This is a genomic window from Corynebacterium sp. ACRQK (genome assembly GCF_022345965.1).
In the GTDB taxonomy this organism is placed as follows: Bacteria; Actinomycetota; Actinomycetes; order Mycobacteriales; family Mycobacteriaceae; genus Corynebacterium.
This window is the reverse complement of record NZ_JAKRMU010000005.1, coordinates 1-57252: the sequence shown is the minus strand read 5'-3', so window position 1 is coordinate 57252 and position 57252 is coordinate 1. Positions and strand designations below refer to the sequence as shown.

The 57252-nt window shown below is 62.8% G+C and carries 52 protein-coding genes, 4 tRNA genes and 1 pseudogene (1 of these 57 only partly in view); 39 read left to right on the top strand and 18 right to left on the bottom strand.

Going from position 1 to position 57252, the window contains the following annotated elements; all coding sequences use genetic code 11:
• Positions 1-14: the final stretch of a heavy-metal-associated domain-containing protein gene (locus MHX63_RS06890; RefSeq protein WP_239387843.1), read on the top strand. 205 nt of this gene lie to the left of the window's left edge; only the last 14 of its 219 coding nucleotides appear in the window; its start codon lies beyond the left edge, outside the window; the stop codon is at positions 12-14.
• A 106-nt stretch (positions 15-120) separates the two neighbouring features.
• On the opposite strand, the gene MHX63_RS06885 is transcribed toward MHX63_RS06890, so the two are convergent.
• The 4 genes from MHX63_RS06885 to cmrA form a co-directional block, all read right to left on the bottom strand.
• On the bottom strand, positions 121-618 hold the full coding sequence (locus tag MHX63_RS06885) for a flavin reductase family protein (protein ID WP_239387842.1): 498 nt from the start codon (positions 616-618) through the stop codon (positions 121-123).
• A gap of 27 nt (positions 619-645) precedes the next feature.
• A tRNA-His gene (locus tag MHX63_RS06880) sits at positions 646-721 on the bottom strand.
• Between the two features lie 117 nt (positions 722-838).
• Positions 839-1471: an oligoribonuclease gene (orn, locus tag MHX63_RS06875; protein WP_370644034.1), complete on the bottom strand. Its 633-nt coding sequence runs from the start codon at positions 1469-1471 to the stop codon at positions 839-841.
• A 58-nt stretch (positions 1472-1529) separates the two neighbouring features.
• Positions 1530-2333 (bottom strand): mycolate reductase, encoded by an 804-nt coding sequence (gene cmrA, locus MHX63_RS06870; RefSeq protein ID WP_239387957.1) that lies wholly within the window; start codon positions 2331-2333, stop codon positions 1530-1532.
• A 224-nt stretch (positions 2334-2557) separates the two neighbouring features.
• On the opposite strand from cmrA, the gene MHX63_RS10420 reads away from it, so the two are divergent.
• Positions 2558-2686 carry a hypothetical protein gene (locus tag MHX63_RS10420; RefSeq protein WP_255710552.1) on the top strand — a complete coding sequence of 43 codons (129 nt, stop codon included), beginning with the start codon at positions 2558-2560 and terminating at the stop codon, positions 2684-2686.
• Positions 2687-2722: 36 nt separating this feature from the next.
• Positions 2723-3412 (top strand): annotated as a pseudogene (locus tag MHX63_RS06865) (DUF6882 domain-containing protein); the annotation flags it as partial.
• Positions 3413-3807: 395 nt separating this feature from the next.
• Here MHX63_RS06865 and MHX63_RS06860 read toward each other — a convergent pair.
• The gene (locus MHX63_RS06860; RefSeq protein WP_239387840.1) at positions 3808-4563 is read right to left on the bottom strand and encodes a Shedu anti-phage system protein SduA domain-containing protein; all 756 of its coding nucleotides are present in this window, start codon (positions 4561-4563) and stop codon (positions 3808-3810) included.
• A 225-nt stretch (positions 4564-4788) separates the two neighbouring features.
• Here MHX63_RS06860 and MHX63_RS06855 point away from each other — a divergent pair, with 225 nt between their 5' ends.
• Together MHX63_RS06855 and MHX63_RS06850 are read left to right on the top strand one after the other, a co-directional pair.
• Entirely contained in the window at positions 4789-5148 is a 360-nt protein-coding gene (locus tag MHX63_RS06855; RefSeq protein ID WP_239387839.1) for a helix-turn-helix transcriptional regulator, read from the top strand.
• Positions 5145-5747 (top strand): cadmium resistance transporter, encoded by a 603-nt coding sequence (locus MHX63_RS06850; RefSeq protein ID WP_239387838.1) that lies wholly within the window; start codon positions 5145-5147, stop codon positions 5745-5747. Before MHX63_RS06855 ends, MHX63_RS06850 begins: the two co-directional genes overlap by 4 nt.
• Positions 5748-6085: 338 nt before the next feature.
• Here the strand turns inward: MHX63_RS06850 and MHX63_RS06845 are convergent.
• Positions 6086-6162, bottom strand: a tRNA-Arg gene (locus MHX63_RS06845).
• A 241-nt stretch (positions 6163-6403) separates the two neighbouring features.
• Between MHX63_RS06845 and MHX63_RS06840 the strand changes: the two genes are divergently transcribed.
• The 5 genes from MHX63_RS06840 (at position 6404) to MHX63_RS06820 (ending at position 12674) form a co-directional block, all read left to right on the top strand.
• Complete coding sequence (locus tag MHX63_RS06840) at positions 6404-8734, top strand: cytochrome c oxidase assembly protein (protein ID WP_239387837.1); 2331 nt, start codon at positions 6404-6406, stop codon at positions 8732-8734.
• Between the two features lie 182 nt (positions 8735-8916).
• Positions 8917-9408, top strand: a complete 492-nt coding sequence (locus MHX63_RS06835; protein ID WP_239387836.1) for a single-stranded DNA-binding protein — start codon at positions 8917-8919, stop codon at positions 9406-9408.
• A 142-nt stretch (positions 9409-9550) separates the two neighbouring features.
• Positions 9551-11221 (top strand): energy-dependent translational throttle protein EttA, encoded by a 1671-nt coding sequence (ettA, locus tag MHX63_RS06830; RefSeq protein ID WP_034985406.1) that lies wholly within the window; start codon positions 9551-9553, stop codon positions 11219-11221.
• A gap of 176 nt (positions 11222-11397) precedes the next feature.
• Positions 11398-11880, top strand: coding sequence for a thioesterase family protein (locus tag MHX63_RS06825; protein WP_239387835.1), 483 nt, complete (start codon positions 11398-11400; stop codon positions 11878-11880).
• Between the two features lie 92 nt (positions 11881-11972).
• Positions 11973-12674 (top strand): hypothetical protein, encoded by a 702-nt coding sequence (locus MHX63_RS06820; protein WP_239387834.1) that lies wholly within the window; start codon positions 11973-11975, stop codon positions 12672-12674.
• A 41-nt stretch (positions 12675-12715) separates the two neighbouring features.
• Here MHX63_RS06820 and MHX63_RS06815 read toward each other — a convergent pair whose 3' ends face one another.
• From MHX63_RS06815 to pepN, 3 genes are all read right to left on the bottom strand, one after another.
• Positions 12716-13510, bottom strand: a complete 795-nt coding sequence (locus MHX63_RS06815; RefSeq protein WP_239387833.1) for a TSUP family transporter — start codon at positions 13508-13510, stop codon at positions 12716-12718.
• A gap of 2 nt (positions 13511-13512) precedes the next feature.
• Positions 13513-13902, bottom strand: coding sequence for a globin (locus MHX63_RS06810; protein ID WP_239387832.1), 390 nt, complete (start codon positions 13900-13902; stop codon positions 13513-13515).
• 101 nt (positions 13903-14003) lie between these two features.
• Complete coding sequence (gene pepN / locus MHX63_RS06805; RefSeq protein WP_239387831.1) at positions 14004-16703, bottom strand: aminopeptidase N; 2700 nt, start codon at positions 16701-16703, stop codon at positions 14004-14006.
• 42 nt (positions 16704-16745) lie between these two features.
• On the opposite strand from pepN, the gene MHX63_RS06800 reads away from it, so the two are divergent.
• Together MHX63_RS06800 and MHX63_RS06795 are read left to right on the top strand one after the other, a co-directional pair.
• A complete protein-coding gene (locus tag MHX63_RS06800; RefSeq protein ID WP_304504258.1) occupies positions 16746-17420 on the top strand; it encodes a disulfide bond formation protein DsbA in 675 nt (224 codons plus the stop codon).
• 37 nt (positions 17421-17457) lie between these two features.
• Positions 17458-17931: a ribose-5-phosphate isomerase gene (locus tag MHX63_RS06795; RefSeq protein ID WP_239387829.1), complete on the top strand. Its 474-nt coding sequence runs from the start codon at positions 17458-17460 to the stop codon at positions 17929-17931.
• Between the two features lie 21 nt (positions 17932-17952).
• On the opposite strand, the gene MHX63_RS06790 is transcribed toward MHX63_RS06795, so the two are convergent.
• Positions 17953-18189, bottom strand: coding sequence for a hypothetical protein (locus MHX63_RS06790; protein WP_239387828.1), 237 nt, complete (start codon positions 18187-18189; stop codon positions 17953-17955).
• Between the two features lie 182 nt (positions 18190-18371).
• On the opposite strand from MHX63_RS06790, the gene MHX63_RS06785 reads away from it, so the two are divergent.
• The 6 genes from MHX63_RS06785 (at position 18372) to clpX (ending at position 23297) form a co-directional block, all read left to right on the top strand.
• Positions 18372-18446: transfer RNA gene (locus MHX63_RS06785), tRNA-Gly, on the top strand.
• Positions 18447-18569: 123 nt separating this feature from the next.
• Positions 18570-18643, top strand: a tRNA-Pro gene (locus tag MHX63_RS06780).
• A gap of 258 nt (positions 18644-18901) precedes the next feature.
• Positions 18902-20476 carry a trigger factor gene (tig, locus tag MHX63_RS06775; protein ID WP_239387827.1) on the top strand — a complete coding sequence of 525 codons (1575 nt, stop codon included), beginning with the start codon at positions 18902-18904 and terminating at the stop codon, positions 20474-20476.
• A gap of 207 nt (positions 20477-20683) precedes the next feature.
• Positions 20684-21250 carry an ATP-dependent Clp protease proteolytic subunit gene (locus MHX63_RS06770; protein ID WP_011273208.1) on the top strand — a complete coding sequence of 189 codons (567 nt, stop codon included), beginning with the start codon at positions 20684-20686 and terminating at the stop codon, positions 21248-21250.
• Between the two features lie 3 nt (positions 21251-21253).
• Entirely contained in the window at positions 21254-21883 is a 630-nt protein-coding gene (locus MHX63_RS06765; RefSeq protein WP_011273209.1) for an ATP-dependent Clp protease proteolytic subunit, read from the top strand.
• A gap of 139 nt (positions 21884-22022) precedes the next feature.
• Entirely contained in the window at positions 22023-23297 is a 1275-nt protein-coding gene (gene clpX / locus MHX63_RS06760; RefSeq protein WP_239387826.1) for an ATP-dependent Clp protease ATP-binding subunit ClpX, read from the top strand.
• On the opposite strand, the gene MHX63_RS06755 is transcribed toward clpX, so the two are convergent.
• Positions 23294-24103: a hypothetical protein gene (locus tag MHX63_RS06755; RefSeq protein WP_239387825.1), complete on the bottom strand. Its 810-nt coding sequence runs from the start codon at positions 24101-24103 to the stop codon at positions 23294-23296. The genes clpX and MHX63_RS06755 overlap by 4 nt on opposite strands.
• A 175-nt stretch (positions 24104-24278) precedes the next feature.
• Here MHX63_RS06755 and MHX63_RS06750 point away from each other — a divergent pair, with 175 nt between their 5' ends.
• From MHX63_RS06750 to ndk, 7 genes are all read left to right on the top strand, one after another.
• Complete coding sequence (locus MHX63_RS06750; RefSeq protein WP_239387824.1) at positions 24279-25271, top strand: malate dehydrogenase; 993 nt, start codon at positions 24279-24281, stop codon at positions 25269-25271.
• A gap of 80 nt (positions 25272-25351) precedes the next feature.
• The gene (locus tag MHX63_RS06745) at positions 25352-26458 is read left to right on the top strand and encodes an alpha/beta hydrolase (protein ID WP_239387823.1); all 1107 of its coding nucleotides are present in this window, start codon (positions 25352-25354) and stop codon (positions 26456-26458) included.
• A gap of 35 nt (positions 26459-26493) precedes the next feature.
• Positions 26494-29292 carry a valine--tRNA ligase gene (locus MHX63_RS06740; RefSeq protein ID WP_239387822.1) on the top strand — a complete coding sequence of 933 codons (2799 nt, stop codon included), beginning with the start codon at positions 26494-26496 and terminating at the stop codon, positions 29290-29292.
• On the top strand, positions 29289-30827 hold the full coding sequence (locus tag MHX63_RS06735) for a folylpolyglutamate synthase/dihydrofolate synthase family protein (RefSeq protein WP_239387821.1): 1539 nt from the start codon (positions 29289-29291) through the stop codon (positions 30825-30827). Before MHX63_RS06740 ends, MHX63_RS06735 begins: the two co-directional genes overlap by 4 nt.
• Positions 30828-30876: 49 nt before the next feature.
• Positions 30877-31374, top strand: a complete 498-nt coding sequence (locus MHX63_RS06730; protein WP_239387820.1) for a DUF4233 domain-containing protein — start codon at positions 30877-30879, stop codon at positions 31372-31374.
• Between the two features lie 113 nt (positions 31375-31487).
• The gene (locus MHX63_RS06725; RefSeq protein ID WP_239387819.1) at positions 31488-32825 is read left to right on the top strand and encodes a peptidoglycan recognition family protein; all 1338 of its coding nucleotides are present in this window, start codon (positions 31488-31490) and stop codon (positions 32823-32825) included.
• A gap of 54 nt (positions 32826-32879) precedes the next feature.
• Entirely contained in the window at positions 32880-33290 is a 411-nt protein-coding gene (gene ndk / locus MHX63_RS06720; protein ID WP_034973318.1) for a nucleoside-diphosphate kinase, read from the top strand.
• A 65-nt stretch (positions 33291-33355) separates the two neighbouring features.
• Here ndk and MHX63_RS06715 read toward each other — a convergent pair whose 3' ends face one another.
• Positions 33356-34120 (bottom strand): hypothetical protein, encoded by a 765-nt coding sequence (locus MHX63_RS06715; RefSeq protein ID WP_239387818.1) that lies wholly within the window; start codon positions 34118-34120, stop codon positions 33356-33358.
• 148 nt (positions 34121-34268) lie between these two features.
• Between MHX63_RS06715 and MHX63_RS06710 the strand changes: the two genes are divergently transcribed.
• The 5 genes from MHX63_RS06710 to proB all read left to right on the top strand — a co-directional run bounded on the left by MHX63_RS06710 (position 34269) and on the right by proB (position 41098).
• Complete coding sequence (locus MHX63_RS06710; RefSeq protein ID WP_239387817.1) at positions 34269-37136, top strand: Rne/Rng family ribonuclease; 2868 nt, start codon at positions 34269-34271, stop codon at positions 37134-37136.
• A 279-nt stretch (positions 37137-37415) separates the two neighbouring features.
• Entirely contained in the window at positions 37416-37718 is a 303-nt protein-coding gene (rplU, locus tag MHX63_RS06705) for a 50S ribosomal protein L21 (RefSeq protein ID WP_239387816.1), read from the top strand.
• Positions 37719-37763: 45 nt separating this feature from the next.
• Complete coding sequence (gene rpmA / locus MHX63_RS06700; RefSeq protein WP_035005351.1) at positions 37764-38030, top strand: 50S ribosomal protein L27; 267 nt, start codon at positions 37764-37766, stop codon at positions 38028-38030.
• Between the two features lie 158 nt (positions 38031-38188).
• Positions 38189-39700 carry a GTPase ObgE gene (gene obgE, locus MHX63_RS06695; RefSeq protein WP_239387815.1) on the top strand — a complete coding sequence of 504 codons (1512 nt, stop codon included), beginning with the start codon at positions 38189-38191 and terminating at the stop codon, positions 39698-39700.
• Between the two features lie 138 nt (positions 39701-39838).
• Complete coding sequence (gene proB, locus MHX63_RS06690) at positions 39839-41098, top strand: glutamate 5-kinase (protein ID WP_370644047.1); 1260 nt, start codon at positions 39839-39841, stop codon at positions 41096-41098.
• Between the two features lie 78 nt (positions 41099-41176).
• Here proB and MHX63_RS06685 read toward each other — a convergent pair whose 3' ends face one another.
• A complete protein-coding gene (locus MHX63_RS06685) occupies positions 41177-41539 on the bottom strand; it encodes a DoxX family protein (RefSeq protein ID WP_239387813.1) in 363 nt (120 codons plus the stop codon).
• Positions 41540-41706: 167 nt separating this feature from the next.
• Between MHX63_RS06685 and MHX63_RS06680 the strand changes: the two genes are divergently transcribed.
• Positions 41707-43011 (top strand): glutamate-5-semialdehyde dehydrogenase, encoded by a 1305-nt coding sequence (locus MHX63_RS06680; RefSeq protein WP_239387812.1) that lies wholly within the window; start codon positions 41707-41709, stop codon positions 43009-43011.
• Positions 43012-43069: 58 nt separating this feature from the next.
• Here MHX63_RS06680 and MHX63_RS06675 read toward each other — a convergent pair whose 3' ends face one another.
• Entirely contained in the window at positions 43070-43912 is an 843-nt protein-coding gene (locus MHX63_RS06675; RefSeq protein ID WP_239387811.1) for a YwiC-like family protein, read from the bottom strand.
• Positions 43913-44058: 146 nt separating this feature from the next.
• On the opposite strand from MHX63_RS06675, the gene nadD reads away from it, so the two are divergent.
• From nadD to holA, 7 genes are all read left to right on the top strand, one after another.
• Entirely contained in the window at positions 44059-44697 is a 639-nt protein-coding gene (gene nadD, locus MHX63_RS06670; RefSeq protein WP_370644032.1) for a nicotinate-nucleotide adenylyltransferase, read from the top strand.
• Between the two features lie 56 nt (positions 44698-44753).
• Complete coding sequence (rsfS, locus tag MHX63_RS06665; RefSeq protein WP_005296457.1) at positions 44754-45227, top strand: ribosome silencing factor; 474 nt, start codon at positions 44754-44756, stop codon at positions 45225-45227.
• Positions 45228-45246: 19 nt separating this feature from the next.
• Complete coding sequence (locus MHX63_RS06660) at positions 45247-46056, top strand: histidine phosphatase family protein (RefSeq protein ID WP_239387810.1); 810 nt, start codon at positions 45247-45249, stop codon at positions 46054-46056.
• A 3-nt stretch (positions 46057-46059) separates the two neighbouring features.
• Complete coding sequence (locus MHX63_RS06655) at positions 46060-47145, top strand: DegV family protein (protein WP_239387809.1); 1086 nt, start codon at positions 46060-46062, stop codon at positions 47143-47145.
• Between the two features lie 136 nt (positions 47146-47281).
• Positions 47282-48175 carry a ComEA family DNA-binding protein gene (locus tag MHX63_RS06650; protein ID WP_239387808.1) on the top strand — a complete coding sequence of 298 codons (894 nt, stop codon included), beginning with the start codon at positions 47282-47284 and terminating at the stop codon, positions 48173-48175.
• Positions 48159-50114 carry a ComEC/Rec2 family competence protein gene (locus MHX63_RS06645; RefSeq protein ID WP_239387807.1) on the top strand — a complete coding sequence of 652 codons (1956 nt, stop codon included), beginning with the start codon at positions 48159-48161 and terminating at the stop codon, positions 50112-50114. Before MHX63_RS06650 ends, MHX63_RS06645 begins: the two co-directional genes overlap by 17 nt.
• A gap of 34 nt (positions 50115-50148) precedes the next feature.
• On the top strand, positions 50149-51132 hold the full coding sequence (gene holA, locus MHX63_RS06640) for a DNA polymerase III subunit delta (protein WP_239387806.1): 984 nt from the start codon (positions 50149-50151) through the stop codon (positions 51130-51132).
• Between the two features lie 74 nt (positions 51133-51206).
• On the opposite strand, the gene MHX63_RS06635 is transcribed toward holA, so the two are convergent.
• From MHX63_RS06635 to MHX63_RS06625, 3 genes are all read right to left on the bottom strand, one after another.
• The gene (locus MHX63_RS06635; RefSeq protein WP_239387805.1) at positions 51207-52244 is read right to left on the bottom strand and encodes an ADP-ribosylglycohydrolase family protein; all 1038 of its coding nucleotides are present in this window, start codon (positions 52242-52244) and stop codon (positions 51207-51209) included.
• Positions 52245-52454: 210 nt separating this feature from the next.
• On the bottom strand, positions 52455-52718 hold the full coding sequence (gene rpsT, locus MHX63_RS06630) for a 30S ribosomal protein S20 (RefSeq protein WP_239387804.1): 264 nt from the start codon (positions 52716-52718) through the stop codon (positions 52455-52457).
• Positions 52719-52944: 226 nt separating this feature from the next.
• Positions 52945-53544 (bottom strand): type II toxin-antitoxin system PemK/MazF family toxin, encoded by a 600-nt coding sequence (locus MHX63_RS06625; RefSeq protein WP_239387803.1) that lies wholly within the window; start codon positions 53542-53544, stop codon positions 52945-52947.
• Between the two features lie 126 nt (positions 53545-53670).
• On the opposite strand from MHX63_RS06625, the gene lepA reads away from it, so the two are divergent.
• The gene (gene lepA, locus MHX63_RS06620) at positions 53671-55521 is read left to right on the top strand and encodes a translation elongation factor 4 (RefSeq protein ID WP_239387802.1); all 1851 of its coding nucleotides are present in this window, start codon (positions 53671-53673) and stop codon (positions 55519-55521) included.
• Positions 55522-55555: 34 nt separating this feature from the next.
• Here lepA and MHX63_RS06615 read toward each other — a convergent pair.
• Positions 55556-57252: FUSC family protein (locus MHX63_RS06615; RefSeq protein ID WP_239387801.1), on the bottom strand; the 1697-nt coding region annotated here is incomplete at its 5' end.

Below are 57252 nucleotides of genomic sequence, written 5' to 3'. Positions count from 1 at the left end.
CCACCCGCGCATAGCGAGGGCGCAGCGAGCGAAGCGCACGGAGCGTGGTGAGACGTGTGCGTTCCCCGAAGGGGGGGAGCGGGGCGCAAACTGTGCGCGTTGCACACGAGCGCGCCGCCGCTAGAAGGGGCGCAGCCCCGCGATGCTGTAGAACTGGTGGCCCAGGAAAAGCAGCGCCGAATCGTCGGAGATCTCCGACACGTCCAGAACCTCCGCAGCCACCAGCGTAGATTCCCCCGCCTGGGCCGTATCCGCAATGCGCGCCCGCATCACAGCCCGGGAGTTCGGCAGCAGCGGCTCGCCCGTCTCGGCGGTCACCCACCCTTGAGATTCCGCGAAGCGATCCGCGCCCGAGGTGGCGAAGGAGTGCGCGATGGGGGACTGGGCGTCATTAAGAAAGTGCACCAACATGCTGCTCGACCGCAACAATTTGCCTGCCGAACCCGTGCGCTTCATCAGCGAGAAACTGATCGACAGCGGGTCAAGCGAAAGGGAGGATACGGACGATGCGGTCAGGCCGACGGGCGCGCCGTCGACGGTCGCGGTGATCAGCGTTACCCCCGCCGGATGTCCGCGGAAGACATCTCGAAACGCTGCTTCAAGATCGGTGTTACTCATTAGCATCACTAGACCTTTAGAAAAATTTGGGGTGACTGACGGGACTCGAACCCGCGACACCTAGGATCACAACCTAGTGCTCTACCAGCTGAACTACAGTCACCATTGCTGTTGAAAACAGCGGATTTTATGTTAGCCCACGCCCTGCGTCTTAACCAAAAGGCCAGCTCGCGAGGGGTGAAACAGGCCTAGGCGGGCCTAGGTGGCCCTGGGGTCAGCGCTAGATCGGGAAGCGTTCCATCGCTGCCTTCGCCGCGGCCGTCGCGTCCGCGTTCGACGGGTCTGCCTCCACGAGCATCGCGCGGCGGTAGTAATCCAGTTCGCGGATGGATTCTTTGATGTCCGCCAGCGCGCGGTGAGACATCCCCTTAGCAGGCTGGCCGTTGTACACGTGGGGATACCAGCGGCGGGCGAGCTCCTTCAGGCTGGAGACGTCGATCATGCGGTAGTGCAGGTACTGGTCCAGGTGTGGCATGTAGCGGTTGATGAACTTCCGGTCCGCGCTGATGGTGTTGCCGGCCAGTGGCGCCACGCCTGCGGTGGGCACGTGCTTTTTCACGTAGTCGAGGACCTGCTCCTCGGCTTCTTCCAGCGTGATGTCGGAGGCGCGGATCTGTTCCGTCAGGCCGGATTCGCCGTGCATCTTCGTCACGACGGCATCCATGCGGGCGAGGTCGCGTTCGGTTGCGTGAATCACCAGGTCCAGCCCCTCGTCGAGTGGGGTGAGGTCCGCATCCGTCACAATCACCGCAATCTCGACGAGCACGTGTTGGTCCGGGTCGAGGCCCGTCATTTCGCAGTCGACCCACACGAGTCGATCGTTCTTGGCAACTTGATTCGGGGTGGTGTTCACGGATGTTCCTTTCTGTTGTTGATAATTCTATGTCTTTTTTGGTGACGCCCCCTCGGAATCAGTCGCTTTCGGTTGCCATTTGGGCGTAGAACTTACCCACGATCGGCGCGGTGACCTTCCGCGGCAGGTACGTGGAGACGAAGTTCATGGCCTTGGACAGTGGGCCGGGGACTACACGGAGCTTGTTCTTGGACAGGGCGGTCAGGGTGTCGATGGCGCAGTCTTCGTAGGTAGTCCAGAGGAAATCCGGGACGGCATCGTCAACCTCGGTGAGCTGCTCGTCTTCCTTGCGGGCCTCGCGCACCGGGCCGGGTGCCAGGAGGGTGCACTTGATGCCGTGGTCTTTAAGCTCGTAGTGCAGGGACTCGGTGAAGGTGTTGACCATCGCCTTAGTGCCGACGTAGGTGGCGTTTCCGGGGATGGCCATGTTGCCGGCGGCGGAGCCGACGTTAACGATGCCGCCCTCGCCACGTTCCAGCATGCCGGGCAGCACGACTTGGGTGAGTTCGTAGAGTGCGGTGGCGTTGAGATCGAACTGCAGGCGCTCGTAGTCCCAGTCGAGGTCCTTGAACTGGCCGAAGGTGGCTATGCCCGCGGAGTTGATGATGATGCTGACCGGGGTGGTGCGCAGCTCTTTCAGCAGCTCTGTGCGGGCGGGGGCATCCGCCAGGTCGACGGAACGGATCTGCACGTCGCGGTCAGGGAAAGCGTCCGCGATTTCCTGCATGGGAGCCACCGTGCGGGCGACCAGGAGCAGGTCGTAGCCGCGCCGGGCGAGCTCCTCGGCGATGGCCTTACCAATGCCGGAGGAAGCGCCGGTGATGACGGCATAGGAGCCTGGAGTGGGAGTTGGAAGATCCAGTTCCTCGGACTTCTGGGACTTGCCCAGGGGGAGGGAGCGTAGGGCGTCAATAGGGTTAAAGTGGCTATTCGCAGTCATGGCTACAACCATAGCGGGCGGTGCGGACAGGGGGGTCGGGGTTTAGGTGGCGTGGAGTGTAGATCGCGCGAAGCGTGGGTTCCGTTAAGCGCGGGAGGTGTGAACTTTGCCCGGTGAGCTGAGCTAAGCGGTGTTAGTTTAATCACATGATCCCCGATATTCGCAGAGTTGGACAGCACGCCGCGCTGTATGCCCATGCGCGCTGTGAGCACATCATGGAACAGATCGAAGACCGCGTTGGCGATGACTGGGGAATTGCTGTAGGCGAGATTTAAGGCGAGCAGTACTACCAGTTTCAGGGGCGGGTTAAGCTCGCCAATGCTCGAGTGGAACTCGTCGCGACCGTTGACGTGGAGTCCGCGACTCTCAAGTGGGAATGGGCGGATGAAGTGGCTGTTTCCGGAGCTGCAGAACTTGATCGGCGCCTTGCTGCGGAGGTGATGCGCAAGTGGGGTGAGGAACAAGACCTGACCGGGTTTACGACCCCAGTGGTGCCTTACGAGGTTCCCGAATGGGACGGCGATGAAGCTGAATCGGATAGCGGGGAAGACACGGAAGATGAGGAAGGCGAAGAAGGCGACGAGCTGTATGCGCAGTCAATTGCAGCGGCAGCCGTTTCGGAGGATGTAGGGGATAGCGCGTTCGAAATTTTTGGTTCGCATGCTTGTTACGCAACCATCCCGGACGAAGACGAATCCGAGATCCGGATTTACTTGATGGATTCGTTCAACCCACCTATGGAGGAGACGGATCTGTCGGTGATGTTTGTCAAGTTCGACGCCATATTGTTGGAATGCGACGACCCGGTGTGGAGTATCGAAGGGATTGCTTATCAGCGCGAGGACTGGACGGTCGAGGAAATCGAACCGGAGAAAAAACAACGCGCGTGGAAGATTGCGGACGGCGACGGACGCTTCTTCGTGGTGGAGTTGAGCTTCAACGAAGACGGCACGATCGCAGAGCTTGGCAAGAAGGGGCTGTTTACAGAGGAAAGCGCCTAACGAAATCCGTCGGACACTCTAGCTAAAAAACGAAGTCCGCGCCTCGGGAAAGAAAAACCGAGACGCCAGTTTGTCCACGTAGCCGCGACTGAAGTGTCAACCATGTCGCGACTCATGAGGGGCTTTCACGAAACCTCCTGACCAGTTATACCAGGTCCACGGCTACACCCCGGTTACACCGGGTTCCGCCTCCGGTTACACGACAGTAGTCAAACAAATGCCGCGAGCAGGAACTTCGTCTTAGAACTCAAAGTCAGGAACTTCCGTCTTCGTGCCTTCTTGCTTCTCGGCAAGCTCCACATTCCACCGCGCCCGCTCGACAAGTTCGTCAAAGGTAAGCACCTCCGGTGACCTAAGGTTGGAGCGGAAAACTTTCAAAGCTACGGAACTTCGCGTCAATCCGGTTCCCTTCGGCGCTGAACAAGTCGCTCATGGAACCGATCACCAGAAACGAGCGTGGCTCGACCAAATACGCACCGTCGCCAGTGTTTCCGCCCTCGCTGTCCCTCTCCAATCCAGCCGGCAAGGCTCTCTTTGGCGGCGCAAACTGTTTCTTGCACCTGGGCTATCGCAACGGAAAACTTGCGGCTGATCCCGTAAACATCACTGCGGTATTGGTGCCGTGTCAGCAAAGGCGTGTCCGGGTGTTTAATCTCTGCCAGCGCCACTGAACGCTGCAGGCCGTTGGACACTAAGAAGGCGTCGGCGCGTTTCCCGGAAGTGTGCAGGTTTGCTCCGCGAACTGTTTGCTCAAGTTTTCCCTCGTCCCAAGTGGTGTAGAGCCTACCTCCGAGACCAACGCCGAGGACCCATGGGTTGGCTTCGAGAAGGTTCTGCCACGCCTTCTCAGCGCCACCCGCCGCGTTTTTCGCTTCGGCAAACGCCTCGTGGTCGTCGAGCCACGATTGCATAGTGTTAACGACGTCGCGACGGTTCTTCAGTTCCTTGATCTCAGCGGCCGAGGTCTCGGTTTCTACGAGTGCCTGGAGCGCCTTAGGGTCTCGCTTGTACAGTCGCTGAAGTTCGCTTTGGTCGGCGACGATGCGGTTGAGGACGTCATCGTCAACCCTGGAGGTTTTCTCGCCGGTAACGGGAATCGAGGCGAGGCTGCGGGTGAGGTCGATAAGTTTGTTTGAGCCTTCCCGGTTCAAGACGAGGACATCATCGAGTTTCGGTCGTTCGAGTCTCTTCTTCGCGCCTGAAAACGGGCCTCGCCAACTACGCCAGGCTCGCGCACAACTTGGATCTCGAGCTGGCGACGCTGTTTCGCAACTTTGCCGGAATCTCTGCCACTTCCACTGTCTTCTGTGCAGCACACGCTGCTACGCCGCTACATCGGACTTGACATGTTCAGTGCTCGCTGTATAGTTCAGTGCATGCTGACTATTGCTTCACGTCTCGACGTGATGAACCGCCTGGGTCGTGCACTGGCCGACCCCACTCGATCGCGGATCATCTTGACCCTGCTCGACCATCCCGCTTACCCGGCGGAACTGGCTCGAGCTTTGGACCTGACACGCCCGAATGTGTCCAACCACCTGGCATGCCTGCGCGATTGCGGGATCGTCGTCTCCGAGCCCGAGGGGCGTCGGACACGATACGAGATTGCCGATCCGCACCTGGCGCAGGCGCTGACGGCACTGGTCGATGCCACCCTGGCAGTAGACGAAGACGCCCCGTGCATCGATCCCGCCTGCTCGCTTCCCGGATGCGACGTAGCTGGGGAGGACGCATGATCCTCACCACGGTCTTGCAGGCGATAGGCCTGTTCGCAGCTACCAACATCGACGACATCATCGTGCTCTCCCTCTTCTTCGCGCGAGGGGCAGGCCAGAGCGGCACCACCGCCCGTATTTTGGCCGGCCAGTACCTCGGATTTGCCGGCATCCTCATCGCCGCGATCCTTGTGGCCATCGGCGCCGGAGCATTTCTGCCCCCGGCAGCTATTCCATACTTTGGTCTCATCCCTCTGGGCATCGGCCTCTGGGCCGCATGGCAGGCCTGGCGCGGAGACGATGACGACGATGACGACGAGGCCAAGGTTGCCGGCAAGAAGGTCGGCGTTTGGACAGTCGCAGGCGTCACGTTTGCCAATGGCGGCGACAACATCGGTGTCTACACCCCTGTATTCCTCAGCGTGGAACCTCTCGCAGTAGTTGCCTACTGTGTTATCTTCCTCGCGCTCGTTGCGGTCCTGGTGGCTCTGGCAAAGTTCGTCGCCACCCGCCCCCCGATCGCGGAAGTGCTCGAACGCTGGGAGGACATCCTCTTTCCCATCGTTCTCATCGGCCTCGGCATCGTGATCCTCGTCAGTGGCGGAGCTTTCGGGCTCTGACGGAGCAGTAGTGTTCCAAACGGCCCCGACCGGGCGCACCCCTCTCGGTTCAGACCCCAACAACTACCCGCAGCCAGTCCTGCGTGATCACAGCAACAAGACCGCTATGAAGCGCTGCAAAAACCGCGCCACCAGATGAGTACGGAAACTCTTCCGCGGCTCGGTCCGCGCTCATAAACAATCCGCGCTATAACCCGAGCAGGAACGGCGTTCAGACAAAGAAAAATGACCCCTCCGAACGAACGGAGCGGGTCACTTTTGTGTTCGCGGCCGTTTTCCTTCGGCCGGCAGGAGGTTTCGTGAAAAGATTGGAGCAGTTTCGTGACCCCCCATGACAATGGCGCCCCCGGCAGGACTCGAACCCGCGACACATGGGGTAGAAACCCACTGCTCTAATCCACTGAGCTACGGAGGCATACGAGTAGATGATAATGCACGCGCATGCGCGCAGAAATTGCGGGGCAATCATCCGGTAAGTGAGGCGCAGTCGCGAGGGTAGGCGCCGGGGCGGCGTGGCACAGTCGTGCAGGTAGGTACGGGACAGCGTGGCACGGCTGCGAGGTAGGCGCCGGGGTAGTGCGCCACCACTGTGACGCAACCAACAACACAAAACCGGGAAGTTCACCCTGTCCGGAGCGGAGGGTAAGGTTCCAAACATGTCCTCCCAGGCAGATCAGGAAGCTAAGCAAACAGCGGAAGCCAAGACCGCGCAGGCGGAAACCAAAGCGAAGCCCGCGCAGGCGAAGCAGGCGGAAGCGCAAGCCCCGGCCCAGCCCGTGAAGCTGGGTAACCCCGGCCTCGTGTACCTCATCGGCGCACTCGTCGCCGGGTGTTTCGCCGCGGCCATCGGCTACTCCTTCCTCGGCGAATCGCTCGCCCTTCTGGGCATTCCGGACCCCGGCCCGCTGACCACCGTTGGCCTGCCCTTCGTCCGCGGCGCGGCGATCTTCATCGGCTGCCTGGGGCTCGGCGGGTTCCTGATGTCCGCCTTCGGCACGCCCCCGGATAAGCAGGGCTATCTCACACTCGACGGCTTCCGAGCCGCCCGCACGGGCACCTGGGGAATGATCGGCTTCGCACTCCTGTCGATCTTGCTGATCCCCATGTACATGTCGGACATCTCCGGCAGCCCCCTCACAGAAGTTCTTAAGCCCGAGTACTGGGGGATTGCGCTGGATCAGGTGTCGGCGTCGAAGGCTTGGCTCTGGGTTGCCATCTTCGCTGGCGCGGCAGGTGGGCTGTCGCTGCTCACGCGCAAGTGGATCTGGCAGCCGATCTTCTTGGCACTGTCGGTTCTTTCGCTGATTCCGCTGGCGCTGGAGGGGCACTCCGCGGCGGGCGGTAACCACGACTACGGCGTGAACTCGCTGCTCTGGCACATCATCTGCGTATCGCTGTGGGTGGGTGGCCTGCTGGCTCTGCTGGCGCACGCGAAGCGCCGCGGCCCGCACCTCGCTCTTATCGTCCAGCGCTACAGCGCCCTGGCGCTTTTTTGCATCATTGCCGTTGCGATCTCGGGGTTCATTAACGCACTGCTGCGCGTCCACCTGGACGAGCTGTTCACCACCCAGTACGGCCTGGTCATCGTCGCAAAAATGGTCATGACGTTGCTCCTGGCCTGGTTCGGATGGGAGCAGCGCTCCCGCATCATCCCGAAGCTGCGCGACGGCGAGGGTGAAAGCGGCAAGACCACCAGCGCTCAGCGCACGCCGTTCATCCGCTTCGCTGCCCTGGAGATCTTCATCATGGCCGCCACCATCGGCATCGCCGTGTCCTTGGGCCGCATCCCGCCGCCGATCGAGCAGGTCATTGACCTCACCCAGCAGGACGTACTGCTGGGCTACACCCTCACCGAGCCGCCGAGTATCGGGCGCTACTTCACCATGTTCCGCCTGGATCTCATCTTCGGTGTGGGTGCGATACTCCTCCAGGCCGGGTACATGTGGGCCTGGCTGAGCATCCGCAAACGCGGCATCGAGTGGCCCATCCAGCGCCTCATCTGGTGGTCCGTCGGCAACGTCACCCTGCTGTTCGCCACCAGCTCCGGCCTGGGCATGTACTCCATGGCGCTGTTCGGCCCGCACATGCTGCAGCACGTCATTCTCTCCATGGCCGTGCCCGTGTTCTGGGTCCTCGGCGGCCCTATGACGCTCCTGCTGCGCGCCCTGCCCGCCGCCGGCCGCAATGGCGTTCCGGGACCGCGCGAATGGTTGGTCGTGTTCATCAACAACCCGTTCTCACGCTTCCTGACGCACCCCATCGTCGCCGGAACGCAGTTCGTTGTCGGGTTCTATTACCTTTATCTTTCGCCGCTTTTTGACGCGATCGCGGGTGAGCACGCCGGCCACCTGTTTATGATGCTGCACTTCATCATCTCGGGATACATCTTCTATTGGGTGATCATCGGCGTGGATGCCGCACCGCGGAACCTCTCGCCGTTCATTAAGATGCTGACGCTATTTGCGATGGTGACCTTCCACGCATGGTTCGGTATCGCGATGATGCAGATTTCCGAGCCACTGAACGCGGAGTTCTACAACCAGCTGGACTTCCCATTCCCAGTGGACCTGGACCACCAGCAGTACCTCGGCGGCAGCATCACCTGGGCGCTGGGTGAGATCCCGCTACTGGTTGTCTCCATCGCCCACGGGTTCCAGTGGCTGCGTTCCGACCGGCGCGAGGCCAAGCGTTTCGACCGTCGTGAAGAGCGCACGGGTGACGAAGAACTGGAGGCATACAATGCGATGCTGGCTGGGCTCTCCAGCGGACAGATCGATACCGGCAACCGCGCGTACTACGGCGATGATTACCACGACCAGGACGTTCAGAGCACCCTGCACTCGGCCAAGCACAAATCGCAGCACAAGGCCCAACACAGGGGCCAGAGTCAAGCCCAGCGCCGGGCTCAGGAGCAGGGTAAAAACCAGGCTCAGAACCAGGCCGAAACCAACGCCGAGAACAAGCAAGCCCGCGGGAAGTCGGACTAACGCACACCCGGCCGCGAACTGTCAACCCCTTCTTTCCAACCTGTGGATAAGCACCTTTGATGGGCGGAGTTGTCCACAGGGTGGCGTCACGAAGAAAAAGAAAAACCCCGAAACGCGCTAACAATAAAGCCACGCGCCGGGGAACAAGCTTCGGTGCGAAAACTAGGAAGGGGACAAGTCAGATGAGCAACAATCTGGCGCAGGCATATCTGGTGGGGAACGCGGTTGACCACCCGCAGATTCGAATCAAGGGGCTGGACGGCGGGCCCACACTCACCACGTTCCGCGTGGCGATGAACCACCGCTACCAAGGCGCGGACGGGCAGTGGAAGGACGGCGACCCGTGCTACATGGAAGTCCAGTGCTGGGGTGCACTAGGCGATAACGTCAGCGCGACGGTGTGCAAGGGAATGTCCGTGATCGTCGTCGGACGTATCGTGCAAAGCACGTGGGAAGCCAACGGCGAAGACGGCAAGTCCGTGACGCGCAGCGTGCTGCGCGTGCGCGCCACCCACGTGGGCCCGGACCTGAGTGCGCGAAACGTGTTGGTGAACGTCCGCAAGGCTGTGGAGCAGAACGCTGAGAAGAACCCGGCGCAGAACCCAACTGGCTCGCCGGAGCTGGTGGGTGTCGGCGCAGGTGGCCAGGAAGAGGAAGTGGAACCGGCGTTCTAAGTGGCGAATGATCGCTAAAAGGTGAGGCCGACTTGGGGAGCTCGGGGGAGTAGCCCAGGTCGGCCTTTGCACGGTGGCACCACGTACACTGGGTGGGCGAATACATTGGGACACTAACCACGAAAGGTCAAAAGAGTTCACCGTGGGCGAGTTCATTTACACCATGAAAAACGTGCGCAAGGCGCACGGCGATAAAGTCATCCTGGATAACGTCACGATGGCGTTCTACCCCGGCGCCAAGATCGGCGTGGTGGGCCCGAACGGTGCAGGTAAGTCCTCCATCCTGAAGATCATGGCTGGCATCGATCAGCCCTCCAACGGCGAGGCTTTCCTGGACCCCGGCGCAACCGTCGGCATTCTGCTGCAGGAGCCGCCGCTGAACGAGGAAAAGACCGTTCGCCAGAACGTCGAAGAGGGCATGGGCGAGATCTTCGAAATCCGCCAGCGCTACGAAGAGATCGCCGAAGAGATGGCCACCAACTACACCGACGAGTTGATGGAAGAGATGACGACTCTGCAGGAGAAGATCGACGCTGCAGATGCGTGGGAGCTGGACTCCAAGATCGAGCAGGCCATGGAAGCGCTGCGCTGCCCGCCGTCCGATGAGCCGGTGACCCACCTCTCCGGAGGTGAGCGCCGCCGCGTAGCCCTGGCGAAGCTGCTGCTTTCCGAGCCGGACCTGCTGCTGCTAGACGAGCCCACAAACCACCTGGACGCCGAGTCCGTGCTGTGGCTGGAGCAGCACCTGAAGGACTACAAGGGTGCCGTTCTGGCCGTCACCCACGACCGCTACTTCCTGGACCACGTCGCCGGCTGGATCTGTGAGGTCGACCGCGGCAAACTGTACCCCTACGAGGGCAACTACTCCACCTACCTGGAGACCAAGGCCAAGCGCCTGGAGGTTGCAGGCAAGAAGGACGCGAAGCTACAGAAGCGACTCAAGGAAGAGCTACAGTGGGTCCGCTCCGGCGCGAAGGCTCGCCAGGCGAAGAACAAGGCCCGCCTGCAGCGCTACGAGGAGATGGCTGCCGAGGCTGAGAAGTACAAGAAGCTGGACTTTGAAGAGATCCAGATTCCGACTCCGCCGCGCCTGGGCAACCAGGTGGTCGAGGTCAAGGACCTGAACAAGGGATTCGACGGCCGCACCCTGATCAAGGACCTGTCGTTCACCCTGCCGCGCAACGGCATTGTGGGCGTCATCGGCCCGAACGGTGTGGGTAAGACCACTCTGTTTAAGACCATCGTTGGCCTGGAGGAGCCGGACTCCGGCGAGGTGAAGGTTGGCTCCACAGTTCAGTTGAGCTACGTGGACCAGAACCGCGAGAACATCGACCCGGAGCAGACGGTCTGGGAGGTTGTCTCCGACGGCCTGGACTTCATTCACGTCGGCCAGAACGAAATGCCTTCCCGCGCGTACCTGTCCGCGTTCGGCTTCAAGGGCCCGGACCAGCAGAAGCCTTCCAAGGTGCTGTCCGGTGGTGAGCGCAACCGTCTGAACCTGGCGCTGACGCTGAAGCAGGGTGGCAACCTGATCCTGCTGGATGAGCCGACTAACGACCTGGACGTGGAGACCCTGTCTTCCCTGGAGAACGCTCTGCAGCAGTTCCCGGGCTGCGCCGTGGTCATTTCGCACGACCGCTGGTTCCTGGACCGCACCTGTACCCACATCCTGGCTTGGGAGGGCAACGTTGCCGAAGGCCAGTGGTACTGGTTCGAGGGCAACTTCGAGGACTACGAGAAGAACAAGGTCGAGCGCCTCGGCCCGGAGGCTGCACGTCCGCACCGCGTAACGCACCGCAAGCTGACCCGCTAGACCGCGCGTTCCGCCACAGCACGTTGCTACAGCACGCGGCGCAGGCTAACCAATAGGCCTGCGCCGCGTTTCTCGCTTGAAACCGTGTAACAACGTGAACCTGTGTGAAGGATGTGGCAAGATTGGTTCACGAAACAAAAGTTACCTGTGAGGTTCTAAGCGAGGTTTGAAACGCAATGCCCTTCATCGAATACGAGGCCACCGGGACTCGCTGGCATACCTGCCGCCGCGAGCTCCGTTGGTCCGACTTCGACCAATACCAGCACGTCAACAACGCCAAATATCTGGAATTCGGCCAGGACGCGCGGATGGTCTTCCTCAAAGACGTTCTGATGGAAATGGACATTGCCGTGCCCCCGATGTTCGCACGCCACACCACCATCGACTATCCGTTCCCGCTGTCTCCGGGGGAGTCGGAAGTCGCTGTGGCCTCCTACTTCATCGACGTCGGGCGCAAATCCTGCACCATGCGCCAGGTTGTCCAGGATTCCGTCGGACGGATCACCTGCACCATCGATGCTGTCATGGTGGGCATCGACGTGATGACCGGGAAGTCCCGTGAGTGGAGCGATCAGGACATCAGCAACATCAACCAATTCCTCATCCCGGAGGACCACGAGGTGGTCACCGACCGCGCCACCACCGCCGCCCGCTTCTAACAGCGCGCATTCAACCCAGAGCAGATTCACTGACCGGTAAGCGCCCAGCCCGTGTGAGCTAAAGCTTTGGGGAGGGCTAAGGTGGGGGAACTATGGGCGTCACAATCGATCTACAGGGAACAATTGATTCGCGATCCGCGACCGCGGCCGTGAGTGCCATGCGGCGCGCGGGGGCGGTGATGAAACGCGCGCTGGTGATGGATCCGGGCGCGCTGGTGCGCTTAAGCGCTGTGGGGGAGCGGTCGACGGATCTTTTTATTTCGACGCCCCTAGGCTGCGTGGCTTCCGTCCGAGTGCCCGGACAGGCAGGCAGCACCGGCACAGTGGCCTATGCCAGCGACGCGCTGGAGACGATCGTCGCGTTTGAACCCGGACAGCAGACCCTTGACCTGGGCGCGGACATGGACCTGATGTGGGTTGGCTCGCCGCCTCCGCAGCAGGGATTCGAGCTGATCGATACGGTGCCGGGGGACGTGGTGCGCGGCCTACACGCGGACATGGCCACGGAAAATGAGGCGAACTCCGGCCCGATGGGGATTGCGCGTAGCCTGCTGGAGCAGCAGGTGCTGACGGTGCAGCGAGGTAATGACGCCACCGCCTCCGTCGCGCTAGAGGGCCGAACCATTGCGGCACTCGGCGGCCTGCGGTTGGTTCCAGAGCCGGGGGAGAAGCTGCGGGATTATGACTATGTGCGTGTGAGCGCCAGCGGGTCGTGGATTCGTGTGGATGCGCTGGTCGGCAGCGTATATGCGCCGCGCCCCGGTGGGCTGGCTCGGGTGCCCGGGCCACGCTAGATGGGTAGGAGAGCCTCCGTGTGAGGAGCGCTGCGAGTGGATTAAGCGCCGGTGTACATGTCGTAGCCCAACTTGGTGCTCATGACCGCGATAACGACGAGCAGCGCGATGCGGATAAAGCCGGTTCCCTTGGAAAGTACCAGGCGTGCCCCAACTTGCGCGCCCGCCACGTTGAAGGCCGCTAGGCCGAGCCCCAGTAGCCAGGGCACGTGGCCGCCGATGGCGAATACGGTCAGCGCGCCGAGGTTCGTGGCAGTGTTGATGATCTTCGCGAGTGCGGCAGATTCTACGAAGGATCTGCTAAGAAGCGCGGTGAAAACAATGATGAGGAACGTGCCGGTGCCCGGGCCGAAGAAGCCGTCGTATGCGGCGATAGCTCCGACCGCGAAGAGTGCGATGAGCCACCGGCGGGGGCTTCGTGCAGGGGCGCGTTGGGGTGTGCCGAAACTGGGTTTGAGGGCGACATACGTGCCAACTACTAGCAGCAGAATAATCACCAGGGGACGCAGAACCTCGGAGCTGAGTGCTGCTACCAGCAGCGCACCAGAGGCCGCGCAGACGAACGCCAGCGGGACTCCGTAGGCCACCAGGCGCCGATCGATCTTCTGGCGCACATCGGATGCGCGGAGCATACGCGCGGCGGCTGAGGAAGTACCAAAGACCGCCGCTAGCTTGTTGGCCGCCATTGCCGAGGCTTCAGGGGTCGCGGGCGCGACGATCAAAATGAGAGGGATGAGGATGAGGCCACCGCCGCCGACGATGGCATCAATTAGCCCGGCGACGAAGGAACCCACGGCGAGGACTGAAAACGCCTCGACGGAAAGATCCGCTAACACTGTTAGTGCTGATCGGGAGTGTTGACTAGCATGTGCGCAACTCGCTCCATGTGTTCCCACATGGCCGCGCGGTGTTCGTCGGGTAGTTGTTCCTTATCGATGGTGGCCATGGCGTTGCCCATGAGTTCCAGCCAGCGGTCGCGGGCGGCCGTGTCGATGCGAAATGGGGCGTGGCGCATCCGCAGGCGCGGGTGGCCACGCCGGGCGTTGAACTCCGTTGGGCCGCCCCAGTACTGCACTAGGAACCAACGGAGTCGATCTTCGGCGCCCTCGAAGTCCTGTTCCGGGTACATCGGCCCGAGAATATCGTCGGTGCGGACCTGTCGATAAAACTCGTGCACGATGGCACGGAAGGTCTCCTCACCAACAGCGTCGTAGAAGCTAGAAGTCATGCCTCCAACCATATCTGTTCTGCCATAGCCGGCGGGGCAGGTTGGGCGCGGCTACGGCCGCAGGGGCGCAGCCGCCTGGCCGCAGGGGCGCAGCCGGGCGGTTACTCTCCCGCCGCGTCGAACACGCGGGCGGCCTTGGCACGCGCCACCCGGTCGCGCCCCTCGGAGAGCACGCGGCGCAGGCCACTCGGGGTGTCTTCCGCCTTCACGAGTTCAGCGATGGCGGAATCCGTTGCGTCGCTGTGATCCCAGGAGGGATAGATGCCCTCCAGGGTGCGTAGAGCCATCTCCGAGTTCAGGGACGTCCACCACTCCACGGCGTGGGCAACGTAATCCTCGCTGAACTGCTGCAACAAGTCGGCGTGGCCGACGTGCACCAGACCCGCGTTGCGGTGGCGCAGGCTCAGGTTGCTCTGCTGCGGGGCCTCCACGGTCAGGGCGCGCCAGACCTGCTGCTTGGTCTGCTCATCCGGCACAGACGAACGCGCCTGCAGTGCCAGTGCTGCTCCGCTGGAGGACTTGTCCTGGGCCTCCTCGGCGGCAATGCGTGCTTCCACCTGCTCGGGGGTTTCACCGGTGGCACGGGCCGCGGCGGTCAGCGCAATGATGATCGCCCAGCGCAGGTCCTGGTCCACATCCAGGCCCGGGATCACCTCGGCGGCGTCAACCTCTCCCAACAACGCGCGCAGCACGCCCGCCGACTCCGCGGAGTGCACGCAACCCATGTAGGCCCGGACGAACGCCAGCTGAGCCGGGCCTTCAGTCTTGCGCGCCGCCGCCAGGAAGGCCTCGCGCAGCTGTGCCCAGCCTTCGTCCGCCCAGTCCGGGTCTGCGTAGTTTGCAGCCGCCGCGCGGGCCTGGGCCAAGATCTGCTCTAGCACTGCCAGCTCGGTTTCTTCGGCTGCGCCACCGGCAACCAGGCCGATAAAGTCGCGGGCCCGCATCTGCGCGTTGCGGGTCATCTGCCATGCCGCGGACCACACCAGGGCACGCGCCATCGGATCTGTGATGCGCACGATGTTCGGCTTGCCGCCTTCGGCTTCGTCGCTATCCCCGCCGCCGATCGCCGTCGCCAGGGATCCCTCGTCCAGCGCCATGTTGCCGTAGGCCAGGTCATCGTCGTTGACCAGCACCAGGTCGCCGGCGGGCACGCCCACCAGCTCTGGAACTTCGGTGCGCTCGCCGGAAATATCCAATTCCACGCGCTTGGTGCGCTTCAGCGCTCCGCCCTTGCTGCCCGCGCCGTCGTCCTCGAAGCTATACACACCCACGGCAATGCGGTGGGTGCGGGTCTCGCCCGCGCCAGGCTGCGCGCCGGACTGCTCCACGGCGAAGGAAGTGTAAGCCCCGTCGTTCACCTCAAAGACCGGGGTCAGGGTATTGATGCCCGTGGTGCGCAGCCACTGCTCCGACCAGTCGGAAAGGTCGCGCCCCGAAGCCTTCTCCAGCGCCCCCAGCAGGTCCGCGAACGTTGCGTTATCCCAGGCGTGCGCCGCGAAGTGCGCGCGGATGCCTGCGAAGAACTCATCCAACCCCACGTAGGCCGCCAGCTGCTTCAGCACGCTTGCGCCCTTGGCGTAGGTGATGCCGTCGAAGTTGGCCTCCACCGTTTCGATGTCGCCCGCGTCGGAGAACACCGGGTGGGTGGAGGACAGCTGATCCTGCGCATACGCCCACGCCTTCTCTTTGCTGTTGAAGGTCACCCATGCCGTGTCGTACTTCGTGGCCCCCGCCTGGCTCATGGCGGCTGACCAGGTGGCGAAGGATTCATTCAGCCACAGGTCGTCCCACCACTTCATCGTCACCAGGTCGCCGAACCACATGTGCGCCAGCTCGTGCAGGATCGTATCCGCACGGCGTTCGTACTGGTAGTGGCTGGCTGCGGAGCGGAAGATGTACTCGTCGCGGATCGTCACCGCACCCGCGTTCTCCATGGCTCCCATGTTGTATTCCGGGCAGAAGATCTGGTCGTACTTGTAGAACGGGTAGCCGATGCCGAACTTGTCCGCGTAGTAGTCGAAGCCCTGCTTGGTCACCTCGAATAGCTCGTCGGCATCCAGGTACTCCGCCAGCGACTTCCGGCAGTACAGCGCCAGCGGCACGCGCATTTCCCCACTGGTCTGCAAGTTCTTATCCTGCGCCGCCGCGGACTCCGGGTGCTCGGTGATCGTACCGCGCCACTCGTCGCGCACCACGTGCCACGGGCCGACGCAAAACGCAATGAGGTAGGTCGATAGCAGGTAGTCCACGGTCGCACTGTGCTTTTTCTTATTGACGCCTTTAGCCTCCGCCACGGAAACCTCATTGTTCGTCACCACGGTCCACTCGGCTGGCGTGGTGAGCTCAACGTCATAGGTCGCCTTGATGTCCGGCTGGTCGAAGCAGGCGAAAACCCGCTTGGCGTCCGCCGTCTCGAACTGGGTGTACATGTAGGCCTGGTCGTCGCTGGGGTCGAAGAAGCGGTGCAGGCCCTGGCCCGTGGTGGAGTACAGAATCTCCGCCTCCACCAGCAGCTCGTGCTGGCCACTAGACAGGCCTTCGAGCGGAATGCCCGTAGTGGCGTCATAAGTAAAGTCCCCAAATGCCGCGCCATCGAGCTCCACCCGCGACAGCGAGTCCGCACGCAGGTCCAGGAAGGTAGACCCGGCGCCGGAGGTGAAGGTGATGCGGGTCAGCGAGCGGAAGTGCTTGTTTTCGGGCTTCTCGCCGCCGGAAAGATCCAGCTGGATGGTGTAGTGAACATCGCTGATGAGGCTAGCGCGATGCTCGGCCTCGGTACGGGTTAGGTTGATGGAAGTCATGCAGACCACCCTAGTAGGCGCGCCGGACAGGGTTCCCGCGCGATGGCTAGAGTGGGGGACATGACTGCTACCCAGAACAATAACCAGAACCAAACCGTAACCATGTTCTTCGACGCCATCTGCCCCTTCGCCTGGGTTACCAGCCGCTGGCTGATGGAAGTCCAGGAGGTCCGCGACGTGGAGGTGAAGTTCCAACCGATGAGCCTCTCCGTACTGAACGAGGGCCGCGACCTGGACCCCGCCTACCGCGAGAAGATGGATGCCGCGTGGGCGCCGGCGCGTGTGGCCACCGCGATTTGGCAGCAGCACCCAGAGAAGCTTTCCGCCTGGTACACCGCCCTGGGCACCAAGATCCACAACGAGGAGCGTGCCGATGCAACCGACCCGCACGGCTACGACGAACTGATCGCCGAGGCTCTGGAGGAAGCTGAGCTGCCCGCCGACCTGGCCAAGGTGGGCCACCTGGCCGCCGACGATGAGGGCTCTGTCGACGCGCTGCTGCGCGAATCTCAGGGCAAGGCGATCGAGCTGGTGGGCGACGAGGTCGGCACCCCGGTAGTGCAGCTGGGCGACGTGGCCTTCTTCGGGCCGGTCATCACCCGCATTCCGCGTGGGGAAGAGGCAGGCAAGCTATTCGATGCCTCCGTGACCTTGGCGGCGAACCCGCACTTCTTTGAGCTGAAGCGTTCCCGCACCGAAGCGCCGGTGGCTGAGTAGTGCCCGTGAGCAGTCGGCAACCGGCTAGACTGACACCATGCGTATTTACCTAGGTGCAGATCATGCCGGTTTCGAGATGAAGAACGTGATCAAGGATCACTTGACCTCCAAGGGCTTCGAGGTTGTGGACTGTGGCGCCCACACCTACGACGCGAACGACGACTACCCGGCGTTCTGTATCGCAGCGGCCAAGTCCGTGGTGGAGGACGAGGGCTCGCTGGGCATCGTGCTCGGCGGTTCCGGCAACGGCGAGCAAATTGCCGCCAACAAGGTTCCGGGCGCGCGCTGTGCTCTGGCGTGGTCCGTGGAGACCGCGAAGCTGGCTCGTGAACACAACAACGCCCAGCTGATCGGGCTGGGCGGTCGTATGCACTCCGAGGAGGAGGCGCTGGCGATTGTCGACGCTTTCGTCACCCAGCCGTGGTCCGAGGCGGAGCGCCACCAGCGCCGCATCGACATCCTGGCTGAGTACGAGCGCACGGGAGAGGCGCCGGCGCTGCCGGAGAGCTAAAGATCTACTCTTGCTCGAGATCTAATTGTGCGCGGTGGTGCCCGACGAGGTCGGGGCGCCATCGCGTTTTTGCTGCCATTCCTTCACCACGTTGGAATCCCAAAGGGTCAGGCCGTTGTACTTGGCCACTGGGCGGGGTGCGCGCCCGCGGCCTGCATAGCTGGTGAAGGTGCCACGAGCTGTGCCGGAGTGCTCAGCGCACTGTGATGCGGTCCAGAGCTCCGTGCCGGTGGTTTTGTCGACGATAATTGGTTCCATAAAACTAGAATGTACAGCCCATAGGTAACTCATACAATTAGAGTGGCGCATTTGCTACACCTGCATGCCCCCGCAACTATGAAGGTTGTAAGGCTTTTTAGCTAGTTGTGCTGGGGTGATTTTGCTGGATGGTGGGGTGTATGGTGTATCATCGCACAACGTAACGGAAGCTAGCTTCCAGTGGGAATGTCGTATAGTGGCTAATACCTCAGCCTTCCAAGCTGAAGACGCGGGTTCGATTCCCGTCATTCCCTCCAAGCTTTAAGGCAGTTCCCCCTAGCGCAGTCGAGCGCAACGACGGGGGAGCTGCCGTTTTGTATTTCCCGGTATCCAGCCAGTAAAGTAACGGGCGCAACGTCCCCGTGGGGTCGTTCAAAAATCGGGATATGGCGCAGTTTGGTAGCGCACTCGCTTTGGGAGCGAGGGGTCGCAGGTTCAAATCCTGTTATCCCGACATTTTTATCTTCACTCTTTTTCTTTGTGACGCCACCCTGCGGTTCGTCGCATTGAAAAGGTGAAATGGGGGTTCACAGTCTGGATCTGCGGGGGGATTCGGCGATCCATTTCGCGGTAGAGGAGCCCGAAAAAGACACCCCAGCGTGATGCGTCTGGCGATGGTTCTATAAAATTGAGCACCGACCGTAAAAGCGCTGCGAGATGAACGAGAGACCGCGGTGCCAAAGAAGCTATTAATACACAGGAGTGTGCATTCGTGAAGAGCTCTGTAGAAAAGCTGAGCGCCACCCGCACCAAGCTGACGATTGAGGTTCCATTCGAGGAGCTTAAGCCAGAGTTCGACAAGGCCTACGCAACCCTCGCGCAGCAGGTAAACATGCCGGGCTTCCGCAAGGGCAAGGTTCCGGCGAAGATTCTGGAGGCTCGCCTGGGCCGTGGCGTTGTCCTGGATCAGGTCATCAACGAGATGCTGCCTTCTCGCTACAGCCAGGCTGTCGAGGAGAACGACGTGAAGGCCCTGGGGCAGCCGGAGATCGAGATCGCCGAGCTGGAGGACGGCAAGCACATCACCTTCACCGCCGAGGTTGACGTCCGCCCGGAGATCGAGGTTCCGGACTTCTCCGCCATCTCCGTTGAGGTTGCGCCGCTGAAGGCTGACGACGAGGCTATCGACGCAGAGCTGAAGAACCTGCAGGCTCGCTTTGGCACCCTGAAGCCGGCTGACCGCGCAGTGAAGAAGGGCGACTTCGTCTCCATCGACCTGTCCGCCACCATCGACGGCGAGACTGTCGACGAGGCCACCACCGAGGGCCTGTCCCACGAGGTCGGCAACGATTCCCTGATCGAGGGCCTGGATGACGCGCTGGTCGGCATGAAGGAGGGCGAGGAGTCCACCTTTACCTCCAAGCTGGTTGCCGGCGAGCACGCCGACGAAGAGGCTGAGGTTACCGTCAAGCTCGGTTCCGTCAAGGAGCGCGAGCTGCCGGAGCTGGACGACGACTTCGCACAGCTGGCTAGCGAGTTCGATACCCTGGACGAGTTGAAGGAGTCCGTGAAGGGTCAGGTCGAGCAGCAGCTGAAGAACACCCAGGCCGGCGAGATCCGCGACAAGGTTCTGGCCGAGGCTCTGGAGCAGACCGAGTTTGAGCTGCCGGAGGGTGTTGTCAAGGAGCAGGTCGACGCGCAGATCCAGCAGATCATCCAGCAGTTCGGTGGCGACGAGAAGGTCTTCGAGTCCATGCTGGCTGCTCAGGACATGACGCGCGAGAAGTTCGAAGAGGATGCACGCAGCTCCGCTGAGGATTCCGTGCGTACCCAGCTGTTCCTGGATGCCGTTGCGGACAAGGAGCAGCCGGAGGTTTCCCAGGAAGAGCTGATGGATCACATCGCCTTCACTGCAAACCAGTACGGCATGGATCCGAACCAGTTCATCATGCAGCTGCAGCAGGCCGGCCAGCTGGGCAGCCTGTTCGCTGATGTCCGCCGCGGCAAGGCACTGGCGCTGAACATCGCCCGTACCTCTGTGAAGGACACTGACGGCGCAGACGTTGACCCGAAGGAGTACTTCGGCGACGTTGAGGCTGAGGGCGACAAGTCTGAGGCTGACAAGGCGGATAAGGCGGATAAGGCCGAGGTGAAGCCGAAGAAGGCTCCTGCCAAGAAGTCGACCGCCAAGAAGTCCACCACGAAGAAGAGCACGGCCAAGAAGTCGACCGCCAAGAAGTCGACTGCTAAGAAGAGCACGGCCAAGAAGTCGACCACCAAGAAGGCTACGAAATCTACGGCGAAGAAGTCCACTGCCAAGAAGGCAGCGGAGAAGAAGGAAGACTAAGAGTTTTCCCTGACCGCCGGGACCTCCACTCGAGGTTCTGGCGGTTTTCTTTTTGCCCCGCCTTTCCCGTTACCCGCCCCGGTGCGCAGCCATATCGTGCGCTGACAGCGAACAACCCCACTGGGAAGCACGCTTTGCCGACGGGTGTGACTAGGCTGGGGCGCATACAAAAGTGAACTTTCGTAATACTTTCGGCAAGGAGCGAAGTTGAGTTCGGAAACCCCAAACCATAGAGACTCAGTCTACGAGCGCCTGCTGCGCGAGCGAATCATCTTCCTGGGCAGCCAGGTGGACGATGAGATCGCCAACGAGCTGTGCGCCCAGATTCTGCTGCTGTCCGCAGAGGATCCGACGCGCGACATCAGCCTGTACATCAACTCTCCCGGTGGCTCCGTCACCGCGGGTATGGCTATCTACGACACGATGAAGTACGCGCCGTGCGACATCGCTACCTACGGAATGGGCCTGGCGGCGTCCATGGGCCAGTTCCTGCTTTCCGCAGGCACGAAGGGTAAGCGCTACGCCCTGCCGCACGCCCGCATCATGATGCACCAGCCTTCCGCAGGCGTGGGCGGCACCGCCGCCGACATCGCCATCCAGGCGGAGCAGTTCGCCTACACCAAGCGGGAGATGGCTGAACTGATCGCGGAGTTCACCGGCCAGACCGTTGAGCAGATCACCAAGGATTCCGACCGCGACCGTTGGTTCACCGCCCAGCAGGCCAAGGAATACGGTTTCGTCGACCACGTCATCACCTCTGCGAAGGAGAGCTAAGACATGTCAGAGATGCAGATGCCAGAAATGCGATACATCCTGCCGTCGTTCGTGGAGCACTCCAGCTACGGCGCGAAGGAATCCAACCCGTACAACAAGCTGTTCGAGGAGCGCATCATCTTCCTGGGCACCCAGGTGGACGACGCTTCCGCCAACGACATCATGGCGCAGCTGCTGGTGCTGGAGGGGCTGGACCCGGACCGGGACATCACGATGTACATCAACTCTCCCGGCGGTTCCTTCACCAGCCTGATGGCTATCTACGACACGATGCAGTACGTCCGCCCGGACGTGCAGACCGTCTGCCTCGGCCAGGCCGCCAGCGCCGCTGCCGTGCTGCTGGCTGCCGGTACCCCGGGCAAGCGCGCTGCCCTGCCGAACGCCCGCGTGCTGATCCACCAGCCCGCCACCGGCGGTGTGCAGGGCCAGGTTTCCGACCTGGAGATCCAGGCCAAGGAGATCGAGCGCATGCGCAAGCTGATGGAGGAGACCCTGGCGCGCCACACCGGCAAGTCCGCCGAGCAGGTGCGCATCGACACCGACCGTGACAAGATCCTAACGGCCGAGGAGGCCAAGGAGTACGGCATCGTCGACCAGGTCTTCGACTACCGCAAGCTGTCGGCGCAGAACTAGCGCCCGGCAAACCCTAGCGACCCGCGGGGCTTCCAGCTTCGCGGGCTTTGCGGCGTGGCGCGGTAGAATCGTAGGCCTATGAGGGTGCTAATCTAGCTGTCCCGCAAGTTACCCGACCCAAGAAAGCCTGATTTCCCGCATGCCTGAAAGCGCAGAGCTCCTGAAGTGCTCCTTCTGTGGAAAGAGCCAGAAGCAGGTCCGCAAGCTGATTGCCGGCCCTGGTGTTTACATTTGCGACGAATGCATCGAGCTTTGTAACGAGATCATCGAAGAGGAGCTGCTGGCGGTCGATCCCGCGGAGAGCTCGGCGAAGCTGCCGAAGCCCGCGGCCATCGCCGAGTTCCTGGATAGCTACGTAATCGGCCAGGACGAGGCCAAGCGCACCCTGGCCGTTGCCGTGTACAACCACTACAAGCGCATCCAGGTCGAAGAGTCGAACGCTGCTGCCCGCCGCACTGACGACGAGGTGGAGCTGGCGAAGTCCAACATTCTGATGCTGGGGCCGACCGGTTCGGGTAAGACCTATCTGGCGCAGTCGCTCGCCCGGATGCTCGATGTGCCTTTCGCCATTGCTGACGCCACCAGTTTGACCGAAGCCGGCTACGTCGGTGAAGACGTAGAGAATATCTTGCTGAAGCTTCTCCAGGCCGCCGACTTTGACGTGGCGAAGGCCCAGCGTGGCATCATCTACGTCGACGAAGTGGACAAGATCTCCCGTAAGTCGGAGAACCCGTCCATCACCCGCGACGTGTCCGGCGAGGGCGTGCAGCAGGCCCTGCTGAAGATCCTGGAAGGAACCGTTGCCGCCGTTCCGCCGCAGGGCGGCCGCAAGCACCCGAACCAGGAGTTCATCCAGTTCGACACAAAGAACGTTCTGTTCATCGTGGCGGGTGCGTTTTCCGGGTTGGAGAAGGTCATTTCCGAGCGCCGTGGCAAGAAGGGCCTGGGGTTCGGGGCGGAGATCAGCGCGAAGTCCGAGGAGGATCCGAACCCGTTCCAGTTCGTGGAGCCGGAGGACCTGGTGAAGTTCGGCCTTATCCCAGAGCTGATCGGTCGCCTGCCGGTGCTGACCCACGTTGGCCACCTGGACGAGGACGCCCTTGTGCGCGTGCTTACCGAGCCGAAGAACTCCCTGGTACGCCAGTACCAGCGCCTGTTCGACATGGACGGCGTGCGCCTGACCTTCGAGGACGAGGCGCTGCGGGAGATCGCTCATAAGGCGCTGGCGCGCGAGACCGGCGCCCGCGGCCTGCGGTCTATCATGGAAACCCTGCTGCTGCCGACCATGTTCGCCATTCCGGAAGATGAGGAAACCGGAGAGGTCATCATCACCGGCGCATGCGCCCGCGGGGAGGCGGAACCGACCCTGCTGACCCACGAAGAGGTCGCCAAGCGGGATAAGAAGAGCGCCTAGTCGTGATATAGGTCCGATGGCGCCGAAGGGGCGTCATCAACCTCTTCATCCTCGTGCCGCGCGTGGTTGTAGAGCGACGCGGCGACCGAGGAACCAATCACCGAAGAATGCGAAGCGTGGGTGTACGACGTGCCCTGGTTGGTGGGCATCGTGGTGGTAAGGAAAGCGATGACCGCATCGCAGGTCAGATTGCGCAGGCCATCCTCGTTTTCGGGGTCGTTTGAATCCATCCCATACAGGGCGTGGAACGTTGGGCCCTGAGTGACGGCGAAGGAACACAACGCGGTAATCAGCGCATAAGCATCCTCCGCGGACACGCCACTGCGGAACGCACCAATATCGTGGCCGCGCATCAGCACTCGATCCAGGTGTAGTACCACCGGGGAATCCTCCAACACGCCTACGCGGTGGACGAGCTCCGGATCGCCCAGAAGGTTCTCCGCCACAATCAGGCGCACCGCGTCCGGGTGCGTGGCAAAGCGCGTGTAAGTGGCGGCGACTAGCTTGCGCATCGCGCGGACCGGGGAGTTATCCATCTCCGGGTTGTCATAACCATTCAGCGGCACCGGCCAGATGGAGGAGTGGGCATAGCGCAACGCCTCCTCGTACAGTCGAGTCGGGGAATTCAGCAGCTCGCAGTTTTGCGGCAGGCGTGCAGCCTGGGCGATCGTGGCCAGGTGCTCCGGCGTGAATGCAGCACCGACCCGGATGGCGATAGTCACGGCGGTGTTCATGGCCTGGATGTACTGCTGTTCTCCGAGGCCGTACCAGGCCGCAGAGGCGGGAAGGTGGGGCTTATTCTGCACCAATTCAGTTTATCTATGAAGAAGCCGAACCTGCAGCAATGTGCAGCTAATCCAGGCTCGTGCGGGGGTGGCTGGAAGTAAGAGTGCAGTGAGAGTGCAGGGTGTCGGGCAGGTTATTACAGTGGGGAGAGGATCTAAGAAAACTCTCACCAACGCATCGCTTAAGGAGCCCCGCGTGACCACCAACAACCAGAATGCCGTTACCGTCACCGTCACGGGCGCAGGCGGCCAAATCGGCTACTCCCTGCTGTTCCGCATCGCCAAGGGGGAGGTTTTCGGCGACCGCGTAGTGAACCTACGCCTGCTGGAGACCGAGCAGGGCGTGCAAGCAGCCCGCGGCGTGGCTCTGGAGCTGGCCGACTGCGCCTTCCCGCTGCTGGGGGAGGTCACTATCACCACCGAACTCGACGAGGGCTTCAAGGATGCCAACGCAGTCTTCCTGGTGGGCGCCAAGCCCCGCCAGAAGGGTGAGGAGCGCGCCGACCTGCTGGCCGCCAACGGCAAGATCTTTGGCCCGCAGGGCAAGGCAATCGCGGAGCACGCCGCCGATGATGTCCGCGTGATCGTCGTCGGCAACCCGGCTAACACCAACGCCGCGATCGTCGCAGCCCACGCCGAAGGCCTCGACCCGCGCCGCGTTACCGCTCTGACCCGTCTGGACCACAACCGTGGCCTGGCGCAGGTGGCGGACAAGCTGGGCGTGGCCGTGCGCGACCTGGAGAACATGACCGTCTGGGGCAACCACTCCGCCTCCCAGTTCCCGGACGTTGCGGAGCTGACGCTGAATGGTGAGAAGGTCGCCGATAAGCTGGATGCGGCGTGGGTAAACGACGAGTTTATCCCGCGCGTAGCTAAGCGCGGCGCAGAGATTATCGAGGTTCGCGGGCGCTCCTCGGCAGCGTCCGCAGCCAGCGCCGCGCTGGATCACATGCGCGACTGGGTACACGGCACCGCTGAGGGCGACTGGGTTTCCGTCGCGCTGCCTTCCGACGGCTCCTATGGCATCCCGGAGGGCCTGGTGTTCTCCTTCCCCTGCCGCTCCGTCAACGGCGAGTGGGAGATCGTGCAGGGCCTGGAAATCAGCCCGGCGCAGCAGGAGCGCATCGACGCAAACATCAAGGAGCTGCAGGAGGAAAAGGCCGCCGTTGTGGAGGCTGGACTGCTGTAGTTTTTCTGTAGTTTCCTAAGGAAAAACTTTTTTCTGCATATCGCCACCCGGCCGTTCGGTCGGGTGGTTTTATGTTAGGCATGACAAATCCCACTGAATCTACCGAAACCACGGACACCACAGCCCCGATCCACTCCCAACCACTCCAGCACTCGCTTTTCAGCCAGCTCACCGCCCGCGCCGGGTGGCTGCTGCCAGCGATCCCCGAGCCAGTTCTGCGGATATTCGGCTCCCGCACCAACTCCGACGGTGATCGTCTGGATTCCGACGTCCGCGCCTCCAGCCTGGTCACGAACCTGATGCACCCGGCGGACTATTCCCACCAGTCTGTCGAGGCCACCCGCGCGGTTGTGGAGGACGCCGCGTACATGGCCGGCGGGCACGTCACCCAGGTCGGCTCCGTAGTGGAGGAGCGGATCCGGGGCGTGCGCGTGCGCCACTACCGTCCCACCGGTGCAGTCTCGCCGGACGAGGACCTGCCCACCCTGGTGTATTTCCACGGCGGCGGCTGGGTGGTCGGCTCCCTAGATTCGCACGATTCCACCTGCCGCTGGCTGTGTGAAGCTGCCCGCGTGGCAGTGCTCTCCGTGGACTACCGCCTGGCTCCGGAGCATCCTTTCCCCGCCGCGCCGGACGATTGCTGTGCTGTTGTTGAGGCCGCGATGGCGGGCGAGGTTAAGGGCGTCAATAAGAATAAGGTGGCCGTCGGCGGCGACTCCGCGGGAGGCAACCTGGCCGCCGTGGTGTGCCTGCGCCGTAAGCGCGAAGGGCAGGAGCAGCCGCGTGCGCAGCTACTGTTTGTGCCGGTAACGGACCTTTCCAGGTTGGATACTCCGAGCCACAAGGAGTTCTCCAAGGGGTACTTCCTCACCCAAGCGCACATGCAGTGGTACCGCGACCAATACCTCACCGACGACGTGCAGCGGCTGGACCCGGATGTTTCACCTCTGCTCGCCGAGGACGTCAGCGGGGTGGCTCCGGCCTATGTCGCCGTGGCCGGTTTCGATCCGTTGCGCGACGAGGGCGTGGCCTATGCCGAGAAGCTGCGGGAGGCAGGTGTGCCTGTTTCTTTCCGACGCCACCCCGGCCTGATCCACCCCTTCGTGAATTCTTCGGGCGTGTGGCGTAATTCCGGGCGGGCGTTGGACGAGGCTGCTGGTGTATTGCGGGCGGCGCTCGAGATGTAAATGCGCAGTGGGTGAGCGGGTGGTAGGCGGGGTGTATGCCCTGTCCGGGCCGTCTACTAGACTTGGCAGACGTGAGTGACTCCAGTTCTAAGGCAAATGGCTCTAACCCGATTGGTGCCGACCGCTCGGCACAGCTTCCCGCGGCATGGGATCCCGCCGCAGTAGAGGAAAACCTCTACCAGGGATGGGTGGATTCCGGCTACTTTAAGGCCGATCCTTCCAGTGACAAGCCGCCCTTCAGCATTGTGCTGCCGCCGCCGAACGTGACCGGCCAGCTGCACATGGGCCACGCGCTGGACCACACGCTGATGGATGCGATGGCTCGCCGCAAGCGCATGCAGGGCTTCGAGGTCCTGTGGCTGCCCGGCTCCGACCACGCGGGCATCGCCACGCAGACAAAGGTCGAGGCCAGCCTGAAGGAAACTGAGGGCAAGGACCGCTTCGACTACGGCCGCGAGGCTTTCGTGGAGAAGGTCTGGGAGTGGAAGGACCAGTACGGTGGCGTGATCCAGCGCCAGATGCGCGCCATCGGTGATTCCGTGGATTGGTCGCGCGAGCGGTTCACTTTGGACGATGGCCTGTCCCGCGCCGTGCAGACGATGTTCAAGGAGCTTTTTGACGCCGGTCTGATCTACCGCGCGAATCGCATGGTGAACTGGTCCCCGGTGCTGCAGACGGCGATCTCCGACATCGAGGTTGTGTACTCCGACGACGAGGGCGAGCTGGTGAGCATCCGCTATGGCTCGCTGGACGATTCCGAGCCGCACGTGGTCGTGGCGACCACTCGTGTGGAGACGATGCTGGGCGACGTGGCTGTTGCCGTGCACCCGGAGGACGAACGCTACGCGGATCTGGTGGGCAAGGCCCTGCCGCACCCGTTCTTGCCGGACCGGCAGATGATCGTGGTGGCCGACGACTACGTGGACCCGGAGTTCGGTACTGGCGCGGTGAAGATCACTCCGGCGCACGACCCGAACGACTTTGCGATGGGTCAGCGCCACGACCTGCCGATGCCCGTGATCATGGACGAGACCGGCCACATTGCGAACACCGGCACAGAGTTCGACGGCATGGAGCGCTACGAGGCGCGCGAGAAAATCCGCCTGGCGCTGGAGGAGCAGGGGCGCATCGTGGCCCGCAAGTTCCCCTACGTGCACAGCGTGGGCCACTCCGAGCGCTCCAAGGAGGCCGTGGAGCCGCGCCTGTCCGAGCAGTGGTTCGTCAAGGTTGACGAGCTGGCGAAGATGTCGGGCGATGCGATCCGCTCCGGCGACTCGGTGATTCACCCATCCTCCCAGGAGCCGCGTTGGTTCGACTGGGTGGACGACATGCACGACTGGTGCATTTCCCGTCAGCTGTGGTGGGGCCACCGCATTCCGATTTGGTACGGCCCGAACGGCGAAATCGTGTGCTGCGGCCCGGACGACGAAGCCCCGACGGGCGAGGGCTGGCGCCAAGATGAGGACGTGCTGGACACCTGGTTCAGCTCCGCCCTGTGGCCGTTCTCCACGATGGGCTGGCCGGAGAAGACCCCGGAATTGGAGAAGTTCTACCCAACCAGCGTGCTGGTGACGGGCTACGACATTCTGTTCTTCTGGGTGGCCCGCATGATGATGTTTGCCACCTTCGCCTCCAAGCACACCCCAGAGGTGCTGGGCACCGGCAAGGATGACCGTCCGCAGATTCCGTTCAAGGACATCTTCCTGCACGGCTTGGTGCGCGACGAGCACGGCCGCAAGATGTCGAAATCCCTGGGCAACGGCATCGACCCGATGGACTGGGTGCGCGACTACGGTGCGGATGCACTGCGCTTCACCCTGGCGCGCGGCGCCAACCCTGGCTCCGACCTGCCGGTGGGCGAGGATGCCGCGCAGTCCTCCCGCAACTTCGCCACCAAGCTATACAACGCCACCAAGTTCGCCCTCATGAACGGCGCGCGTGTGGGCGAGTTGCCCGCCCGCGAGACCCTGACGGATGCCGACCGCTGGATCCTGGACCGCCTGGAAGAGGTCCGCCAGCTGGTGGACGACGCGCTGGACCGCTACGAATTCTCCCTGGCGAACGAGAATCTGTACCGCTTCGCCTGGGGCGAGTTCTGCGACTGGTACCTGGAGATTGCCAAGGTGCAGATCCCGCGCGACTGGGATAGTGCCACGGAGGAACAGGTCCAGCGGGGCATCAGCACCCAGATCGTGCTGGGACGTGTGCTGGACGCGGTACTGCGCCTGCTGCACCCGGCCATGCCTTTCGTGACCGAGACGCTGTGGAAGGCGCTGACCGATGGGGAAGAGGGCTACTCCGACTCCCTGGTCACCGCCGACTGGCCGACCGCCGACCTCACCAACGGTGGGGCGCAGACCGATGCCGATGCGGTACGCCGCATGGCGGACGTGGACAAGCTGGTTACCGAGCTCCGTCGCTTCCGCAGCGACCAGGGCGTTAAGCCCTCTCAGAAGGTGCCCGCTGCCCTGGACTTCGCCGCCGCTGACCTGGCCGACTTCGAAGAGGCCGTGCGCTCCCTGGTGCGCCTGGAAACCCCGGAGGAAGGCTTCGCGGAGACCGCATCCATCGAGGTGCGCCTGTCCCAGGCAACCATCGCCGTGCAACTGGATACCTCCGGCACCGTCGACGTTGCCGCGGAGCGCAAGCGCCTGGAGAAGGACCTCGCAGCCGCTCAGAAGGAGCTGGACAACGCGGCGAAGAAGCTGGGTAACGAAAACTTCCTGGCCAAGGCTCCGGAGAAGGTCGTCGAAGGAATCCGCGAGCGCCAGCGCGTCGCACAGGAGGAATTCGAGCGCATCACTGCCCGCCTGGAAGGCCTGCCGAAGGCATGACCGACGACAAGTTCACCGAGGACAAGGTCGGGGATAGCTACCCGGAAGAGGTCACGCTCGATGAGGCAGGCCTAGCCCTGCCTATCGACGGTGTGGGGGCGGATGAGCCCGAGGTGGCGTCCGTACAAGAACGTCCCATTACGCCCGAAGACCTGGCCACGCTGGCCGAGGTCGATGCGGAGCTGAACCAGCGCTGGCCGGAAACCAAGATCGACCCGACGCTCGAGCGCGTCGAAATGCTGATGGACCTGCTCGGCCACCCGGAGCGCGCGTTTCCGGTGATCCACGTGGCGGGAACCAACGGCAAAACCTCCGTGGTGCGAATGATCGAATCGCTGATGCGCGCATTCCACCGTCGCACCGGGCGGACAACCAGCCCGCACCTGCAGCTCGTCACTGAACGCATCGCCATCGACGGCAAGCCGCTCCACCCACGCGACTACGTGGACACCTGGCGCGATATTCAGCCGATGGTGGAAATGGTGGACGCGAAAAGCCAGGCCGAAGGCGGCCCGCAGATGAGCAAGTTCGAAGTGCTGGTGGCCATGGCCTACGCGGCCTTCGCCGACGCGCCAGTGGACGTGGCCGTGGTGGAGACCGGAATGGGCGGGCGCTGGGACGCGACGAACGTGGTGAACTCCGACGTTGCCGTAATCACCCCGATCGGGCTTGACCACACGGACTACCTGGGCGACACGCTAGAGGACATCGCAGGCGAGAAGGCGGGGATCATCAAGGCCCGCTGGGATGCCGACGATCTGCTCACCCCGCCGGACAACGTGACGATCGTCGCCGAGCAGGAGCCAGCGGCGATGCGCGTGCTGCTGGAGGAGGCCGTGGCGAAGGATTCCGCCGTCGCCCGCGCCGGCAGTGAGTTCGGCGTGCTCTCCAGCCAGATTGCCGTCGGCGGGCAGACTGTGACCATCCGCGGCCTGGCCGGCGAGTACACAGACATCTTCCTGCCGCTCTCCGGCGAACACCAGGCGCGCAACGCCGCCGTGGCCCTGGCTGCCGTGGAGGCGTTCTTCGGGGCCGGTGCCGAGCGGCAGCTGGACGTGGACACGGTGCGGGAGGGCTTCGCCTCCGTCGCCTCGCCCGGCCGACTGGAGCGCGTGCGCTCCACCCCGAGCGCGTTTATCGACGCCTCGCACAACCCCCACGGGGCGAAAGCCCTGGCTGCGGCCATCGACCGCGACTTCGAGTTCCGTCGGTTGGTCGGCGTGGTCGGCGTGCTGGGGGACAAGGATGCCCGCGGTATCCTGGCCGCCCTGGAGCCCGTGATGGACGAGATCGTGGTAACTGAGGTGAACTCACCGCGCGCTCTGCCGGTCGACGTGCTGGCCGAGTACGCGCGGGATGCCTTCGGCGAAGAGCGCGTGCACGTAGCAGCGAACCTGCCTGGAGCAGTGGAGATCGCCACCCAACTGGCCGAGGACGACGAGGACGGCGTGCTGTCCGGCGCTGGTGTGCTAATCACCGGCTCAGTGGTGACGGCCGGGGAAGCCCGCACGCTGTTCGGCAAGGAACCGGCGTAGGCGCCGGAAGAATTTTCAAACGGAAGAACTACCAAGGAGCTGCACAATCGTGGCACAGAACCCGGACAACCGCAGTAAGGCTGTCGAGGGCAGTGGACAGGGCGAGTACGGTCCGCTGGGCCCCGGCCAGACCCCGGCGAACGATCCGATGAAGGGGCTGCGCGGCGTGATGGCCGGAACGCACATCATGGAAGCCATCGTGATCCTGCTGGTGCTGACCGTCATCACCCGGGTGGATGCCGGTGCGTCCGCCACGACCTTCAACATGGCCTACGTGATCGGCCTGGGGGTTGCGATGATCGTCGCCGCCTTCCTGCAGAAGGCCAAGTGGGCCGATTGGCTGAACATTGCCCTGCAGGTGCTGGCCATCGCGGGCTTCATCGTGCACCCGGCGATGGGGGCGATGGGCGTGATCTTCGCCCTGTGCTGGTGGTACATCTACCACCTGCGCTCGAACCTGATGCGCCGCATGGAGCGCGGCCTGCTGCCCTCGCAGCACCTCGATGAGGAAGGTAACCTGCGGCACCCGGCTACCCCCGCCGACTAATCATTGCCACGCCACATTTGCACCATGTATAACACCAGCAACATTCAACTGGGAATACCCTTAAGTGGGGGTAAGTCTCCCGCTACCCCCGAATGTGGTTTATTATCCGGTGCATGACGTTAACGCGCCGTGCATTCTTCCGATCTTCCACCGCCCTGGGGGCCGCCGTTGGTGGCTCCCTCCTCTTTGCCAACCGTAACAATATGGGGGTCTTCTCCTCCGCTGACGACGCACTCCCCGATGCAGATCCCGCCGGACCTGCCGGCGCCCTGAACTCTGCCGAGCCGGAGGGCTTTACCGGAACGGGAATCGGCGTCAACCAAAAGGGCGAGTTACCCGGAGGCATCGGGTACCTCACGATCACCTTTGCACCCGCAGCGACCGAGGGCACGAAGGCGACCCTGCGCTTCGAGTTCCCGGGTGGCCGCACCGAAGACCGCGTGGTCCAGCCCGAGGCTCACGACCGCGAGGGCGATGATTCCGCGCTGAAGTCCGAGCCCGTAGAGCTTCCCGAGGGCGCCACTGCCGTCTGGCTGCCCGGTGAGGTCAACGACCCCGCGACTCGCCTGTTCCTCCACATTGTGGAGGCACCACAGGGGCAGGAAGAGCAGATCTTCGGCGCGGGCATTGCACCCTACGCTGCACCGATGGGCCTGCCCTCCAACCCGGCTGAGCTGCAAAGCAGTCTGGAAACCGGAGCTGCGGCCGTGGTTGGTTCACTTGCGCTGGCGGGCACCATCGCCGGGATCCTACAGTCCAGTGGCCTGGCCAACCCGGGTGCGCCGGCTCCGGGTGGCGGTATCGGCATCGGTGGTGCGAACGTGATCAACGGCCTGCGAGTGGTTTCCCGCCGCGAGTGGGGCGCCAACGAGTCGCTGATGGGGTGGACTCCCCGCTTCACCCGCGCACAGCTCATCACTGTGCACCACACGGCGATGGCCACTCCTGCCAACGGCGACTACGCCGCGAACGTCCGCAGCATCTACGCCTTCCACGCCTCCCGGGCGAACGGCGGACGCGGCTGGGGCGACATCGGCTACCACCTGCTGATTGCCCCGGATGGCACCGTGTTCCAGGGGCGCACCACCGGCACGGATGGCCAGGCGGTCTTCCAATCCGGCAGCCTGGGCGCATCCCCCATGTCCGTCACCGCAGGCCACGTGTACAACGCGAACGACGGCAACATTGGTGTGTGTCTGCTGGGTAACTTCATGCAGCAGGCTCCTACTCCCGCCGCGATCAACTCCCTGGTGCGTGTTCTCGGCTACCTGTGCCGTGGGCTGGGTCTGGATCCGCGCGGCCACGTGCGCTACGTGAACAACGCGGCCCGCCTGAACCTGACCCGCCGCACGATCACCGGCCACCGTGACTGGGGCGACGTTTCCACTGCGACGGCATGCCCGGGTGACCGTGCCTACGCACTGATGAATCAGGTGCGCAATCGCGTGTAACGCCGGGGCGTTGCGGCGCTGTGGTGCGGTGACGCCACGTGTAGAATCACTGGCATGACTGAACGCACTCTGATTCTGATTAAGCCCGACGGTGTTAAGAACGGCCACGTGGGCGAAATTATTTCCCGCATTGAAAAGAAGGGTCTGAAGCTCGTGGAGCTGGACCTGCGTACCGCTGACCGTGAGACCGCGGAGAAGCACTACGCTGAGCACGCCGACAAGCCTTTCTTTGGCGAGCTGGTGGACTTCATCACCTCCGCTCCGCTGGTTGCGGGCATCGTTGAGGGTGAGTCCGCTATCGCAGCTTGGCGTCAGCTGGCTGGTGGCACCCACCCGGTGGAGAAGGCCACCCCGGGCACCATCCGCGGCGACTTCGCCCTGACTGTTGGCGAGAATGTTGTGCACGGCTCCGACTCCCCGGAGTCCGCTGAGCGCGAGATCGGTATCTGGTTCCCGAACCTGTAAGAAGGCTAGACAAGTAAACCGCGGGCGCAGCGCGTCCGCGGTTCTCGCGTATCGGGGGCTTCGGATTAGCCGGTGTGCCGCTTCTGGAAGTCTTGAGAGCCGTCCTCTGTTAGCGTGACCCATTTCCTCGCTCCGTCGGCGGAGCGCAACTCCCGGATTTTCACAGCTTTGCCCTGCTCGACTAGCTTGTCCAGAGCCTCGTTCGCACTGTGAGTGGTCCATCCGTACTGCGATAGATCCTCTTTCAAGGTATCGCTCAGGATCTGCAGCCCGCCTGGGACGCATCGGCGGCAGTAGAGGAATGCCTGTAGCCACTCGGTGGGGTCCTCAATTCGCATCTTTTGCCCCAACTTTTCAGGGGCGGTGTAGCGGGCGGGGCGCCAGGCGTCGAGAGTAACGACCCAGTACATCAACCCAACGGTGATCAGCGCGGCAATAGCGGCGAAGCCCCACCTGCCCTGGCTGCTGAAAATGTTTGCGACCTGCGATATGCCGAAAACGAGCGCAAGCACTAGCACCACACGGCCTTCTTCCTTCCAGCTGAAGGGGGTGCGGGCGGCTTCAGCGTCTGACTTCAGGGGGGAGTAGTCGTTGCCGCGCACGCCGCCCCGCCGCAGGTAGCGCCACCACACGACGCCAGCCAGGACGGCGGCGACGAGGATCCCCAGCGCCGGTAAGGGTCCGGTAACTGGAGCGCAGAGGATGAACAACATCAGTCCGAAAATCAGCGAAATCACAAACTGCGCGGCTTTGCTGGGACGCATGCCGTTTTGGACATCAGTGAGCACTGTCTGGTCGAAGGCGACGGAGGGCGAGGAGGGGGTGGGCATAGCGTTCAGCGTAACAGTCGCGCACTTCAGCACAGTGTTGTCGGATGGATATGCAGCGATATGAGACAATGGGATACAGATCGGATGCCCACAACGACGATGCGGCATGGCGATCAGGAAAACTTTGAAGACTTTAAAAGGAGATTTCGTGGCGACTATCAGCCCGGAAATTGCAGCTCAGGCTGCGAAAATTGATCGAGAGAGTGTGGGGGAGAAGGTTCGCGTCCACACTGTTGCCAAGCAGTTGGGGATCCGTGCGACGGACTTCCTGGGCATTCTGGCGGACCACGGCATTGAGGGGAAGAAGACGGCCTCGTCGCTGACTCAGGCGCAGGTCTTTTCTGTTTTGGACGCCCTCAGTGCCAACTCTGAGCCATCTCAGGCGGACGTGAAGCCTGCGGAGGCGGAGGCTTCCGAGGGTTCTGTAGCTGAGGATACTGTGGCTGAGGAACCGAAGAAGAAGCCTGCGAAGAAGGTTACCAAGAAGGCGGCGAAAAAGACCGTCAAGAAGGCGACGAAGAAGACTGCGAAGCGCACTGTAAAGAAGTCTGCCAAGAAGGCAGAACCAGAGCAGAAGCCGGAGCAGGCTGAGGAGGCCGTGAAGTCCGAACCGGAGAAGGCTCAGGAGGGTAACTCCGTGCCGAAGCCGGTTCGCCGCCGCCGAGTCCGCCGAGTTGTGCGCCGTGTGGGAAATGCGCGCCGGGCGGAGGGGTGGGCGTCACAAGAAAAGGGCGAACGCAACAACGACCGCGGTGACGCATCGGAAGAGACCCCCGCGAAGAACGTCGCGCCCGAGGATCTGCACCCGGCCGAGCGGGCCACCGAAGACCTAGTGGACGAGCCGGTGAAGATGAAGGGGTCCACCCGCCTCGAATCGCAGCGCCGCTGGCGGGCGAAGAACCGAGACAAGAACTACAAGGCCATCACCCGCGCCGAGTTCCTGGCGCGCCGCGAGTCCGTGGATCGCACGATGATCGTCCGCGATTCGGAGCGGGCCGATCACAAGGGCATGATGACTCAGATCGGCGTGGTGGAAGACGGCCAGCTGGTCGAGCACTTCGTGGCGGATGCGACGCACCAGTCGCTGATCGGCAACGTGTACCTCGGCCGCGTGCAAAACGTGCTGGGCAGCATGGAGGCCGCCTTCGTGGATATCGGCACAGGCCGCAACGCCGTGCTGTACGCAGGCGAGATGGATTGGCGCTCGCCGCACCTGCACTCCAAGAACCGCAAGATTGACCAGGCGCTGCGCCCGGGCGACCAGATCCTGGTGCAGGTACTGAAGGATCCGATCGGGCACAAGGGTGCGCGCCTGACCAACCGCATTAGCTTCGCGGGCCGTTACCTGGTGTACCTCCCGGCGGGCACGACTGCCGGTATTTCTCGCAAGCTCCCCGCGGGGGAGCGCAAGCGTCTGAAGGACATCCTGGGTGAGGTAATTACCGGCGATGGTGGCGCAATTATCCGCACGGCTGCGGAGAACGCGACGGAAGAGCAGATCACCGAGGATGTGCAACGCCTAGAGAAGCGTTGGCAGGAGATCCAGAAGCTCGAGAACAAGGAACGCAACTCCAAGGGCTCCAAGCCGGTGACGCTGTACGAAGAGCCGAACATGCTGATCCAAGTTGTGCGCGACGTCTTCAACGCGGACTTCTCCGAGCTGATCATCGACGGCGATAAATCCTGGCAGGCCGTGCGCGACTACCTGGGGCGGACCTCCCCTGAGCTGATGGATCGCGTGAACAAGTGGAACCGTGGCAAGCACAACGGCCAGGATGCCTTCGCGCCACTGGACCTGGACCAGCAGTTGGAAAAGGCCATGGCCCGCAAGGTGTGGCTACCTTCGGGCGGCTACCTGATCATCGACCACACCGAGGCCATGACGGTCATCGACGTGAACACCGGCTCTTTTGTGGGCAGCGGCGGCAACCTCGAGGCCACGGTCACGGAGAACAACCTGGAGGCGGCCGAGGAGATCGTCCGCCAGCTGCGCCTGCGCGACATCGGCGGCATGATTGTCGTGGACTTCATCGACATGCTGCTGCAGCAGAACCAGGATCTGGTGTTGCGTCGCCTGTCGGAGTTCCTGGGTCGCGACCGCACGCGCCACAAGCTGGGCGAGGTGACATCGCTGGGTCTGGTGCAGCTGACCCGCAAGCGCCTCGGCACCGGCCTGCTGGAGACCTTCTCCACCCCGTGTGAGGCCTGCGATGGCCGCGGATTCATCATGCACCCGGACCCGGTGGAACAGAAGGATCCAGAGCCGCGACGCGACCACGGGCACCGCAAGGAGCGCCAGCAGGCTAAGAACCAGGGCAGGAACCAGAACCAGGGCAAGGAGTCGGAGAGGAACTACCGCGAGGATACGGGAGCACACCGCGAGGACAAGCACACGCACCGCGAGGACAAGCAGTCCCAGCAACAGTCCCAGCAAAGTGAGTCCAATAAGAGCAAAGCTCAGAATGATAAGCCTCAGCAGGGCACTCGCCGTCGAGTGCGCCGCGTAGTCCGCCGCGGGAACCCGCATGCCGCCCAGGCTGCGGAGCGAGAGCGACAGGGGCGCAACTCCAAGGCGTCTAACAGTGACATCGACAGCATCGTCGCCAACGCCCGCAAGCGCTCCGCCCAGGAGGATCCGGACGAGCCCTCGGCAGCCAACAACGCCGAGCGCCCGGAGCAGAATAAGACCGCGAACACTAGGTCTCGCCGTCGCCGCCGTGTGGTGCGCTCGGCGGACACCGGCGCGCGCAGTGCCCGTTCTTCTTCGGGTCGGGACGCCAACACTTCCTCCGCTAACCGATCCAGGTACGAGGAAGCCAAGCGCGAGTTCGAGGAATCACCACGCCGGAAGCGGCAGACACGGGGCAACTCCAAGTCTGACTTTGCCCCACGGCCGGAGGACTTCGGCGTCACAAAAAATAGTGACGAAAACGGTGCCAAGAAGAGCGCCGAGAACACGTCCAAGAACACCCGTTCGCGTAGCCGGCGCCGGCGAGTGGTGCGCAAGACGAACTAGTTCCGAGCGAAAGCGAAGGGATTTGGTTTTTAGCCCCCTGACCGGGTAGTCTTAACCAGTCGCTGTTCGTTCCGCCGGTGACCAGCCTTAACGCGCGCGTCGCCGGGGACTGTGCGAGTGCACTAGCTTCCAGCAGGGTGCGTTCGCACAGTGTGCACAGAAGTGCCCCGGGCATTTTTTGGGGGAACGAACGCAGCTAAGCAAAAGTAACAGTCAGGATGCTTCCTTCCCGCAGGGGGGCTGCCTGAGCCGATTAGAGAAATAAAGGGGTAGCCCTACATGTACGCGATCGTCAAGACCGGCGGAAAGCAGTACAAGGTTGCCGAAGGTGACCTCGTCAAGGTCGAGAAGATCGAGGGTGAGCCGGGTTCGTCCGTGGCTCTCACCCCGGTTCTCGTCGTCGATGGCGCAAACGTCACCACCGGTGACAAGCTGGCATCTGTAAATGTCAACGCTGAGATCGTGGAGCACGTTCGCGGATCGAAGGTCCGCGGCATGCACTACCGCAACAAGACCGGTTACAAGCGCCGCTACGGCCACCGTCAGACCCTCACGGTTCTGAAGGTCACCGGTATCAAGTAAACTACCGAGACACTTCGATTTTCTTCCTTAAGGAGGGAGAGATTAATGGCACACAAGAAGGGTGCATCTAGCTCCAACAACGGCCGTGACTCCGAGTCCAAGCGTCTCGGTGTGAAGCGCTTCGGCGGCCAGCAGGTCAAGGCCGGCGAGATCCTGATCCGCCAGCGTGGTACCTCTTTCCACCCGGGCGTTAACGTTGGCCGCGGTGGCGACGACACTCTGTTCGCCCTGAAGGCCGGCTCCGTCCAGTTCGCTACCAAGCGCCGCCGTCGCGTGGTGAACATCGTCGAGGACGAGGCAGTAGAGGCCTAAGTTCTAAGGCACTAGCCTTAAAACCATACAAATCCAGTGGATGCAGCGGATGCGTTCACTGGATTTTTTCATTAGGCCGATGTCCCGATAGTCGATAGACTCGGTGTTTAAAGATTTAGGAAGCCCTAGACGGGTTCAGTAGGGGCGAAAGGAAAGCCATGCCACAATTCGTTGATCGCGTAGTGCTGCATTTGCAGGCCGGTGACGGCGGCCACGGCTGTGCCTCTGTCCACCGCGAAAAGTTCGTACCCCTCGGCGGACCCGATGGCGGCAACGGTGGCCACGGTGGAGACATCATCCTGGAGGTTTCCCCGCAGGTACACACCCTATTGGATTTCCACTTCCATCCGCACATCAAGGCCCAGCGTGGCAACAACGGTGCCGGCGATCACCGACACGGTGCGCGCGGGGAAGATCTCGTACTCCAAGTGCCGGAGGGCACCGTGGTGCTTAACTCCAAGGGCGAGGCAATTGCTGACCTGACAGGCAAGGGTACGCGGATGATCGTCGCCGCGGGCGGACACGGCGGGTTGGGGAACGCAGCGCTGGCGTCCAAAAGCAGGAAGGCCCCGGGCTTCGCGCTACTGGGCGAACCTGGTGAGGCGAAAGACGTCATCCTAGAACTCAAGTCCATGGCAGACGTCGGCTTGGTGGGCTTTCCATCGGCGGGTAAGAGCTCGCTGATTTCCGTGCTGTCGGCAGCGAAGCCGAAGATCGCAGACTACCCGTTTACGACCCTGGTGCCGAATCTGGGCGTGGTCAACGTCGGGCACGAGGTATTCACCGTCGCTGACGTGCCGGGCTTGATCCCCGGCGCCAGCGAAGGCAAGGGCCTGGGGCTGGACTTCCTGCGCCACATCGAACGCACCGCCGTTCTGGCCCATGTTGTGGACGCCGCCTCGCTGGAGGCAGACCGCGATCCGGTCGCGGACATCAAGGCCCTGGAAAAGGAGCTAGCCAACTACCAGGAGGAGCTGGCGAGCGATTCCGGGCTGGGCGACCTCCGCGAACGTCCGCGTGTGATCATCCTGAACAAGATGGACGTGCCGGATGCCGCCGACATGGCCGATCTGCAGGAGGAGGAACTAAAGGAATTCGGCTGGCCGATCTTCCGCATCTCCACCGTGGCGCACAAGGGTTTGGATGAGCTGAAGTACGCGCTGCTGGACATTGTGAAGGCCCACCGCAAGGCCAACCCGGTGGAGGAGAAGCCCGCGCAAGTGATTACCCCGAAGGGGCTGCGCAAGCGCTCCGGCGGGCGGTTTGCCGACTTCGAGGTGGAAGCCGACCCGTCCGCCGAGGATGCTTTTATCGTCCGTGGCGAGAAGATCGAACGCTGGATCCGCCAGACCGACTTCGAAAACGACGAGGCCGTGGGCTACCTGGCCGACCGTCTGGCGAAGGCCGGCGTGGAGGAAGCGCTTTACAAGGCCGGCGCAGATGCGGGCAGCGAGGTAACGATCGGGGAGATCACCTTCGAGTGGGATCCGCAGACCGCTGCCGGTGTGGACGTCATGCGCAGTGGGCGCGGCACCGACATCCGCCTGGAGCAGAACACCCGTGCTACCCCAGAGGAGCGCAAGCGTGCCTCGCAGGCCCGCCGTGGCCTGATTGACGAGAACGATTTCGGCGACGGGGAAGTAGCCGAGCGCGAGCGCTGGCAGGGGTAGCTACGTTGAACCAATCTGCACAACCCCGGGAGCGGGGCTGGCATACTGGTGTGTATGTCATCCTCCGATTCCGACATTGCAGACGAAAAAGAGTTCAGTTCAGCCCAGTCCGCGTTTAGCTACGCAGGGCCGGGGGAGATGACTCCCGAATTAGCCACGCCCGTGCCTACCTACGGGCAGAGGCCAGTGCACGAGCCGGGTCCAGTGGTGCCCGCGACGTCCATTGAGTTTCCCGAACCGGAGGCGGACGAAGACGATCCGGCGATGGGGCACGATTCCGATGTACGTGAGGACATCGCCCACGCCCGCCGCCTGGTGGTGAAGATCGGATCTTCCTCCCTGACCGACGACGACGGCCGTGTGGATCCGAACCAGATTGACATGATCGCCGACGCGCTGGAGGCGCGCATGGCGCGCGACACCGACCTCATCGTCGTTTCTTCCGGTGCTGTGGCCTGCGGCATGGGCCCTCTGGAGCTTGCCCAGCGCCCCACCGACCTGGCTACCAAGCAGGCCGCCGCGTCTGTCGGCCAGGTGCTGTTGGCCCAGGAGTGGGCGCGTAGCTTCGCCCGTTACGGTCGTACTATCGGCCAGGTTCTTCTTACTGCTTCGGACGCCGCAGAGCGCGACCGCGCACGCAACGCCCAGCGCACCATCGACCGCTTGCGTCAGTTGAAGGCCGTGCCGATTGTCAACGAGAACGATACGGTTGCTACCTCTGAAATGCGCTTCGGCGACAACGACCGCCTGGCCGCTTTGGTAAGCCACCTGGCTTTCGCGGATGCCTGCGTGCTGCTGTCCGACGTGGACGGCCTGTACGACCGCAACCCGGCCGAGCCAGGTGCCCAGTTCATCGCCGAGGTGAAAACCTCCAAGGATCTGAAGGGCGTGGCCGCAGGCGACGGTGGCCGCCTGGGCACCGGTGGTATGGCGGCGAAGGTATCGGCTGCCCGTCTGGCCTCTCGCGCAGGTGTGCCGGTTCTGCTGACTTCCACGGAGAACATCGGCGCGGCTCTGGATACTGCGGAGGTAGGAACGTGCTTCTGGCCGGATCAGGACCGCCTGAGCGCATGGAAGTTCTGGGTGCTGTACGCCGCAGATTCTTATGGCCAGCTGCACCTGGATGCCGGCGCGGTCCGCGCCGTGACGGAGAATCACAAGTCCTTGCTGTCGGTGGGCATCACCAAGGTCGAGGGCGATTTCTCGCAGCGCGACGTGGTGGACCTGGTGGGGCCGGACGGCAAAATCGTTGGACGCGGCGAGGTTGCTTATGATTCCGCCATGCTGCACGACCTGATTGGCCAGTCAACTTCTGATCTGCCGGAGTTTGCCCGCAGGCCGGTGGTGCACGCCGACTACATGTCCCATTACTCTAACCGGGCGCAGCTTAGGGGCTAGTAGGGGAGTGAGCCCCGGGGCTCCCGTAGGGCTCAAGCTGCGTTAATTCTGCCGACGTTCCGTTGTGTGACGGTGCCCCTACATGGATGACGCATTGAGGGAGAGAACGGCTGCGCTAAGAGCCGTCATTCCCAGGCAGTTAATCCAGAATTCCGATCCGAGGAAGTTCGCCTTAATGTGTGCAGTGATCGCTGAAAGGAAATAGCCCAGTACACCTACTGAGACGGTTGTCGCGACTGAAGCGTTGCCAGTAGCCGTACCGTAAACCAGTCCTGCGGCTGCGAGAGACTTGATCGCGATCAGCGTCCACCACCAATCTTCGGGAAACTTAACCCCCTCAAGACAACGGCGTATGAACCTAGGCGGCTTGATGGAAATCAACGCGTCACCGGCGAGAACGGCGGCCAAAAGGTAGCTACCACCTGTTGCTAGAGAGTTCAATTGGATTCCTTACTGTGAGAATCGAGGACAGAGCGATACATGAAAGTTCGCCTTGAGTTCGAAGAAGCGAATCTTAGGCCATACTACCTTCTCAAAGAGCCAATGCTGTGTTCTGGATTCCTACAACCGAGCGCAGCTTAGGGGCTAATTCGCTAGCATGGGGTGGTATGACGAACTCCAACGACGCTACAGAGAACAAACTTTCCCCGGAACGCCAGGCAGAACGCGACGAGGTTCTAGCCAAGGCGAAAAAGGCCAAGGAGGTCAGTTCCCAGCTGCTGCTGAACACCCAGCAGAAGAACGATCTGCTGGCTGACGCAGCAGATGCGCTGGAGGCAAATGCGGCGGAGATCATCGCCGCCAACGAGAAGGACATTGCAGCAGGCAAGGAGCGCGGCTTCGCCGACTCCCTGCTGGACCGCCTTGCCCTGGACACCGAGCGAATTTCCGGTATTGCCGGCGGTCTGCGCCAGGTTATCGGCCTTTCCGACCCGGTAGGCGAGATCGTCCGCGGACACACCCGCCCCAACGGCCTGCGTATGAAGCAGGTGCGCGTGCCGCTGGGTGTGATGGGCATGGTCTATGAGGCCCGCCCCAACGTCACCGTCGACGCTTTCGGACTGGCCATTAAGTCCGGCAACGTGCCCCTGCTGCGCGGCTCCAAGTCCGCCCGTCACACCAACGAGAAGTTGGTGCAGATCCTGCAGGATGTTGCCGAAAACCACAACCTGCCGCGTGAGCTGGTCCAGCTGCTGCCGTGCGATACCCACGACTCTGTGCAGGACCTGATTACCGCCCGTGGCCTGGTGGATCTGGTTATCCCGCGCGGTGGCGCGGGACTGATCAACGCCGTGGTGCTGGGAGCCACCGTACCCACCATCGAGACCGGTACGGGTAACTGCCACTTCTACGTCGACTCCTCTGCGGACATCGAGGAAGCCACCAAGCTGGTTATCAACGGCAAGACCCGCCGCTGCTCCGTCTGCAACGCCACCGAGGTTGTACTGCTGGATTCCGCCCTGCCGGACCCGGACAAGATCTACGTCCTGGAGGAACTGCAGAAGGCCGGTGTGACCCTGCACGGTGAGAAGAAGCAGCTGGATCCACTGATTAACGATTGTGTTCAGGCGGAGGAAACCGACTGGACCGACGAATACCTGAGCTTTGACATTGCAGTGGCCATTGTCGACGGCGTGGAGGAGGCCGTGACCCACATCAACCGTTACGGCACCAGCCACACTGAGGGCATCGCCGCCCGCGACTACAAGACCACCAGCTACTTCGAGCAGTACGTCGACGCAGCTGCTGTCTCCATCAACACCTCCACCGCCTGGACGGACGGAGAGATGTTCGGCTTCGGCGCGGAGATCGGCATCTCCACGCAGAAGCTGCACGCCCGCGGCCCGATGGGGTTGCCGGAGCTGACGAGCACCAAGTGGGTTATCAACGGCGAAGGCCAGGTTCGCCCCTAAGTGTGGCGGTGGCGCTCACTTTGTCAGTTGAGAAGTGGGCGTCATAAAGAAAGAACAGCTACACCACGAGCGTAAGGCTCGCGCCGAGCGCCAGGACCAGACACATCGGTATTTCCCACATGCCGACCTTCTTAGGCGTCCACTCGCGTGGGTTTGCCTTGGCGATCGGTGGGATCAGCTTGGCTCGCAGGGCAGCGGTGGCCATCACCAGAATCATCAGTGGACCGCTGGCGGTGTAACCACCGTCGAACACGGCCGCGATGGAGGTGATGAGCGTGATCAACAAAGCGATGCGGTGGTAGCGCAGCGAAACCCGCTCGAAGGGCGCGTTATCCCGCTCGCGGATGATGGTCTTCACATAGAAAATCGTGCCCGTGAAATATAAGCCGATGACCAGGGTAGTTACCCAAATGGCGACGGGGGCCTCGCTGAAGAACCACGGCAGGATGGAAAAACCACTGGCCGAAACCGCAACGATGTACATTAGGGCGCTTGCCACTGTGGTGGAGATACCCGAGATGAGGCTACGGGGGCGCCTCCTGAAGACCTCCATCAGAGCCACCGCGATCAGCGGCACAAACGGCACGCACCACCACAGCAATCGCGGCTGCAGATACAACACAATCGCGGAGAAAATGACGGTGAGAGCACCGTACGTCAAAGTAGGCCAGAGATACGCACGGCGGCGGGCAGGGGCACGGGTCTTGAACCACAGGCCGAAGGCGAAGAACGTGAAGTAACCGAAAATCCAGGCCAGCGGCATGAAAGTCAGCGCCAACCACTGCACCGGATTGCCGTAGGACGGAGCGATAACAGCGGCGGTGATCAGCCCCGTGGCGATCGGCAGGAAGAGCATCGCCCATGCGCCGTGCTGGTTTGGAACCCAAGCGTTCGTACTCATCGCTAGATCGGACACTCCCTATTGTTTCACCTATAATTTGGGCGATCCTACGCCCGCACCTCCCCAGACTAGAATCTTCCGGCAGGAAACATAAAGCCCCAGGCGGGCGGAAGCGCGGCCCGGAAGAAGAGAAGGCAGAAACAACAGTGCAGAAGACCACCACACAGCCCACCCGGGTCGGCATCATGGGCGGAACCTTCGACCCCATCCACAACGGGCACCTGGTGGCCGGCAGTGAGGTCGCGGACCTGTTTGACCTGGATGTGGTGATCTACGTGCCCACAGGCCAGCCGTGGCAGAAGAAGCACAAGAAGGTTTCCGCGGCGGAGGATCGCTACCTGATGACGGTCGTCGCCACGGCCTCCAACCCCCGCTTCCTGGTCTCTCGGGTGGATATTGACCGTGGCGGGGATACGTACACCGTGGACACCCTGGCGGACATCCGCGCCGAATACCCCGAGGCCGAGCTGTTCTTTATCACCGGCGCCGATGCGCTGCAGAAGATTGTCACGTGGCGGGACTGGGAGAAAATCTTCGACCTGGCGCACTTCGTGGGTGTCACCCGTCCTGGCTACGAGTTGCCGAAGGACGACGAGGGCAGCGACGATCCGCTATCGAAGGAAGTCGCAGCCGGGCGCCTGTCTTTGGTGGAGATTCCCGCTATGGCCATCAGTTCCACCGACGTGCGCGAGCGGGCGACCAATGGCCGGCCCGTGTGGTACCTGGTGCCCGACGGCGTGGTGCAGTACATCGCCAAGCACGGCATGTACGTTTCCAGCGAATAGCTGGTGGGTTGCTAAACTGGTTGTGTTTTAAACCAATCATGAAGGGCTGAAATTTTTTGACTGCTACTGCAGATTCGATCGCGCTCGCCGGAGTGGCGGCACGCGCAGCGGCCGAGAAGTTGGGGGAGGACATTCTGGTCCTCGATGTCTCGGATCGTTTGGCCATTACGGATGTGTTCGTCATCGTCAGCGGCGATAACGAGCGCATGGTGAACTCCATCGTCGACGAGGTGGAGTACGAGGTGGGCCAGGACGGGCCCAAGCCAACCCGCCGCGAAGGCCGCGGTGAGGGCCACTGGGTGCTGTTGGACTACGGCAATGTTGTGGTGCACGTGCAGCGTAAGGAAGAGCGCGAGTTCTACGCGCTAGACCGCCTGTGGCGCGATGCCCCGCAGATCGAGGTCGAGGGCGTGGAGCAGGTAGACCGCGGAAGCAATTGGGATGCCGATGCAGAGGTAGATGTTCTGGAAGCCACCAGCATCGACGACCTGCCGCTGGCCGGCCCCGCCCCGGACGCGGACGAGCTGTAGAAGCTGATAAGTCTTCACCATGGGCGAGCGCAGGGTCTTTTTGGTCCGTCACGGACAGACGGAGTACAACGCCACGGGGCGTATGCAGGGACAGCTGGATACTGATCTGTCCCCGGTGGGTGTGCAGCAGGCCAAGGTTACCGCGCAGATGCTGGAGGATAAGCGCATCGCGCGGGTGATCGCCAGCGACCTTAAGCGTGCATACGATACGGCGCTGATCCTGGCCGAGCCTTTCGGCTGTGAGGTGACCACCGATACCCGCCTGCAGGAGACGGACCTGGGGCAGTGGCAGGGGGCCTCGCGCGAAGAGGTAGACCGCGATTTCCCAGGCCAGCGAGCGTATTGGCGCCACGATCCCCAGTGGGCTCCTCCGGGTGGCGAGACGCGCCTGGAGGTCGCCGAGCGCGCCTACGCCGTGATAGAGGAGATCATGGCTACCGATGTCTTCGACTACGGCGACGTGATGATCGTCGCCCACGGTGGCACGATCGGTGCGCTTACCGCCCGCCTGCTGGACCTTCCGGTGCGCTACTACCCGGTGTTCACCGGCCTGGGTAATGCCTGCTGGTCGCAGCTTTTGGCCCGCCCGCGTTTTACTGGCGAGGCGGCGGGCACCACTCCGGTGGCAGTCGACGGAAGCACGGTCCCGCTGGTACCTTCCAGCCGCGCTGACTGGTGGAAGTTGCCGCAGTGGCACCTGGAGGGCTGGAACTTGGGCGTGGCCACCGACGCAAGCCCGGACGAGGGTGCCCTTCCAGGTGCTGCCCCTAGTTCTTTTGGTAATGACGCCACCCGCTCCAACCCGCACAACCCCGGCGAAGGTAGGTAGGTAGTGACTGTCCAGATCGTCACCGATTCCTCCTGCTGCCTAACGAAGGAGGTTGCGGAGAAGGCCGGCATCACTGTGCTGGACTTGCACGTGGAGGGTGAAGGGGAAGAACAGACGACCTCGAGCCTGAGCAGCCTGGAGCTGACCGCGAGCTACGCCCGCCTGATGGAGCGCGGCGGGGATGCTGGCGTGCTGGCGCTGCACCTTTCCAAGCAGCTGTCCGCAACGTATGCGAATGCGTGCGTGGCGGCGGGAGTGTTCGACGGCCAGGTGAAGGTTCTGGATACCAAGAGCATCGGCATGGTGCTGGGCTTTGCAGCGCTGAGCGCCGCCGAGGCCGCGCGCGACGGAGCGGACCTGGACACCGTGGTGGCGGTGGCCGAGGAGACATTGAAGAACTCCTCCCTGTGGCTGTACGTTCACCAGCTCGACGTACTGCGCAAGGGCGGGCGCCTGTCGGTGGGGCAGGCGTTGCTGACCTCTACGCTGGCGATTAAGCCAATTCTGCAGGTGACCGAGGGCAAGCTGACATTGGCGGCGAAGACCCGTACCCAGGTCAAGGCGATGGATCGCGTGGTGGATCTGGTGCGCCGACTGGTGATCGACGAGGCCGTGGCGGGCAAAGGCAACCCGCGTGACGTGCAGATTGCCGTGCACCACAGTGATGCCGAGGACCAGGCAGTGGATCTATCTGCGCGGCTGGGGGAGATGATTGAGCAGCTGAACCAGCTGGAAGTCCCAACCGAGCCGCCGGAGCCGCGCCCGCACTCGCTGCGCAGGCAGGTTCGGATAGAGACCTGGAAGTCCTTGCCACAGGTAGAGGTCAGTATCGTGAGCATTCCGGAGGTTTTGCAGCTGCACGTGGGGCAAGGGGCACTGGGCGTGGCGGCGACGCTGCGAGGTGCGGCGGAGAGCGCCACGCCGACTGAAGCAGCGGCAGAAGCTGCCGGCACAGAAGCAGACGATTCTGCCGAGGCAGCGGCAGATAAGTCCGCCGAGACTGAAGAGGTGCCGGATGCACCCGAAACATCCGGGGCGAACGGCGAGAAGGCCGAGGATAACGGTGCAGAGAGCAGCGACACCGAGTAACTCAGGAGGGGCTACAAGGAGCTTCTACTCGCCGGTTATCCACAGGGGAGGGGTTTTCCACAGCTTCCTGGGGTTTTGGTGTGCCGGTTGCGGTATCTGACGACTGGCGGTCTATAGGGCATGTTCTGATCGGCGCATGTCCACACGACGCATCAGGCAGAGTTCTGCTGACAAGGTTCGCGCCCGCGCCGAGGCTCTAGCCCAGCCCATGCCGGAGCATGAGCTCGCCAACGTTGACCTAGACACGCACACGGTCATTGGCAGCACAGCATCCAGGGGGCTTATCGTCACGGTGGTCGTGGCTGTTCTCATCAGCGTCACGTTCTTCGCCTGCCAACGGCAAGACCCGGACGATGGGGCGGGAGCGGGCGGCGCCGACATGCTGGCGAGCACTAACGCTCCCGGGGTAGCCGATAGAACTGCAGAAGCAGGTGGCGGTGGCGCAGCGGCAACTGGCTCGGGGGAAGCCACAGCGGGGGACGATGGCCAGGCTAACGAGCAGGACGATCACCAGGAAGTCGTGGTGAGCGTGCAGGGTATGGTGCATCACCCCGGGCTGCTTCGGGTGCAGGTGAGCACTCGGGTGGGCGAGGCCATAGAAGCCGCAGGTGGCGGTTTGCCTAAGGCGGTCGTGCTGGGCATCAATCTGGCGGAACCGGTCAGCGATGGCATGCAGATCGTGGTGGATGATCGTGGCTCGCGCGTGGTGTACACCGGGGGAGCGCAAGCCGCGCCGGGTGGTGCCGGAGGAACAGGCGCGGACGGGGCTAAGCCTGATGGGGCAGGAAGTAGGCCTGCAGCGCAGGGAGGTAAGCCCGAGGGTGCAGACGGCGCAGAGGGCAAGGTGAACCTCAACACCGCGGACGCCGCGCAGCTGGAAACTATCAGTGGCATCGGCCCAGCCACCGCCGAGGCCATCATCGCTTGGCGAGAATCCAACGGCTCCTTCACCAGTATCGAGCAGCTCCTGGACGTCCGAGGCATCGGCCCGGCGAAGTTCGAAGCGATGCGCGATGCCGTCACAATCTAGCTCGCTGGCGTTGGGCGCGCCGGAGCCGTTCAGTCCGGAAGCCGTCACCAAAGCCCGCGGTGTTGATCTGCGGCTTGTCCCCGTCGCGCTCGGGTGTTGGCTCATGGCCGCCGCGATCATCCTGACCCGCAGCTTCTGGCCGCTTGCCATCGGAGGGCTCGTCACGCTCGCCAGCGCCACCTGGTGGTGGCACGCCCGCCGCAGCTACGGAGCCCCGTGGCGCCGCCTTCTCGCGCGCAGCGTTGCGACTGTTGGAGCCGTTGCCAGCGCGGTGGGTCTGGGCACGTGGTGGCGGATCTTTCTTATTGACGCCCAGCCGCTACTGCAAGACCTTTCCACTCAAGCAGGCGGTGTGCAGCAGCGGGTAACGGTGGCGGGCCTGCCGAAACAAGTCGCGGAGGGCACGGTGCTGGTTCCCGTGGACGTCGACAGCCTGGGGGAAGTGCCGCTTTTTCTACGCCCCGATTTGGCCGGGGCAGAAGCTGGAGCCGGAGCTGCAGACGGAGGCACAGCGGGCGCCGGCGACTTCACGGCTCTACAACCCGGCATGAGCTTCGACATTGCCGCCACCTTGCGCCCCGCCCGCGGGGCGGAGATGGTTCCGGTCACCCTGTCCGCCACCCGCGCGCCGGAGAACATCACCGAGCCGGAAGGTATATGGGCCGTCACCGCCTGGCTGCGTGAAGGCTTCCACGCGCTGTGCGCTGACCTGCCGTGGGAAGCCGGGAAGATCCTGCCCGGCATGGTGTTGGGGGACGTCAGCATGCAGGATTCCACTCTGCGCAATCAGTTCACCGTCACTGGGCTAAGCCACCTCAGCGCGGTTTCTGGATCCAATGTCGCGGTAGTCACCGGAGCCGCGTTGGTGCTGGCCACGGCCTGCCGGGCGGGGCGCCTCACCAGGCTGCTGGTGGCAGCCGGCGCTCTGGTGGCCTTCGTGCTGCTGGTCGGCCCGGAACCCAGTGTGCTGCGCGCGGCGATCATGGGCAGCGTCGGGCTGGTGGCGGTGGCCTCGGCGCGCTGGACGGACATCATCGCCTCCCTGAGTGCGGCCATCATTGTCCTGATGGTGCTTTCCCCAGGCATGGCCATAAGCTACGCCTTCGTGCTCTCTGTGGCGGCAACGGCGGGCATCGTGGTGGTGCTGCCTTGGTGGTCAAAAGCCGTGCTGGCTAGGATGCCGCTGATTCCCTGGCTGCCCGTGCACGAGCGGCCCACCCAGCTGCAGGCGATGGTGGTGCGCATGGTCCTCGTGGCGATCGCAGCGGATCTGGTGACCATCCCGATCATCGTCCACATGACGGGGAAAGTCTCCCTGGTCGCGGTGATCTGCAATCTGGCGGTGACTGCGGTGGTTCCAGTGATCACCGTTCTTGGGCTCGTGGCAGCATTGCTGGCGGCGATCTACCCACCGGTGACGATGTTGCTGGCCAAGATCGTCGTCGCCCCAGCAGTGCCGTGTGCGGCATGGGTACTGCAGGTGGCCCGCACGGGATCTGGCGCGCCCATGCTTGCCACCCCAGGCGGATGGGCATGGGCGGGCATCGCCAGCGCCCTGTTGGCTGTAGTGCTGGCGAGCGTCCGCTACGCCCGCTACTGGCGCACACTCCGGTGGGGCTGGGCCACGCTTGTGTGCGGGATGCTGATGCTGGGGGTGTGGGGACGAGGGGGCGTCATAAAACTAGAAAAACCACACGTATCCGCAGCAATCAAGACAGGGCCAGTGGACCTAGACGGCAAGGCAGTGTTTCAAGTTCGCGACGACGATCAGGCGATGCGGCAGCTACAAGCGATCGACGCAGCCGTGGCGGAGAAAGGAGGAACACAACAGGTGGCGGTGATCGTGACGCAGTGCGGGAAACCGCATGGCAGGCCCAGCTTCCTGCCCAACGGGGTGCCCGTGTACTACCCGTGTAAGGACAAGGTGGAGATCCGTTAGAAGTCGCGCGCGCAGATCTGGCAAGATCGAACCCATGAACCGCCCCGAGCCCCCCGCACCCATCAACCTGATCGTCGGCGGCGACGACTTCCTGGCCGAACGGCGCAGGCAGGCCATCGTTGACCAAGCGCGGGCCGCAAGCGGAGACCCAAACCTGCCGGTAGAGATGCGCAAAGCCTCGGAACTCAGTGCACCCGAACTGGCCGAACTGTTAAGCCCCAGCCTGTTCGCCGAAGACCGCATTGTGGTCGTCACCGGCGTGGAGGATACGGGCAAGGAGATCGTCGGGCTGCTGGAACAAGCCATCAAAGATCCTGCCGACGGGGTGGTGCTGATCATCGTGCACACCGGTAAGGGCCGTAACAAGAAGCTGGTGGATAGCTGGCCGAAACTTGGCGCGGTGGTATTCCAAGCTGGGGCGCTCAAGGGCCGCGAGCAGCTGGCCTTCATCGACCAAGAGTTCCGCAGCCAGGGCGCGCGTGTGACCCGCGAAGTGTGCGAACTGCTGCTGGATGTGGTGGGCAGCGACCTGCGCCAGCTGGCCAGCGCCATCAGCCAGCTAGTCGCCGATACGGACGGCCACGTGGACGCCGCAGCGGTGAAGCGCTACTACCAGGGCAAGGCAGAGGTCAGCGGCTTTGAAGTAGCCGACTATGCCATCGCCGGAAACGTCCGTGCTGCGGTGGCGCTGGCGCGCCGGGCGCTACAGCTGGGCGTGGCGCCGGTGCTGCTGGCCAGCGCATTGAGCACCGGGATCGCGGACATTGCGAAGGTAGCGGGCGCGGGCAATATCAACTCTCGCCGAGATGCGGCGAAGTTCGGCATGGCGCCGTGGAAACTGGACAAGACGCTCCGTACCGCCCGACGCTGGACCACCCCCATGATCGCACAGGCTGTGCAGATCACCGCGGAGTTAGATGCGGGCGTGAAGGGCCACAGCGCCGACCCCGACTTTGCAGTCGAGAACGCGGTGCGGAAAATCGCGCACGTCGCTGGCGGACAGACAGCGCGCAGATAGCACAGTGCTGGCGGGCAGACAGCGCGCAGATAGCGCAGCGGGTACAGCGCGCAGATAGCGCAGCGGGTACAGCGCTAGTGGGCGCTGAAGCCCTTCCACACGCCGAAGTGCACAGCGTCGTCGTAGCGGGACTCGAAATCGTACTCGCGGGTTTCCTCCCACGCGGCCACTCCACCCTCCAGGTGAGAGCCGATGAGCGCGCCGGTCAGCGACGCGCGAGTGTTGCGATTGCCCGGCCAGTTCACGGCAACGTGCAGGAAGTCGTGCGGGGCGTACTGATCCTGATTATCCAGGTATAGCTGAGCCAACAGTAGTGCGGAGGCGGTGCAGGAGCCTGCGTCCCACCCACGGCCCAGAATCTGCACAAACTTGCCGCTGTTGCGGTAGAGCTCCTCGAAGTCGCCCTGCTGCAGGAATGGGGTGAGGTGCTCGTGGACGGCGCTGACGCGCGAGATCAGCTCGCTCAACGGAACGTCGGGGCCGGTCAGATCCGTAATCAGAGCTTCGTCCAGGTCCGTGAGGATGTCCAGCTTCTCCTCGTTGGTCAGCAGGCTATCGTTGTCAAAGTTCTCATCGCCGGCCAGCCCTTCTGCGACGTCGAGCAGGCGGGTGCCCTTCTTAGCAGCCAGCATGCAGGCCACCATGGCGCATGCCGCGCGGGCCACGCCCGAGTCGTGAGTCAGGATGCCCTGCAGTACGGACCAGCCCACGCCCTTTTCGGCGGGAGCGAGCAAAGCACTGGCCGCCACGCGCATCACGGCACCTGAACCACCCGAGTGCGTAGCCACATCGTCCCAGTGCTCTGCCCCGAGCAGGCTCAGCCGATCCAGCGACTCGGTGTTCGACGCGCCGGGGTGGCGGTCGTAATCCCGGTCACCGTGGTAGTTGATGAAGTGCTGGCCGATGGCCTGCATGCCCTCTTCGCGGTCCAGATCCCCGTCGTCGATCTCCGTCATCGCGGCGCACAGAGCCAGGGTCATCTGCGTAGCGTCGCTGATCACCAGCGAATCGGGTAGCGGGGTGCGGTCGGGCTGCGGCTCGTTCTGGTACGGGTAACCCCACGCATCGCCCAGGGCGGTGCCGAGTAGGGCTGAGCGGAAGCGATCCTTCATCCCTTTGTCGAACTCCTTCGAAAAGTCATTAGCAGCGATCAGCTGAGGCTGTATCAGCCCTTGATCTAGCTCTTAAGCTTAGGACATAACGAAAACCCGCACCCGGGGGAGGTTGTTGCTGTTGTTGCTTTGTGACGCAACGTCTCAACCTCTGTGAAAGGGTGCGGGCCTCGATACAGGCAAGTGCCGGTTAGAAAAGCTTTGGAGAGCTTAGGACATCTTGTTGAAGCGTGCGGCCATGCCGGACTTCTTGTTTGCCGCGTTGTTGCGGTGGATGGTGCCCTTGGTGACGGCCTTGTCGTAGAAGCGGGAAGCGACGCGCAGCTGAGCCTCAGCGGCCTCCTTATCGCCAGCCTCCACGGCGACGTTGAACTTGCGGGTCTCGGTGCGCAGGCGGGAACGGATAGCCTGGTTGCGCTTGCGAGCGATCTCGTTGGTGAGAACGCGCTTCTTCTGCTGCTTGATGTTTGCCATGGTGGCGTGCCTCTTCTTTCAAAAAAGTTTTCGGAAAAAATTTGTTCAGGGGAGCGGGCTCCCGCCGTGGCCGCGCGGTCTCTAACATCCCACCCAAGGTCCTGTGGGATGCGGCGTGGCCTCGCAGTACGTACCAACAACTAACGCTGGTGCTAGTGGCTGGTGTTAGCAGCACTGTGAACTCGGGAAATGTTAGCAGCAGGGGTAAAGAAAAGGCAAAAAGCGTCTAGCCCCAGCCGTACTCCTGGCGCAGCACGTTGGCGACCCGATCGAAACGGCGGGAGGGCAGCGGAATGCCACGGCGTTGGATGTGGGATTCCGGCACCTGCAGCACCTTATCTATACGCACCCAGCTATCCCTGTCCGCACCGGAGCTCCACGGTCCGGTGCCGATGGGGATCCAAATGGGCTGTTCCGCGTGCTCCTCGCGGGAGGAGATCAGCAAGGTGAGTAGCCGGTGATTCTTGCGTCCGACGACAAGCACTGCGCGCCGCTCAGGGGGTACGCCCTTCTTCGGGCGAATGTCCGCCCACACCACTTCGCCAGCATCTGCCTGCCCATCCATGTCCGGAATATAAGTGACGGGGCGGGCGAGCTCGCGGCTGGCGGTTTTGATGGTTTCGTCCCGGTCACCCGCCAAGCCGGCGTACTCCGCGCCCATCCCAAGGTGGGCATTTAGCTCCGCGATGCCGCGTTTCAGAGCCTGCCTACGCGTGAAACGGCGGATATAAAAACGCTGGAAGAACCCCTTGATGGCCCCAATGGGATTGCGGGATTTCCCCCGTGGGGGCGTCACATCCACAACACTTCCTTCGAAACCAGCCATATGTGACAGATTACCCGAACCGCGTGCTCGCAGTAACTCGCAGTAATAAGGTTCGCAGCTAAACCCCGTCTGCTACCTCCAGGCCGATGCATAGTAGGGTTACGCATAAGCGAAAGAGGAGGGCAAATGGCAGCCAAGCAGAAGCATTACGCCACAGAGACGTTCACGGACCCAGAGAGGATCCGCAACTTCTGCATCATTGCCCACATTGACCACGGCAAGTCCACCCTGGCGGACCGTATCCTGCAGATGTCGGGCGTAGTCGAGGACCGCGACATGCGCGACCAGTACCTCGACAACATGGACATCGAGCGCGAGCGTGGCATCACGATTAAGGCGCAGAACGTGCGCCTGCCCTGGGTGCCGAAGACAGGTGCGCACGCGGGCGAAGAGCTGGTGATGCACCTGATCGATACGCCTGGCCACGTGGACTTCACTTACGAGGTCTCCCGCGCCCTCGAGGCGTGTGAGGGTTGCATCCTGCTGGTCGACGCAGCCCAGGGCATCGAAGCACAGACGCTGGCGAACCTGTACCTGGCGATGGAAAACGACCTGGAAATCATCCCGGTTCTGAACAAGATCGACCTGCCCGCGGCGGACCCGGAGAAGTACGCCCTGGAGATCGCACACATTATCGGCTGCGAGCCGGAGGACGTGCTGCGCGTATCCGGCAAGACTGGCGAGGGCGTATCCGAGCTGCTGGATAAGGTCTGCGAGCTGGTGCCCGCGCCCGTCGGCGATGCCGATGCCCCCGCCCGCGCCATGATCTTCGACAGCGTGTACGACATCTACCGTGGCGTGGTGACCTACGTGCGCATGATGGACGGCCGGCTGGAATCCCGCCAGAAGATCGAGATGATGAGCAGTGGCGCGACCCACGAGACCCAGGAGATCGGCGTGGTTTCCCCGGAGCCGACGAAGACCAAGGGCCTGGGCGTGGGCGAGGTCGGCTACATCATCACCGGTGTGAAGGACGTTCGCCAGTCCAAGGTGGGCGATACGATCACCTGGGCCGTCAACGGCGCGGAAACCCCGCTGAAGGGCTACCAGGAGCCGACCCCGATGGTGTACTCCGGCCTGTTCCCGATCAGCGCTGACCAGTACCCGGACCTGCGCGAGGCTATCGAGAAGCTGCAGCTCAACGATGCCTCCCTGACCTTCGAGCCAGAGACTTCCGTGGCTCTGGGGTTTGGCTTCCGCTGTGGCTTCCTGGGCCTGCTGCACATGGAGATCACCCGCGCCCGCCTGGAGCGGGAGTTCGACCTGGACCTGATCTCCACTGCGCCTTCCGTGGTGTACCGCGTGGTCAAGGAGGACGGCAGCGAGGTAATGGTGCGCAACCCTTCGGACTGGCCGGGTGGCAAGATGCGCGAGATCTACGAGCCGATCGTGAAGATGACCGTGATCGTGCCGGCGGAGTTCCTGGGCGCGACGATGGAGCTGTGCCAGTCCAAGCGCGGCCAGATGGGCGGCATGGACTACCTCTCTGAGGATCGCGTGGAGCTGCGCTACACCATGCCTCTGGGTGAGATCATCTTCGACTTCTTCGACCAGCTGAAGTCCCGCACCAAGGGCTACGCCTCGCTGAACTACGAGGAAGCGGGCGAGCAGCTGGCTGACTTGGTGAAGGTGGACATCCTGCTGCAGGGCGACCCGGTGGACGCGTTCAGCGCTATTGTCCACCGCGAGAATGCCCACTGGTACGGCAACAAGATGACCGTGAAGCTCAAGGAGCTCATCCCGCGCCAGCAGTTCGAAGTGCCGGTGCAGGCCGCCATTGGCTCCAAGATCATCGCCCGCGAGAACATCCGCGCCCTGCGCAAGGACGTTCTTTCCAAGTGCTACGGCGGCGACGTGTCACGTAAGCGCAAGCTGCTGGAGAAGCAGAAGGAAGGCAAGAAGCGCATGAAGGCCATCGGTTCGGTTTCTGTTCCGCAGGAGGCCTTCGTCGCGGCTCTGTCTACTGACGCCGACTAGATCTGCCGACTAGATCTTTTGACGCCCATTAGGCTCAGCCGAGCTGGCGCACCGCCGCGGCCAGGCGGTTGATCTCGCTTAAGGAGAGCTCCTCGTCCGCGTGGGCATTGCAGTAATCCAGCAGGGTATATCCGGTGAGCTGCAGTTGGTTGTGCTTGGCCCACATGCTGCGCGCATAGGGCGAGTTGTTGTTGATCATCTTCATCATGTGCTTGCGCTCGCTGAGCAGCTCGAACTGCAGATCGCGGCGCGCGTAGAGCGCGCGGTCCGGCGGGTTCATCAGCAAAGCGCCTAGTAGGGCACCCATTGCCGCTTCGCAGTGGCCTGCAAGGCGGCGGTGGTAGTGGGCGTCCGACGTAGTACGCCAAAGCCACAAGAAGATAAACGAGCAGATAACCGCAATACACACCTCGGCGAGGCGGTCGATCACCACGTCGCCGAGCGGGCGGTCGAGAGAGTTGCCCATCATCAGCGCCATGGGGGTGGTGAAGATGACGGTGAACGCATAGTTCTTAACGATGAAGAACTCGGCGGCGAATTGGCAGGCAGCCAGCAAGAACAGCAGGGGGAGGCCGCCGATCTGGAAGGCATGGGCGATGGCGAACAGGACAATGCCCAGCACGGATCCTAAGAGTCGGTGGACGCCGCGGATGGTACCGGGGATCTTCTCCGGGCCCCATTGCAGGATCAGCAGGGCGGTGATCACTCCCCAGTCGGGGCGGTCCAGGTCCAACCAGATAGTGATGGCACAAGAGACCAGGCTGGCCAGCACGACCTTTTCCATGCTGAGCTCCGCATGGCTGTGGATATTGAGTGAACGGCCGAAGCGGTACTTCACTGATGGCTTGTGGTGTGGGATTGCGGTGCGGGTGGGGTCGACCATGCCGTTGGTATCGGAGAAGTCCTCGTCCGTATCCACGTAGCCCGAGTGCGCACTGGCGGCCATGAGTTTCTGGCGGGCCTGCTGCACCTGCACCACCAGGTCGCGTTGTGATTCGCGGACGACCCTGCCGCCGGAGACGATGCCCGCGCCCATGAGCGTGGTCCACGCCTCGGAAAGGGAAGTGCGAGCCAGGTAGTAGTTGCCGGGGCTTGGATCCTCAGCGAAGTCTGCTACTGCGTTGTTAAGAGTGCGAATGGCCCGCTGCTCGGGGCCGCGCGGATTAAGCAGGGCGGGGAACATGCCCACGATGATGGCGACGAACGCGCCGAACAAGGCCCAACCGCCGATGGCTAGCGGGTTGAGGTCGTTGCGGGCGATCATCGTGGCACCGCCGGAGACCATGACGATGAAGAAGCCGCCTGGCGGCGGCAGGCGCAGTGCGTTCTGGGTGTAGGTGAACACGCCGGAGAGGAAGGTGCAGTACACGCCGGCGATGAGTAGCCACCAGTGTGAGCCGCCAGAATCCATGTGCTCCCACATCATCTTGCCCAGCCAGGCGGCGATGGTGGGGCAGGCGGCCAGCAGGACGGCGGAGAACGCCATCACCTTCAGGCGGATGCGGTACGGCAGATTGCCGCCGTAGATGACGGTGAACGCTCCGCCAGCAACTAGCAACATCGCATCGGTGTGGCCCAACGACCATGCGATAGTGCCGGGGATCAGCAACGACAGTGCGGCTCGCAGTCCACCAGCCCAGCCCGAGGCTTTTGAGTTGAAGGTACTGAACAGTTCCCAAGCGCTCGGGCGTTGGGGGATGGGGAACTCCGCGGGGTTGCGCGGGGGCTTCG

Excerpts from the sequence above, each read along its gene's own strand:
- MHX63_RS06740 (WP_239387822.1), top strand. The coding sequence starts at position 26,494 with ATGCCCTGTCCGGGCCGTCTACTAGACTTGGCAGACGTGAGTGACTCC.
- MHX63_RS06735 (WP_239387821.1), top strand. The coding sequence starts at position 29,289 with ATGACCGACGACAAGTTCACCGAGGACAAGGTCGGGGATAGCTACCCG.
- proB (WP_370644047.1), top strand. The coding sequence starts at position 39,839 with ATGACTCCCGAATTAGCCACGCCCGTGCCTACCTACGGGCAGAGGCCA.
- MHX63_RS06625 (WP_239387803.1), bottom strand. The coding sequence starts at position 53,544 with ATGGCTGGTTTCGAAGGAAGTGTTGTGGATGTGACGCCCCCACGGGGG.
- MHX63_RS06835 (WP_239387836.1), top strand. The coding sequence starts at position 8,917 with ATGAGCAACAATCTGGCGCAGGCATATCTGGTGGGGAACGCGGTTGAC.
- MHX63_RS06885 (WP_239387842.1), bottom strand. The coding sequence starts at position 618 with ATGAGTAACACCGATCTTGAAGCAGCGTTTCGAGATGTCTTCCGCGGA.
- MHX63_RS06850 (WP_239387838.1), top strand. The coding sequence starts at position 5,145 with ATGATCCTCACCACGGTCTTGCAGGCGATAGGCCTGTTCGCAGCTACC.
- MHX63_RS06645 (WP_239387807.1), top strand. The coding sequence starts at position 48,159 with ATGCCGTCACAATCTAGCTCGCTGGCGTTGGGCGCGCCGGAGCCGTTC.
- rpsT (WP_239387804.1), bottom strand. The coding sequence starts at position 52,718 with ATGGCAAACATCAAGCAGCAGAAGAAGCGCGTTCTCACCAACGAGATC.
- ndk (WP_034973318.1), top strand. The coding sequence starts at position 32,880 with ATGACTGAACGCACTCTGATTCTGATTAAGCCCGACGGTGTTAAGAAC.
- clpX (WP_239387826.1), top strand. The coding sequence starts at position 22,023 with ATGCCTGAAAGCGCAGAGCTCCTGAAGTGCTCCTTCTGTGGAAAGAGC.
- holA (WP_239387806.1), top strand. The coding sequence starts at position 50,149 with ATGAACCGCCCCGAGCCCCCCGCACCCATCAACCTGATCGTCGGCGGC.
- MHX63_RS06790 (WP_239387828.1), bottom strand. The coding sequence starts at position 18,189 with ATGGAACCAATTATCGTCGACAAAACCACCGGCACGGAGCTCTGGACC.
- rplU (WP_239387816.1), top strand. The coding sequence starts at position 37,416 with ATGTACGCGATCGTCAAGACCGGCGGAAAGCAGTACAAGGTTGCCGAA.
- MHX63_RS06725 (WP_239387819.1), top strand. The coding sequence starts at position 31,488 with ATGACGTTAACGCGCCGTGCATTCTTCCGATCTTCCACCGCCCTGGGG.
- obgE (WP_239387815.1), top strand. The coding sequence starts at position 38,189 with ATGCCACAATTCGTTGATCGCGTAGTGCTGCATTTGCAGGCCGGTGAC.
- MHX63_RS06840 (WP_239387837.1), top strand. The coding sequence starts at position 6,404 with ATGTCCTCCCAGGCAGATCAGGAAGCTAAGCAAACAGCGGAAGCCAAG.
- MHX63_RS06745 (WP_239387823.1), top strand. The coding sequence starts at position 25,352 with ATGACAAATCCCACTGAATCTACCGAAACCACGGACACCACAGCCCCG.
- pepN (WP_239387831.1), bottom strand. The coding sequence starts at position 16,703 with ATGACTTCCATCAACCTAACCCGTACCGAGGCCGAGCATCGCGCTAGC.
- MHX63_RS06820 (WP_239387834.1), top strand. The coding sequence starts at position 11,973 with ATGGGCGTCACAATCGATCTACAGGGAACAATTGATTCGCGATCCGCG.
- MHX63_RS06855 (WP_239387839.1), top strand. The coding sequence starts at position 4,789 with ATGCTGACTATTGCTTCACGTCTCGACGTGATGAACCGCCTGGGTCGT.
- MHX63_RS06825 (WP_239387835.1), top strand. The coding sequence starts at position 11,398 with ATGCCCTTCATCGAATACGAGGCCACCGGGACTCGCTGGCATACCTGC.
- rpmA (WP_035005351.1), top strand. The coding sequence starts at position 37,764 with ATGGCACACAAGAAGGGTGCATCTAGCTCCAACAACGGCCGTGACTCC.
- MHX63_RS06795 (WP_239387829.1), top strand. The coding sequence starts at position 17,458 with ATGCGTATTTACCTAGGTGCAGATCATGCCGGTTTCGAGATGAAGAAC.
- MHX63_RS06635 (WP_239387805.1), bottom strand. The coding sequence starts at position 52,244 with ATGAAGGATCGCTTCCGCTCAGCCCTACTCGGCACCGCCCTGGGCGAT.
- MHX63_RS06660 (WP_239387810.1), top strand. The coding sequence starts at position 45,247 with ATGGGCGAGCGCAGGGTCTTTTTGGTCCGTCACGGACAGACGGAGTAC.
- MHX63_RS06650 (WP_239387808.1), top strand. The coding sequence starts at position 47,282 with ATGTCCACACGACGCATCAGGCAGAGTTCTGCTGACAAGGTTCGCGCC.
- MHX63_RS06800 (WP_304504258.1), top strand. The coding sequence starts at position 16,746 with ATGGCTAGAGTGGGGGACATGACTGCTACCCAGAACAATAACCAGAAC.
- MHX63_RS06715 (WP_239387818.1), bottom strand. The coding sequence starts at position 34,120 with ATGCCCACCCCCTCCTCGCCCTCCGTCGCCTTCGACCAGACAGTGCTC.
- MHX63_RS06680 (WP_239387812.1), top strand. The coding sequence starts at position 41,707 with ATGACGAACTCCAACGACGCTACAGAGAACAAACTTTCCCCGGAACGC.
- MHX63_RS10420 (WP_255710552.1), top strand. The coding sequence starts at position 2,558 with ATGATCCCCGATATTCGCAGAGTTGGACAGCACGCCGCGCTGTATGCC.
- MHX63_RS06765 (WP_011273209.1), top strand. The coding sequence starts at position 21,254 with ATGTCAGAGATGCAGATGCCAGAAATGCGATACATCCTGCCGTCGTTC.
- MHX63_RS06810 (WP_239387832.1), bottom strand. The coding sequence starts at position 13,902 with ATGACTTCTAGCTTCTACGACGCTGTTGGTGAGGAGACCTTCCGTGCC.
- lepA (WP_239387802.1), top strand. The coding sequence starts at position 53,671 with ATGGCAGCCAAGCAGAAGCATTACGCCACAGAGACGTTCACGGACCCA.
- MHX63_RS06675 (WP_239387811.1), bottom strand. The coding sequence starts at position 43,912 with ATGAGTACGAACGCTTGGGTTCCAAACCAGCACGGCGCATGGGCGATG.